General features: G+C 69.7%; 52 protein-coding genes and 3 pseudogenes. 11 read left to right on the top strand and 44 right to left on the bottom strand.

Going from position 1 to position 54577, the window contains the following annotated elements:
- Positions 1-13 precede the first annotated feature (13 nt).
- From G5C60_RS17760 to G5C60_RS17660, 21 genes are all read right to left on the bottom strand, one after another.
- The gene (locus G5C60_RS17760; protein WP_241266884.1) at positions 14-376 is read right to left on the bottom strand and encodes an amidase family protein; all 363 of its coding nucleotides are present in this window, start codon (positions 374-376) and stop codon (positions 14-16) included.
- Positions 373-930, bottom strand: coding sequence for a flavin reductase (locus G5C60_RS17755; protein WP_338145850.1), 558 nt, complete (start codon positions 928-930; stop codon positions 373-375). The genes G5C60_RS17760 and G5C60_RS17755 overlap by 4 nt, the downstream gene beginning before the upstream one ends.
- On the bottom strand, positions 927-1880 hold the full coding sequence (locus G5C60_RS17750) for a PDR/VanB family oxidoreductase (RefSeq protein WP_165260311.1): 954 nt from the start codon (positions 1878-1880) through the stop codon (positions 927-929). The genes G5C60_RS17755 and G5C60_RS17750 overlap by 4 nt, the downstream gene beginning before the upstream one ends.
- 40 nt (positions 1881-1920) lie before the next feature.
- On the bottom strand, positions 1921-2682 hold the full coding sequence (locus tag G5C60_RS17745) for an SDR family oxidoreductase (RefSeq protein ID WP_165260309.1): 762 nt from the start codon (positions 2680-2682) through the stop codon (positions 1921-1923).
- On the bottom strand, positions 2679-3203 hold the full coding sequence (locus G5C60_RS17740; protein WP_165260307.1) for an aromatic-ring-hydroxylating dioxygenase subunit beta: 525 nt from the start codon (positions 3201-3203) through the stop codon (positions 2679-2681). Before G5C60_RS17740 ends, G5C60_RS17745 begins: the two co-directional genes overlap by 4 nt.
- Entirely contained in the window at positions 3193-4452 is a 1260-nt protein-coding gene (locus tag G5C60_RS17735) for an aromatic ring-hydroxylating oxygenase subunit alpha (protein ID WP_165260305.1), read from the bottom strand. The genes G5C60_RS17740 and G5C60_RS17735 overlap by 11 nt, the downstream gene beginning before the upstream one ends.
- Positions 4449-4817 carry a hypothetical protein gene (locus G5C60_RS17730; protein WP_165260303.1) on the bottom strand — a complete coding sequence of 123 codons (369 nt, stop codon included), beginning with the start codon at positions 4815-4817 and terminating at the stop codon, positions 4449-4451. The genes G5C60_RS17735 and G5C60_RS17730 overlap by 4 nt, the downstream gene beginning before the upstream one ends.
- A 35-nt stretch (positions 4818-4852) precedes the next feature.
- On the bottom strand, positions 4853-5962 hold the full coding sequence (locus G5C60_RS17725) for an acyl-CoA dehydrogenase family protein (RefSeq protein WP_165260301.1): 1110 nt from the start codon (positions 5960-5962) through the stop codon (positions 4853-4855).
- A 128-nt stretch (positions 5963-6090) separates the two neighbouring features.
- Positions 6091-7308, bottom strand: coding sequence for a metal-dependent hydrolase family protein (locus G5C60_RS17720; protein WP_165260299.1), 1218 nt, complete (start codon positions 7306-7308; stop codon positions 6091-6093).
- Positions 7305-8762, bottom strand: a complete 1458-nt coding sequence (locus G5C60_RS17715) for a PAS domain-containing sensor histidine kinase (protein WP_206439656.1) — start codon at positions 8760-8762, stop codon at positions 7305-7307. Before G5C60_RS17715 ends, G5C60_RS17720 begins: the two co-directional genes overlap by 4 nt.
- A gap of 8 nt (positions 8763-8770) precedes the next feature.
- Positions 8771-9373 carry a response regulator transcription factor gene (locus tag G5C60_RS17710; RefSeq protein WP_165260297.1) on the bottom strand — a complete coding sequence of 201 codons (603 nt, stop codon included), beginning with the start codon at positions 9371-9373 and terminating at the stop codon, positions 8771-8773.
- Between the two features lies 1 nt (position 9374).
- Positions 9375-9635, bottom strand: coding sequence for a hypothetical protein (locus G5C60_RS17705; protein WP_165260295.1), 261 nt, complete (start codon positions 9633-9635; stop codon positions 9375-9377).
- Positions 9632-10048, bottom strand: coding sequence for a nuclear transport factor 2 family protein (locus G5C60_RS17700; protein ID WP_165260293.1), 417 nt, complete (start codon positions 10046-10048; stop codon positions 9632-9634). Before G5C60_RS17700 ends, G5C60_RS17705 begins: the two co-directional genes overlap by 4 nt.
- 8 nt (positions 10049-10056) lie before the next feature.
- A complete protein-coding gene (locus tag G5C60_RS17695; protein ID WP_165260291.1) occupies positions 10057-10884 on the bottom strand; it encodes an ATP-binding cassette domain-containing protein in 828 nt (275 codons plus the stop codon).
- Positions 10881-12623: a dipeptide/oligopeptide/nickel ABC transporter permease/ATP-binding protein gene (locus G5C60_RS17690; protein WP_165260289.1), complete on the bottom strand. Its 1743-nt coding sequence runs from the start codon at positions 12621-12623 to the stop codon at positions 10881-10883. The genes G5C60_RS17695 and G5C60_RS17690 overlap by 4 nt, the downstream gene beginning before the upstream one ends.
- The gene (locus tag G5C60_RS17685; RefSeq protein ID WP_165260287.1) at positions 12620-13561 is read right to left on the bottom strand and encodes an ABC transporter permease subunit; all 942 of its coding nucleotides are present in this window, start codon (positions 13559-13561) and stop codon (positions 12620-12622) included. The genes G5C60_RS17690 and G5C60_RS17685 overlap by 4 nt, the downstream gene beginning before the upstream one ends.
- 39 nt (positions 13562-13600) lie before the next feature.
- Entirely contained in the window at positions 13601-15106 is a 1506-nt protein-coding gene (locus tag G5C60_RS17680) for an ABC transporter substrate-binding protein (protein WP_165260285.1), read from the bottom strand.
- A 108-nt stretch (positions 15107-15214) separates the two neighbouring features.
- Positions 15215-16102, bottom strand: a complete 888-nt coding sequence (locus G5C60_RS17675; RefSeq protein ID WP_165260283.1) for a sugar phosphate isomerase/epimerase family protein — start codon at positions 16100-16102, stop codon at positions 15215-15217.
- A 14-nt stretch (positions 16103-16116) separates the two neighbouring features.
- Positions 16117-17238, bottom strand: a complete 1122-nt coding sequence (locus G5C60_RS17670; protein ID WP_165260281.1) for a Gfo/Idh/MocA family protein — start codon at positions 17236-17238, stop codon at positions 16117-16119.
- Positions 17239-17273: 35 nt separating this feature from the next.
- On the bottom strand, positions 17274-18194 hold the full coding sequence (locus G5C60_RS17665) for a sugar phosphate isomerase/epimerase family protein (protein ID WP_165260279.1): 921 nt from the start codon (positions 18192-18194) through the stop codon (positions 17274-17276).
- Positions 18195-18274: 80 nt separating this feature from the next.
- Complete coding sequence (locus G5C60_RS17660; protein WP_165260277.1) at positions 18275-19411, bottom strand: Gfo/Idh/MocA family protein; 1137 nt, start codon at positions 19409-19411, stop codon at positions 18275-18277.
- Between the two features lie 218 nt (positions 19412-19629).
- Here G5C60_RS17660 and G5C60_RS17655 point away from each other — a divergent pair, with 218 nt between their 5' ends.
- Positions 19630-20865, top strand: a complete 1236-nt coding sequence (locus tag G5C60_RS17655) for an ROK family transcriptional regulator (RefSeq protein WP_165260275.1) — start codon at positions 19630-19632, stop codon at positions 20863-20865.
- A gap of 144 nt (positions 20866-21009) precedes the next feature.
- Here the strand turns inward: G5C60_RS17655 and G5C60_RS17650 are convergent, their stop codons facing one another.
- From G5C60_RS17650 to G5C60_RS17635, 4 genes are all read right to left on the bottom strand, one after another.
- On the bottom strand, positions 21010-21654 hold the full coding sequence (locus G5C60_RS17650) for a CatB-related O-acetyltransferase (RefSeq protein ID WP_165260273.1): 645 nt from the start codon (positions 21652-21654) through the stop codon (positions 21010-21012).
- An 80-nt stretch (positions 21655-21734) separates the two neighbouring features.
- Positions 21735-22511, bottom strand: coding sequence for a DinB family protein (locus G5C60_RS17645; protein ID WP_165260271.1), 777 nt, complete (start codon positions 22509-22511; stop codon positions 21735-21737).
- A gap of 69 nt (positions 22512-22580) precedes the next feature.
- Entirely contained in the window at positions 22581-22838 is a 258-nt protein-coding gene (locus G5C60_RS17640; protein WP_165260233.1) for a hypothetical protein, read from the bottom strand.
- Between the two features lie 26 nt (positions 22839-22864).
- Positions 22865-24586 carry a transposase gene (locus G5C60_RS17635; RefSeq protein ID WP_338145849.1) on the bottom strand — a complete coding sequence of 574 codons (1722 nt, stop codon included), beginning with the start codon at positions 24584-24586 and terminating at the stop codon, positions 22865-22867.
- A 399-nt stretch (positions 24587-24985) separates the two neighbouring features.
- Between G5C60_RS17635 and G5C60_RS17625 the strand changes: the two genes are divergently transcribed.
- Positions 24986-25555, top strand: coding sequence for a TetR/AcrR family transcriptional regulator (locus G5C60_RS17625; protein ID WP_165260269.1), 570 nt, complete (start codon positions 24986-24988; stop codon positions 25553-25555).
- Between the two features lie 107 nt (positions 25556-25662).
- On the top strand, positions 25663-26478 hold the full coding sequence (locus tag G5C60_RS17620; protein WP_165260317.1) for an oxidoreductase: 816 nt from the start codon (positions 25663-25665) through the stop codon (positions 26476-26478).
- A 153-nt stretch (positions 26479-26631) separates the two neighbouring features.
- On the opposite strand, the gene G5C60_RS17615 is transcribed toward G5C60_RS17620, so the two are convergent.
- On the bottom strand, positions 26632-27666 hold the full coding sequence (locus tag G5C60_RS17615) for a sugar ABC transporter substrate-binding protein (protein ID WP_241266883.1): 1035 nt from the start codon (positions 27664-27666) through the stop codon (positions 26632-26634).
- A gap of 92 nt (positions 27667-27758) precedes the next feature.
- Positions 27759-30326 carry a SpoIIE family protein phosphatase gene (locus G5C60_RS17610; protein WP_165260265.1) on the bottom strand — a complete coding sequence of 856 codons (2568 nt, stop codon included), beginning with the start codon at positions 30324-30326 and terminating at the stop codon, positions 27759-27761.
- Positions 30327-30652: 326 nt separating this feature from the next.
- Here G5C60_RS17610 and G5C60_RS17605 point away from each other — a divergent pair, with 326 nt between their 5' ends.
- The 3 genes from G5C60_RS17605 to G5C60_RS17595 are packed head-to-tail and all read left to right on the top strand — an operon-like array spanning position 30653 to position 33849.
- Complete coding sequence (locus G5C60_RS17605) at positions 30653-31741, top strand: substrate-binding domain-containing protein (protein WP_165260263.1); 1089 nt, start codon at positions 30653-30655, stop codon at positions 31739-31741.
- Positions 31742-31783: 42 nt separating this feature from the next.
- Entirely contained in the window at positions 31784-32572 is a 789-nt protein-coding gene (locus tag G5C60_RS17600; RefSeq protein WP_165260261.1) for an ATP-binding cassette domain-containing protein, read from the top strand.
- A 5-nt stretch (positions 32573-32577) separates the two neighbouring features.
- Positions 32578-33849 (top strand): sugar ABC transporter permease, encoded by a 1272-nt coding sequence (locus tag G5C60_RS17595; protein ID WP_165260259.1) that lies wholly within the window; start codon positions 32578-32580, stop codon positions 33847-33849.
- Between the two features lie 77 nt (positions 33850-33926).
- Here the strand turns inward: G5C60_RS17595 and G5C60_RS17590 are convergent, their stop codons facing one another.
- Complete coding sequence (locus tag G5C60_RS17590) at positions 33927-34541, bottom strand: TetR/AcrR family transcriptional regulator (protein ID WP_165260257.1); 615 nt, start codon at positions 34539-34541, stop codon at positions 33927-33929.
- 127 nt (positions 34542-34668) lie between these two features.
- Here G5C60_RS17590 and G5C60_RS17585 point away from each other — a divergent pair, with 127 nt between their 5' ends.
- Positions 34669-35688: an aldo/keto reductase gene (locus G5C60_RS17585; RefSeq protein WP_165260255.1), complete on the top strand. Its 1020-nt coding sequence runs from the start codon at positions 34669-34671 to the stop codon at positions 35686-35688.
- Here G5C60_RS17585 and G5C60_RS17580 read toward each other — a convergent pair.
- From G5C60_RS17580 to G5C60_RS17545, 8 genes and pseudogenes are all read right to left on the bottom strand, one after another.
- The gene (locus G5C60_RS17580; protein ID WP_165260253.1) at positions 35671-37275 is read right to left on the bottom strand and encodes an MFS transporter; all 1605 of its coding nucleotides are present in this window, start codon (positions 37273-37275) and stop codon (positions 35671-35673) included. The two genes, G5C60_RS17585 and G5C60_RS17580, sit on opposite strands and share 18 nt — an antisense overlap.
- Before the next feature lie 221 nt (positions 37276-37496).
- Positions 37497-38147: a TetR family transcriptional regulator gene (locus tag G5C60_RS17575; protein ID WP_165260251.1), complete on the bottom strand. Its 651-nt coding sequence runs from the start codon at positions 38145-38147 to the stop codon at positions 37497-37499.
- Positions 38148-38283: 136 nt separating this feature from the next.
- Positions 38284-38883 (bottom strand): DUF998 domain-containing protein, encoded by a 600-nt coding sequence (locus tag G5C60_RS17570; protein ID WP_165260249.1) that lies wholly within the window; start codon positions 38881-38883, stop codon positions 38284-38286.
- 111 nt (positions 38884-38994) lie between these two features.
- Positions 38995-39405, bottom strand: coding sequence for an SseB family protein (locus tag G5C60_RS17565; protein WP_165260247.1), 411 nt, complete (start codon positions 39403-39405; stop codon positions 38995-38997).
- A gap of 120 nt (positions 39406-39525) precedes the next feature.
- Positions 39526-39828 (bottom strand): hypothetical protein, encoded by a 303-nt coding sequence (locus G5C60_RS17560; RefSeq protein WP_165260231.1) that lies wholly within the window; start codon positions 39826-39828, stop codon positions 39526-39528.
- 102 nt (positions 39829-39930) lie between these two features.
- Positions 39931-40607 (bottom strand): annotated as a pseudogene (locus tag G5C60_RS17555) (DUF6766 family protein).
- A gap of 88 nt (positions 40608-40695) precedes the next feature.
- Complete coding sequence (locus G5C60_RS17550; protein ID WP_206439655.1) at positions 40696-41106, bottom strand: hypothetical protein; 411 nt, start codon at positions 41104-41106, stop codon at positions 40696-40698.
- Between the two features lie 101 nt (positions 41107-41207).
- The gene (locus tag G5C60_RS17545) at positions 41208-42713 is read right to left on the bottom strand and encodes a hypothetical protein (protein WP_165260245.1); all 1506 of its coding nucleotides are present in this window, start codon (positions 42711-42713) and stop codon (positions 41208-41210) included.
- Between the two features lie 72 nt (positions 42714-42785).
- Here G5C60_RS17545 and G5C60_RS52160 point away from each other — a divergent pair.
- Positions 42786-43064, top strand: a pseudogene (locus G5C60_RS52160) (protein kinase family protein); the annotation flags it as partial.
- A 299-nt stretch (positions 43065-43363) separates the two neighbouring features.
- Here G5C60_RS52160 and G5C60_RS17540 read toward each other — a convergent pair.
- From G5C60_RS17540 to G5C60_RS51155, 7 genes and pseudogenes are all read right to left on the bottom strand, one after another.
- A complete protein-coding gene (locus G5C60_RS17540) occupies positions 43364-45178 on the bottom strand; it encodes a hypothetical protein (RefSeq protein ID WP_206439654.1) in 1815 nt (604 codons plus the stop codon).
- Complete coding sequence (locus tag G5C60_RS17535) at positions 45175-45837, bottom strand: hypothetical protein (protein WP_241266882.1); 663 nt, start codon at positions 45835-45837, stop codon at positions 45175-45177. Before G5C60_RS17535 ends, G5C60_RS17540 begins: the two co-directional genes overlap by 4 nt.
- 11 nt (positions 45838-45848) lie before the next feature.
- A complete protein-coding gene (locus G5C60_RS17530; protein WP_165260243.1) occupies positions 45849-46712 on the bottom strand; it encodes a carbohydrate ABC transporter permease in 864 nt (287 codons plus the stop codon).
- Complete coding sequence (locus tag G5C60_RS17525; RefSeq protein WP_165260241.1) at positions 46709-47656, bottom strand: carbohydrate ABC transporter permease; 948 nt, start codon at positions 47654-47656, stop codon at positions 46709-46711. The genes G5C60_RS17530 and G5C60_RS17525 overlap by 4 nt, the downstream gene beginning before the upstream one ends.
- On the bottom strand, positions 47653-48939 hold the full coding sequence (locus tag G5C60_RS17520) for an ABC transporter substrate-binding protein (RefSeq protein WP_165260239.1): 1287 nt from the start codon (positions 48937-48939) through the stop codon (positions 47653-47655). The genes G5C60_RS17525 and G5C60_RS17520 overlap by 4 nt, the downstream gene beginning before the upstream one ends.
- 247 nt (positions 48940-49186) lie before the next feature.
- Positions 49187-49660: pseudogene (locus G5C60_RS51160) on the bottom strand (zinc-binding dehydrogenase); the annotation flags it as partial.
- 44 nt (positions 49661-49704) lie between these two features.
- Entirely contained in the window at positions 49705-49968 is a 264-nt protein-coding gene (locus G5C60_RS51155) for a TetR/AcrR family transcriptional regulator (RefSeq protein ID WP_241266881.1), read from the bottom strand.
- Between the two features lie 62 nt (positions 49969-50030).
- Between G5C60_RS51155 and G5C60_RS17510 the strand changes: the two genes are divergently transcribed.
- Positions 50031-51089, top strand: coding sequence for a saccharopine dehydrogenase NADP-binding domain-containing protein (locus G5C60_RS17510; protein ID WP_165260237.1), 1059 nt, complete (start codon positions 50031-50033; stop codon positions 51087-51089).
- Between the two features lie 45 nt (positions 51090-51134).
- Here G5C60_RS17510 and G5C60_RS17505 read toward each other — a convergent pair whose 3' ends face one another.
- On the bottom strand, positions 51135-52316 hold the full coding sequence (locus tag G5C60_RS17505) for a glycoside hydrolase family 6 protein (protein ID WP_165260235.1): 1182 nt from the start codon (positions 52314-52316) through the stop codon (positions 51135-51137).
- A gap of 216 nt (positions 52317-52532) precedes the next feature.
- Here G5C60_RS17505 and G5C60_RS17500 point away from each other — a divergent pair, with 216 nt between their 5' ends.
- Positions 52533-52991, top strand: coding sequence for an effector-associated constant component EACC1 (locus G5C60_RS17500; RefSeq protein ID WP_338145848.1), 459 nt, complete (start codon positions 52533-52535; stop codon positions 52989-52991).
- On the top strand, positions 52954-54577 hold a 1624-nt coding region (locus G5C60_RS17495), incomplete at its 3' end, for a caspase, EACC1-associated type (protein WP_206439653.1). The genes G5C60_RS17500 and G5C60_RS17495, both read left to right, overlap by 38 nt.

The raw sequence follows: 54577 nt of genomic DNA, 5'->3' as shown, positions 1-54577 counted from the left end.
GTCGTCGGAAGCGTCAGATGTGTACAAGAGACAGGGTGGGGCCGGGCTGGAAGTACGCAAACTCCGTGGTCACAGTCTTGCCCAGGGGCACGGCACCGGCCGCGCGCAGCCGGTCGACCAGCCAGGCGTCGGCCTCGGCGATCCGGCCCCGGCGCAGCGGGGAACCGCACTCGGTGGGCAGCCCGGCCACGTCGATGATGTCCTTGACGCCGAACGGCACACCGCTCAGTGGTCCGGCCGGTGCCCGCTCTGCCTGCGCGCGGGCGCCGTCGGCGTCGACCAGGACCCAGGCACGGAGGTCGGGCTCGGTCTTTCGCAGCCGGCGCAGCGCTTCCTCGACGGCGGCCGCGTGCGTGGGTGTGCGGGCGGGCGTCATGACGGGGCGCCTTCCGGGACCAGGGGTGTGGCGTCGAGGCGGTGGAAGGCCCGGTTGAAGTAGACGAGGCTCTGCCCGCCCGATTGGGTGCGGATGTGCTCGATGTCGACGAAGAGGACGCTGTGGGAGCCCATCGGGACGGCGTGCTTGACGGTACCGACCGCGGTCACCAGGGCGTCCTTGAGGACCGGCACGTCGTGGCCGCGATCCCAGATGTCCCAGGTGAAGCGCTCGGCCATGGGCACCTTGGTGGCCCCGGCGAAGTGCAGTGCCAGCTCCTGCTGGTCACCGCCGAGAACGTTGACGCAGACGCGTCCGTTGGCTTGGAAGACGTCGTGCATGGCGCTGGCCCGGTTGACGCAGACCAGAAGGGTCGGCGGGTCGTCGGTGACCGAGCAGACGGCGCTGAGGGTGATACCGCAGCGGCCGCTCGGGCCGTTCGTGGTCAGGATGTTGACTGCTGCCGGGAGATGCGCCATGGCTTCCCGGAACTCGCTCTGGTCGGGGGTCACGGCGATGCCGCTCCTCTCCTGCTTCGGTCGGTTCTCGCTCACCACAGTTCGACCACCAGCCGCGGCGACCTCGCCCGCGACACACAGGCGGCGATCTGGTCCCCGGCCGCCTTCTCCTTGGTGGAAAGGCAGTGGTCACGGTGATCGGGATCGCCTTGGAGGACCCGCAGGACACAGGTCCCGCAGATGCCTTCGCGGCACGAGGTGTCGAGGGGGACGCCGTTGTCCTCCAGCACCTCGGCGATGGTCTTGTCCGGCGGCACCGTGTACACCTCGCCGGTGTCCAGCTCGACCTCGAAGGCGACGGCGGCCCCGGCGTCCGGCAGGTCGCCGGCCTGGAACAGCTCACGGTGGACGCGGTCCTCGGGCAGGCCCCGGGCCGCGAGCACGGTCACCTGGTCCATGAAGCCCTCAGGACCGCAGGTGTAGACGTGTGTTCCCGCGTCGGGAGTGGCCAGCGCGGCCGCCAGGGTCCTGGCCGTCGCCTCGCGCCCGAGGCCGAAGTGGAAGTCGACGCGGTCGGCGAAGGCGCTGCGTTCGAGCAGGTCGGCGAATGCGGCCCTGGCCCGGTCGCGGGCCACGTAGTGCAGCCTGAACTCGGCCCCGGCGGCGTGCAGTTCGTACGCCATCGCCAGCAGAGGCGTGATGCCGATCCCGGCCGCCACCAGATGGTGCCGCGCCGCGTCCGGGACCAGGCCGAACAGTCGGCGGGGTGTGCCGACGGTCAGCTCCGTGCCCACCGCGGCCTTGTCGTGCAGGGCTTGGGAGCCGCCCCGCGAGTTCTCTTCGCGCTTGACCGCGATGGTGTACGCGCCTGTGTCGTCGGGGGGCCCGCACAGGGAGTACGGGCGGGTGACCCCGGTGGGTCCGGTGACGTCGACGTGCGCGCCCGCCGGGTACGCGGGGAGGGCTCCCCCGTCGGAGCGGACGAGCCGCAGAACTCTGATCGAGTCGGTCTCGTCGAGGGTCTCGGTGACGGTGACAGTGAACATCCGTCCGCCTTCGCGTTCGCAAGTGACACTGACGACGCTGTCAGCGCATGTACAGGCCGCCGTTGGCGTCCCAGCAGGCTCCCGTGACCGCGTCCGCGTGCTCGGCTGCGAGCAGGACGGCCATGTCGGCGACGAAGCGGGGTCTGCCGAGTCGGCCTACCGGGATCGACGCCTCGATCTGGGCGAGCCGTTCCGGGGCGACGGTCTCGCGGACCACCGGAAGGTCCTGTGGTCCCGGGGAGATGGCGTTGACCGTCACCCCGTGCGGGCCGAGTTCGCGGGCGAACACCTTGGTCAGGGTCGCTACTCCGCCTTTGGCCGCCGCGTAGTGCGCGCCGGTCGCCGTCCCGCCGTTCTGTCCCGCGAGGGAGGCGATGTTGACAATGCGTCCGTAGCCGCGTTCGGCGAAGTACGCGCCGAAGACCTGGCAGCCGAAGAAGGTGCCGTTGAGGTTGGTGGCCACGACGGCCTCGAAACTCTCCGGGCCGATCTCCATCAGTGGTTCGACCTTGGAGTGTCCGGCGTTGTTGACCAGGACGTGCACGGCGCCCCAGCGTTCGGTCAGCCGGTCCCGGACCGCGACGAAGGCCTCCTTGTCGCGCACATCCAGGCAGAGCCCGACGGCGTAGCGCCCCTCGGGGTCGAGTTCCGCCGCTGCCCTGACCGCGGCCTCCTCGTCCAGGTCGGTGAGTGCGACGCGGTAGCCCCGGTCGTACAGCCGCCCGGCGATGCAGGCGCCCAGGCCACCGGCAGCCCCTGTCACCAGTGCGACGCGGCGTGCGCCGTCCTCGTGCGGGCTCACAGCAGGAACCCCGATGCGGTGACGGAGTCCTCCGAGTTGGCCAGGCGCACGATCTTCTGGAGGATGCGCGGGCCGTCCGGTCCGAACACGAGCCGGTGGGTGACGTCCGCGGCGAGGACGAAGGTCTCCTCACGCTTGTACCCGACGAGGATCTGCGCCGAGCAGATCCCGATCGTGTCGGCATCACGTCGGGTGACGACGAAACGGGAGACCGAGCGGACCGTCCGCGCCGCCGCGGCGGCGGAGATGGACAGTCCTCCGGTGAGGCGTTCGACGCGCATCCGGCGCATCCGGTCGTCGTCGTAGACCAGGTTGAGACGGGAGGCGAAGTCGGTGGCCTCGCGGTCGATCGGGACGACGTACTCGCCGCCCTCGGCCCACAGTTGGTCCCACTCCTCGTAGCGCCGGGCATCCAGCAGGTGGGCCTCGCGCCAGATCAGGGAGACGGCGGCCAGAGCCCTGGGGTCGCCGAGAGGCAGTCCGGCCTCCACAACAGCTTCGCTGAGGGCTTCACTCGGCATCGGTCATCATCCTCTTCCACATTGCGTACGCCTCCCGCATGCCGGTCTCGTCGGTCGCGTGCGAGGTGGCCTGTCCGAGGTCGTCGGGCTTCTCGCGGCCCAGGCCACGGTTGACGAGGATCGGCATCTCGGCGCCGCCGGCCACACCCCGCTGGACGCGGTTCCAGGCCTCGGCGTCGTCGGGGCTGCCGAATCCGAACGGGCCCTGGAAGTGCTCGTGGATCCGCAGCCGTTCGCGGTTGACGATCTCCGGGCCGCCGTCGAGGCCGAGCGCCACATGCCGGACCTCCGTCTCCGCGACCGAGAGCGGTCGCAGGACGCGGAAGAACGCCATCGACATGGCCACGTTCGGGAACAGGTTGAGGTTGAACCCGGCGCCGTGCAGGGAGCGGACGATGCGCCGCACCTTCTCGGGCGGCATGTCCTTGGACAGTTCCTCGACGATGTGGGCAAAGCGGTCCTGGAGCTTCTCGGTACCGTCGTCGACGTCGAGGTCGGCGTGTTCCGCGACGGAGACCGAGACGCTGTGACCGTTGCCGAGGGCGTGGGTGACCGCCGTCTCGTCGGTCATGATCGACAGCATGCTCGCGGTCTCGGCGTCGACCGACGACATCCAGGAACGGTGGACGATCGGAAAGTGGTACCAGTCGGTGGTGTTCTCCAGCTGGATCTTCCAGTTGCCGTTGAAGCGGAACCTGTGCTCGCCCTGCACCTTGATCGGATAGCCCGCGCCCTGCTTCATGAAGCGGTCGATCCACAGCCGGGCCCCGCCCAGGAAGTCCTCCAGCGGCTCGATGTCCTGGTCGAAGCTCGCGAAGATCATGCCCGCGTAGGTGCCGACCTTGAGCCGCTGCAGAGGCAGGTCCTTCTTCTCCACGACGTCCTCGTAGCCCTCGGGGTACGGGATGCCGCGCAGGGTGCCGTCCAGGGCGTACGACCAGGCGTGGTAGGGGCAGGTGAAGCCGTTGCCGTTGCCCTTGGGGGTCTCGCAGACGCTGGCGCCGCGGTGACGGCAGCGGTTGAGCAGGACGTTGACGCCGCCGCGGCGGTCGCGGGTGACGATGACGGGGCGGCGGCCCACCCAGGCCATCTTGAAATCGCCGGCCTTGGCGACCTCGCTCTCGTGTGCCACCCACACCCAGGTGCGGTGGAAGATGCGGTCCATCTCCCGCTCGAAGAGCGCCGGGTCGCTGTAGAGGGTCCCCGCGACGCGGTCGGACTCGACCAAAGAGGCGACGTCGGGGGTCATCGGGCCACCTCCGGCTCCGGGAGCGGGCGGCCCAGGCGCGCCTCGATCTTCATGTAGTGCCAGAGGGCGTGCTCGCCCACCTGGACGGTGCGGAAGAGGTTGCAGGCCGCGGCGACGGTCTGCTGGTCCACGACGTCGGCGAGGACATAGCAGGTCCACGGCCAGGAGTCGGACGGACCGACCATGTGCTGGTCGTCGTCCACGGTGCCGAGGACGCTGACACCGGGCAGCTCGTACAGCTGGGAGAGCATGGTCGTGAAGCCGTCCCAGACCGTCTTGCCCTGTCCGGTGGGCAGGTCGAAGAAGTTCTGGTTGACGCCGATGCAGAAGAGCACGCGCAGGGGTGTGCCGGAAGAAGCGGCCATGGGGGCCTTCCTTGGGTGTCTGTGTGTCTGGGTGTCTAGAGGTAGCCGGGGAAGGGCGGGACGCCCATGAGGACCGCGCCCGCATCGTCGTACATGCCTTCCTGGAGGAAGGCGTGCTGCGGTACGACCGAGGCGTCGCGCAGTCGGCGTTCCAAGGGGCTGCCGGTGGCGACAGCCGCGATGCCGCCGAGCTGGTAGGCGGCCCGCGTGACGTCGAAGGAGGTCTTGGCCAGGTGCGCGGAGGCCAGGCGCAGCAGGCTGGCCTGCTCGGCCGTGGCGGGGTCTCCGGCCTCGACGGTCGCCCAGGCCTCGTCGGTGGTCTCATAGAAAAAGGCACGCGCGGACCGGAGTTGGGCCTCGGCCTGTCCGACGGCGATGCGGTAGGTGGCGCGCTCGGCGGGCTTCGGGGCGCCGGTGTAGCCGGCGCGGCCGCCCTGGGCGATGACGTGGTCGAGCGCCGCGCGGGCCACGCCGAGACCGACGACGGCCAGAACCTGGGCGGCGTAGGGGACGGTCGGGTAGTGGTAGAGCGGTTCGTCCACGGTGGGCGTGCCCCCGCGGACGAACGTCCACTCCTCGGGGACCACAGCCGCGTCGACCACCAGGTCGTGGCTGCCGGTGCCCCGCATCCCGATGACATCCCAGTTCTCGGCGACCTCCACCTGCTCGGGCCGCAGCACGGCCGTCAGGGGCCGGCCGGCCCTGTCCTCGCCGGCCTTGATGCCGACGCCGAGGACATCCGCACCCTTGCAGCCGCTCGCGAACTTCCATCGGCCCGAAACGCGGTAGCCGCCCTCGACACGTTCCGCCGGCTGTACCGGGAAGAGGCCGCCGGCGAAGGCGACGTCGGGCCCGTCCGCGTACAACTCGGCCTGGGTCTCCAGGGGAAGCGCCGCCAGGTAGATGGCGGACGAACCGAAGCTCGCGACCCAGCCGGCCGAACCGTCGACCGCCGATATCCGCTCGACGAGGCGCAGGAATGCGGCGGGCGGCAGGGCGTCTCCACCGAAACGCCGTGGAACACCCGCCCGGTAGATTCCGGCATTCTTGAATTCGTCGATCACATCCGTCGGGACGTGCCCCTTCTCCTCGAATTCGGCCCGCCGCTCCGCGACCACTGCCAGCATTCGTTCGAATTGAGTCATGAGGCTGTCCCCTCGCGCTGCCGGACGGTTCTCATCCCGCTCCATGCCATCACGCTATGGGCGACAACCGAGCTGCCACAATTGGAACTTGCCCCCATGCCATAAGAGTTTTCCCCTATGTCAAGGCGTCACAGAAGGTTCTTCCGCACAACTCCCGACTGTGCGACGAGGAGAATGTTCTCCGGTCGGCCGAGCAGGGCGATGTCCTGCAAAGGATCCCCCTCGACAACCACGAAGTCGGCCGTTTTCCCGGATTCCAGAGAGCCCAGCCGGTCATCAAGTCGCAGCAGGCGTGCGGCATTCAGCGTGCCGGCCGTGATCGCGGCCAGCGGGTCCATGCCCAGTTCCACCAGATACGACAACTCGAGCAGATTACGGGCGTGCGGGACGACGCCCGCATCCGTCCCCAGAGCGATGGGCACGCCTCGCTCGATCGCGTGCGCGATGTTCTCCTTGCTGATCCCGGACCACCGGGTCTTCTTGCGGTAGTGGTACTCGGGCATCGCCGACGGGTCGAGTGGAGCGAACACCGTGGACAGGGTGGGGACGAGGAACGCGTCCTGCGCCAGGGCCAGTTCGCACAGCTCGTCGGTCATGCCGTAACCGTGCTCGATGCTGGTGACCCCGGCCCGCAGGGCGTTGCGGATGCCCGCGCCGCCCTGGGCGTGCACCGCGACGGGCTTGCCACGGTGTCGTGCCGCCTCGTCGACGACGGCTCGCAGCTCCTCGTACGTCAGGCCCTCGTCGTCGGGGTCGTCGTGCGGGCTGCCCATGCCTCCGGTGGCGCACACCTTGACGACGTCGGCTCCGGCGCGCAACACGCACCGGGCCGCGATCCGGGCTTCGTCGGCCGTGTCGGCGATCATGCCCAGGTGCGGTGCCGCGTCGACTCCGCCGGGCAGCGAGCAGTCGGCGTGTCCGCCGGTGTGGCTGATCACCTTCACCGCGACCTGAAGGCGCGGTCCGTCGATCAGGCCGCGTTCCAGGGCGGTCCGGTACCCGGAAGGGATGCCCCCCAGGTCGCGCACGGTCGTCACACCCGCGTGCAGGGTGGCGTGCAGCCGTTCGGCGATCTCGAAGGTGTCCACCGTCGGATCGGCGGCGAGTCCCGCGACCAGGCCGCGTTCCGGGGTCATGCACAGGTGCGCGTGACAGTCGAAGAAGCCGGGCAGCACCGTGCGCCCGCCCAGATCGACCGTTGTCGCGCCCGGTGTCGGGGGCGGTGCGGTGGCCGCCGGGCCCGCGTGGACGATGAGTCCGTCGTCGTCCACGACGAGGACGGCGTCGGCCACCGGGGGCGCTCCGGTGCCGTCGACAAGGACTGCGTGCTGGTACCGGGTGGTCATGGGAGTTCCGTTCGTCTCGGTTCTTGAGGGGGTTGGGGCGTGGGCAGCGTGAACCGGAAGACGGCGCCGCGCGGCTCGTTGGCGTGCACGTGCAGGTGTCCGCCGTGCCGGGTGATGATGCGGTGACTGAGGGCGAGGCCGATGCCGCTGCCGTTCGCCTTTGAGGTGAAGACGCCGTCGAAGATGCTCTCGTCGGGGGGCGGGCCGGGCCCCCGGTCCCGGACGGCGAGTTCCGCGCCGCCGTCCGCTGCGCGCCGGGTGACGACCTCCACCCGGCGCTCCGGCCGCGGGCAACGGGCCATTTCGTCGACCGCGTTGAAGGCGAGGTTCATGACGACCTGCCCGATGAGCACGTTCTCGCACAGGACGGGCAGCGATTCGGTGGTGAGGTCGAAGGCGACGTCCACCGCGTGCTCCTGGGCGCGTAGGTCGATGAAGTACGCGCAGTCACGCACGATCGTGTTGAGGTCCGTGAGCTGGGCGGACTCCTCGAGGCGGCCGACGTATCCGCGCAGGCTGCCCAGGATGCGCCGGGCCCGCTCGATCTGCCGTACCGCGTTGTCCAGGCCCCAGGCCACGGACTGGTCGCCGGAACCCTGGCCGAGCCGGCCGCGGGCACCTTCGACGAAGTTGTACGCGGCCGCCAGCGGCTGGCTCACCTCGTGGGCGATCGCCATCGCCATGTCGCCCATGGCGTTGTAGCGGGCGAGATGGTCGAGGTGCTGGGTGTCGCGGCGGTGCTGTTCCTCGGCACGGACGCGGTCGCTGATGTCGTAGAAGAGGACCATCCGGCCGTGCAGGTCACTCTCGATCTCGATGTGCTGACAGGTCGCGGCGTACCAGCGGGGCTCGCGTCCGGGAGCGGCGAAACGGTAGCGGCCCTCGCGCTCGGGTACAGCCCCGTCGCAGCAGTAGGCGGTGAAGTCCGCTCCCTGAAGTCCCCCGCCGAGCAGCCTGCCGGCCGACTCGCTGGCGAAGAGCACCCGGTGCCCCTCGTCGAGGACGACGATGCCCTCGGCCAAACCGCCGAGGAAGGCGCGCAGTCTGCTCTCCGTGCGGAACAGGTCCCGCTGCACCGCCTTCTCCTCGGCGATGTCCCGGAACTGGACCATCACCACGGCCCGCGCGGAGAGTTCGACGCGGATCGCGATCGCCTCGGTGAGGATCTCCTCTCCGTCCTTCGAGCGGTAGCACCACTCGGTGGCGCTGACACCGTGCTCGACGGCCTGGCGCAGCCAGCGGTGTCCGAGTTCCCGGCTGTACTGGCGAGCGTTCTTGCTCATGTCGGGGGCCTTGAGCGGCTTGAGTTCGTCGACTGTCCAGCCGAGCAGCCGGCAGGCCGCCCGGTTGGCCCAGAGGATCTCGAAGGTCCGGGCGTCGTGGAGCAGGACGCAGTACTTGAGGGCCTGGGCCAGTTCGCGGAAGTCTGCGGGGGCGAGGTCGTCCACGGGCATGCTCCTCCTCACCCGGCATCCAGCCTGAGGACGTCCCGGACCAGGGCGGCGATGCTCTCGGCCCCGGTCTTCTCCCGGATGCGGGCCCGGTGCACGTCGACGGTCTTGGCGCTGATTCCCAGCCGCCCGGCGATCACCTTGTTCGGCACGCCCTCGACGGAGAGCTCCAGAACTTCCCTCTCCCGTACGGTCAGGGCATCCAACTTCGCGCGGAGGTCCGCTTGTCGTGCCTCACGTGCGAAACGCTCGCGAGCCGTGCGCTGGGCGTTCTGGACGACGTCGAGCATGTGCTGGGGGTCGTACGGCTTCTCCAGGAAGTCGACGGCGCCCTTCTGCATCGCGCGCACGGACATCCGGATGTCGCCGTGCGCGGAGACGAACACGACCGGCAGCGACGACCCTGTCTCGTTCAGTACCTCCTGGACGCCGAAGCCGCTGAGCTCGGGCATACGGACGTCCAGGACCAGACAGGCCGGACGGCCGCGGTCGTACGAGCGCAGAAAGGTCCGGGCGTCCCGGAAGCGCTCCGAGGGGATGCCGACCGACTCCAGGAGCCAGGCGAGCGACTCGCTCAGCTCCTCGTCGTCATCCAGGATGTAGACGAGGCACATCTCAGTCGCCCCAGGATGCCTGCGCGGTCCAGTACTCGCTCCCGTCGGCGCTGATCCCGTGCTCCCAGTCGCTGATGCGGCGCAGGGTGGGTTCGACGCGGGCGGTCGCCTCGTCGGCACCGTCGGGACCGTCCTCGTCGACCGTCCAGTGAACCCAGTTGATCTCGCGGCCCGTGCGGTCGTGCACGAACAGGTCCACGTGGTGCCAGCCGTAGCGGTGGGTGTCGGCGTAGCAGGTCAACAGCATCGTGCGGTGGTTCATCGCTCCCCCATCAGCGGTGCGCTGAACAGTCGTTCGGTACGGAAGGCGGAGATACGGGCGCGGTCCGGGTCCAGCCGGAAGGTCACGTCGAGCCGGGCGACCATGACCTCCGTGTCGCCCGACTCGTAGCGCGAGAACTGCTGCATCGGCCAACTCCCTTGCGCAATCCGGCTCTTGGTGTCCACGGTTCCGGGAAGGAGCAGATGCACATTCGTACGGAAGTGGGGGTTGGGCGGCAGATACGCCGACAGCATCGCGACGATCGCCTCCCGGCCCTCAGTGCGTCCGAACCGCTCGGCGTACGCGCTGCCGCCGCCCTCCCAGACGGCGTCCTCGGTGAACAGCTCCCCCAGCTCGCCCGCCGCGCTCGCGGGGACATCGCACAGGGCGAGGTAGCGGGTGATGGTGTCCATGACCCCGGTCACGAGGCGGCCAGCTTCAGGCGCTCGGCCCGCCGCCCGGCCTGCCGCTCCGGGTCCGGGACCGGGGCGGCCAGCAACAGCCGCTTGGTGTAGTCGTGTTCGGGGCGCTCGGTGACCTGGGCGGCATCGCCCGTCTCCACGATGGCACCCCGGTACAGCACGGCCACCCGGTGGCTGATGTGCCGTACGACGGACAGGTCGTGGGTGACGAAGAGGTACGCCACGCCGGTCGCCTCCTGGATCTCGATGAACAGGTCCAGCACCCGGGCCTGGGTCGTCAGGTCGAGGGCGCTGACCGGTTCGTCGCAGACGATCAGCTTTGGGTCGCGGCACAGGGCGCGGGCGATGGCGATGCGCTGGCGCTGGCCTCCGGAGAACTCACGGGGCAGTCGGCGGGCGGCGTCCTGCGGGAGGTAGACGTGGTCCAGCAGCTTCTGTACCCGGCGTTCCGCGTCGGCGCGCGCGACGCCGGTCACGAGCAGTGGCTCGGTGAGGATGTCCATGACCGACATCGCCGGGTTCAGCGAGGTGTAGGGGTCCTGGAAGACGACCTGGATGTCCTTGCTGAGTGTCCGCCGTTCCCGTTTGCCGAGCCGTGACACGGGGCGTCCGTCGTAGCGGATCTCACCGCCGGTGACCGGGGCGAGGCCGAGGACCGCACGGCCCAGGGTGGTCTTGCCGGAGCCGGACTCGCCCACCAGGCCGAGCGTCTCGCCGGGCGCGACGGACAAGGAGACACCGTGCAGGACGCGGAAGGGCTCCTTGCCGCGGCCCTTGGCGGGGTACTCCACGACGACGTCGTCGAGTTCGAGGAGCGGCGAAGTCATGGCGTCACTTCCTTGAGGGGCTGGTCGGGGCGGTGCAGTTGACCGCGCGCGGGTCCGCCTTCGAGGGTCGAGTCGAGCAGCATCCGCGTGTAGTCGTGGCCCGGCGCCGCGAAGATCTGCCGGGCCGGCGCGGTCTCCACGATGCGGCCCTTCTGCATCACCGCGACCCGGTCGCAGATGTCGGCCACGACGCCGAAGTCGTGGGTGACGAGGATCATCCCCATCTCGCGCTCCTGCTGGAGCGAGCGCATCAGGTCGAGCACCTCGGCCTGGACCGTGACATCGAGCGCGGTGGTCGGCTCATCGGCGATCAGCAGCTTCGGGTCGCAGGAGACAGCGCCGGCGATCAGGACGCGCTGGGCCATGCCGCCGGAGATCTGGTGCGGGTACGACCTGAACACCCGTTCCGGGTCCGGGATGTTGACCCGGGCGAGGAGTTCCAGTGCCTTGGTGCGGGCTGCGGTCCGGGACAGCCCCAGGTGCCGCCGCATGGGCTCCACGAGCTGGGAGCCGATGCGGAAGCAGGGGTCCAGGTTGGACATGGGTTCCTGCGGGATGTAGCCGATGCCGCACCCGCGCAGGGCGTTGAGTGCGTTGAGGTCGAGCCTCAGCAACGCCTGTTCGTCGAAGACGAGTTGATCGGCCATCACTTCGGCCTCGTACGGCAGCAGTCCGAGGACGGAGAACGCGGTCTGGCTCTTGCCGGAGCCGGACTCGCCCACCAGGCCGAGCACTTCACCGCGTTCCACGGTGATGCTCACTCCGTCCACGACCGTCTTCTCGCCGTAGGCGACGCGCAGGCCCTCCACCGTCAGCAGACGGTCCGCGGTGGGAGCGGCTGCCGGTCGGGGCGCGGTCCGCGTGACGGGCACGGGGCGCTTGGTCACCCGGCGCTCGGTGGTGCCCAGCGCGTCCCGCACCGCGTTGCCCAGCATGCTGGACGCGAGGATGGTCAGGCCCATGGCCGTGCCGGGCCAGACCAGCAGCGAGGGCGCGGTGTAGACATTCGTGAAGGCGTCGTTGAGCATCGCACCCCAGCTGGCCTGGGACGCCTTGCCGAGGCCGAGGAAGGCGAGGCCGGCCTGGATGCCGATCGCCACGGCGAACACCTGCGTGGCCTGAATGATGGAGGGCGCGATCACCACGGGCAGGACGTGCCGCCGCATGATGCGCGCGTCGCCGAGTCCGGAGACCCGCGCGGCGTCGACGTACAGCTCCTCACGCACGGCGAGCACCGATGCGCGGATGAGGCGGAAGACCATCGGGGCCATGATCACGCCGAGGACGATCATGGCGACGTTGAGGTCCTGCGAGACCGCCACCATGACCACCAGCATCACGATGATGGCGGGCACGGCCATGATGATGTTGGAGATCCAGCCGGCCACCGCATCGAACCAGCCGCGGTAGAAACCGCTGACCAGGCCGAGCGGGCCGCCGACCGCGAAGGCGACGAGCACGGCGAGGGTGCCGCCCACCAGACTGGTGCGGCCGCCGTACAGCAGCCGGGACAGTACGTCCCGGCCGACGCCGTCGCCGCCGAGCGGGTGATGGCCCGACATGGGCGCGAGTGTGTCGGCGATGACACTGCGGTCGGGGGCGTGACTGGTGAGCAGGGGAGCCGCGAGGCTCGCCAGGATCACCAGGGCCAGCACGGCCAGGCACACGACGGCCAGCGGGTCGCGCAGCGCGCGGCGTAGCAGGCGGTCCCGTTCGGCCGCCGCGGGAGCCTCGGTCATGAGACACGCACCTTGGGGTTGAGCCAGCCGTACGCGATGTCCAGCACGAGGTTGACGGCGACGACGATGACGACGGTGACCACGACCGTGCCGAGCAGCACGGGGGCGTCACCACGGACGGCGGCTGAGTTGGCGAGGGTGCCGATGCCGGGCAGGCCGAACACCTTCTCCACGACGACGGCGCCGCCGATCAGGCCGATGAACTGCAGGGCGAGCACGGTCAGGGCGGGCGGCGCCGCGTTGCGCAGCGCGTGCCGGAACACGACGCTGCGGGTGCCGAGGCCGCGGCTGCGCAGGGTACGGACGAAGTCGGCGCGCAGGACGTCGATCAGGGCGCCGCGCACCTGCATCGCGGTGGCCGCGGTCGCGCCGACGGCCAAGGAGAGGGCGGGCAGGGCGATGGAGCGCAGCCAGCCGCCGGGCGAGGTGGCGAGGTCGACGTAGCCGGTGGCCGGCATCCAGCCCAGCTGGACGGCCAGGGTGACGGCGAGGACCAGGGCGATCAGGAAGCTGGGCACGGCGGTGCCGAGCACCGCGGCGATCTGTACGAGACGGTCGACCCAGCCGCCGCGCAGGGCGGCCGCGGTGCCCAGCACCACGCTGAGAACCGCCGCGACCAGCATTCCGGCCAGCACCACGGAGAGGGTGACCGGCAGGGTGTCGGTCAGGGACTGGTTCACCGAGTCGCCGGTGAACCAGGAACTGCCCAGGTTTCCCTGCGCTGCCTGTTCGGCCCAGTGCCAGTAGCGCTCCACCAGGGGCTGGTCCAGGCCGAGTTCGTGGCTCTTGACGGCCACCGCGGACCGCGAGGCCGTCTCACCCAGGACGTTGCGGGCGACATCGGTGCCGGTGAGGCTGAGCAGCAGGAATGTCGCGGTGGCCACGACGACCACCAGGACGGCGCCGGCGGCGATGCGCCGGAACAGGAAGACGAGCACGGTCGGTTCCTCCTTCCACGTGCGGGAACGGACCGACGGCTACTTCGCCGGCGCGTAGTTGTAGATCGGCGGGTACTGGGTGCCGGGCTGCGGCGTCACCTTGACGTCCTTCGCGGTCGCGTACGCGTTGGCGATGACGCTCCAGGGGGCGTTCCACGCCTGGTCGACGACGTAGGTGTTCAGCTCCTCGAAGAGCGCTTCACGCTGGGCCCCGGTGGCGTTCCCGATGCGGGTGATGAGGTCGTCGGCCTTCGGGTCGCCGTACTTGAAGGGGTTCCAGGTCGACTTCTTCGTCAGCTCCAGCTGGACCTTGTCCCAGGCGGTGGGCGCGCCCAGCTTGAAGTACGACATCGCGTACTTGCCCGAGAGCATGGCGCTGAAGATCTGGTCGGTGGGCAGGGTGTCCAGCTTGACCTTGATGCCGATGTCCTTGAGGGACTGATTGAGCGCGGCCTGCTCCTGCGGGAAGTTCGCCGAGAGGTCCGGGAGGGTCACGGAGAAGCCGTTCGGGTATCCGGCCTCCGCCAGCAGCTTCTTCGCCTTCGCCGGGTCGTACGCGTACGTGTCGTTCAGCTCGGCCTTGTAGCCGTCCTCGGTCTTGGCGAACAGCTGGGTGGTGGGCGTACCGAGGCCTGTCTTGGCCGACTTGATGATGGCGTCCTTGTCGAAGGCGTGGTTCAGCGCCTGCCGGACCTTCAGCTTGCCGAGGGCGGGCACCTTCTTGCCGGCGCGGTCCCAGATGTAGAGGCCCTCGATGTCGCCGGGCTGGTAGGTGACGACGTTCAGGCCCCGGCCCTTGACGGTCTTGACCCGGTTGAGGTTGAGGGTGGCGCCGTCGAGCTGGCCGGACAGCAGGGCGTTGGTGCGTGCCGTCGGGTCGGCGAGGAACTTGATGACGACCTTGTCGTAGGGGAAGGCCTTGGCGTTCCAGTAGTCGGCGTTGCGGACGTAGGTGTACGTCTGCCCGGCGGTGGTGGCGGCCGTGTCCAGTTTGTAGGGGCCCGAGCCGACGGGGGTCCTGGGGTTCTCCAGCGCCTTCGGGCTGACGATCATGCCGGAGACCTGACCGAGCGCGGGCAGCAGGGCCGCGGTGGGGTGGCTCAGCCTGATGGCGACGGTCTGCGCGTCGACGACATCGACTCCGGAGATGTCCTGGATCTCGCCGGCGGCGCTGGCCGTGCCGCTCTTGGTGTGCAGCAGACTCTGCTTGACCGCGTCGGCGTCGAGGGGGGTGCCGTCGGTGAACTTGACTCCCTGACGCAGCTTCAGCGTCAGTGTGGTCTGCGGCTTGTCGTACGACCATGAGGTGGCCAGGTTGGGGGTGGGCTCCCCCTTGGTGTTCAGCCGGATCAGGGTGTCGTACACCGGCTGGTAGTACTGGGACTCGGGCCCCATGCTCGCCTTGGCCAGATCCCACGGCGTGGCCGCGACCGACTCGGCGAGGGTCAGGGTCTTGTCGCCGCCGGCGGCCTGGTTGCCGCCGCCACAGGCCGCGACCGTCGCTGTCAGGATTCCGGCGCCGACGAACGCCACTGTCTTGCGCATGTTCTCTCCACTTGTCTCAGTCCTTCGGCTCCTGTGTGTCCCCCGGGTCGCCCCGCTGCCGGCCGTGCACTGCCGGTACTGCCTGTGTGTCGCGTAAGCCGGTCATGGCTACGCCTGCCGCGCAGCCCACTCCCCGCAGAGCCGCACGCTCTCCTCCGGCGTCGGCCGGGCGCCCCGGTCGACCTCAACGATCAGCCACCCGTCGAAGTCGTCGGGCAGCGCGCCGACGAAGCCTTCGATGTCGGCGTTTCCGTGCCCCGGCTCCGACCACAGACCCGCCAGGACCGTCTTGCGGTAGTCCCAGCCGGCGTCCCGGGCCTGCGCGGCGAGGCCCAGGTCCAGGTCCTTGATGTGCACGCTCGCCACCCGGTCCGCGTAGTCCCGTACGAGCTGTGCCGGATCCGCGCCCGCCCAGGCCAGGTGGCCCATGTCGGGTCCGAACCCGAGAACGGAGGCGTCGACGGTGTCGAGGATGAAGCGGGTCTCCGACTCGGTCTCGGCCCAGGTGCCCACGTGCGGGTGGAAGGCCGGGGTGATGCCTTCCGCACGGATGATCCCGGCGATCTCGGCCAGCAGGTCCCGTACGCGTTCCAGGCGTCCCTGCTCGGCCAGGTGGCCGACGGCGGGCCGGGCCACGCGCTCGGCGTCCTTGGCCATCCCCATGGCGAGGAAGACGGTGGGTACGCCGAGTGCCGCGTGCTGTGCGGCGACGCGGGCCGCGGTGTCGCGGAAGGTCTGTCGCTCGGTCGCGTCGTCGGTGAGGCGGACGGGGATGTAGCCGGGTGCCGGGCTGATGCCGTACTCGGCGAGCCGGGCGGCGTACTCCTTGGGGGTCATGTCCCCGGGGACGGCGCTGTGGAGGGCGGTGATGCCGGCGTCGCGGATGACCGAGAGCTGCCGGTCGAGCGGCGGGGCGAGCGTGGGGTCGATCCAGCCGTCGGCGCTCGCGACCCACTGCAGGGGGTTGATGGCGAGGCGGTCCTGCCTGATCTTCATGGTCTGTGGTCCTCTCAGTGCGCGGCGGAGGCGACGGGGCGGGGTGCGGGGCGCTCGCAGGCGCTCTCCAGGTCGACGAAACGTTTCTCTCGCTGGGAGATCTCGAAGCTCGCCAGCACCTCGAGCGTGTGGAAGGCGAACTCGGGATTCGCGCGGTGCGGCCTGCCGTCGAGTGCGCCGGCGAGGTCCCGTACGCCCAGTCCGCGGCGGTGCTGCTCGGGGGTGCCGACGGCGCCGAAGAGCTCGGTGACGGGGGTGAGCACCCGCCACTGGTCGTCGCCGTGCCGTTTGAGGCGTACGTCGCCGTCGAAGAAGTTGGGGTTCGGCAGGGCGAGGGTGCCCTCGGTGCCGTAGATCTCGATGCGCGGGAGCTCGGTGTCCCAGACGTCGAAACTCATCACGGTGGTGGCGATGGCGCCGGAGGCGAAGGTCAGAGTGGCGGAGGCGTGGGTGGGGACCTCGACGGTGACCTCGTCGACCACGCGCTCGGGGCTGGTGACCGTGCGGGTCGTCGCGCCGATGCGGGTGGCGGCGGACACCTGGGCGACCGGGCCGAGGCAGTTGACGAGCGCAGCGAGGTAGTAGGGGCCCATGTCCAGGACCGGGCCGCCGCCGGGGCCGTAGAAGGCGCGCGGGTCGGGGTGCCAGGTCTCGGCACGGCTGGAGCGCACGAAGGCGGTGGCGCCGACGACCTCGCCGATCCGGCCGGAGTCGAGCGCGTGCCGGGCGGTCTGCACGGCGCTGCCCAGGAAGGTGTCTGGGGCCGACCCCAGCAGCGCCGTGCTGCTCGCGGCGGCGTCGAGGACCTCGCGGGCCTCCTCCACCGTGGCCGCGAGCGGCTTCTCGACGTAGACGCTCTTGCCTGCCTCCAGCGCCGCGATGACGGTCTTCGCGTGGAACTGCGGCGGGGTGATGTTGACGACGATCTCGACCGTGTCGTCGTCGAGGAGTTCGTCGGCGTCGCTCCATGCCGGTATGCCGTACTCGGCCGCGGCCTGTCGGGCGCGGGCCGTGTCGACGTCGGCCACACGGACCACTTCGAGCTCCGGGAAGGTGCGCAGGCCCTCGACGTAGCGGCCGAAGATGTTGCCGGCGCCCAGGATCCCGATGCGGTGCCGTGTTCGTTGCGGGTCCATGAATCTCCTGTGTTCCTTGGTGAGTTGACGATGCGTCAGCCGACAATGAGAGGGCGCAGGGTCCGGTGGGCGATCTCCAGGCCGGTCTTGACCCGCTCCTCGGTGCCGCTCCAGACGGGGTCCTCGTGCTCGACGGAGAGGGTGCCGGTGAAGCCGTTCTCGTACAGGGCGTCGACGACGGCGTTCCAGTCGACCTGGCCGCGGCCGGGGACGCGGTAGCGCCACCAGCCGGTGTCCCAGGGGTCGTCGCGCTGGACGGCCTTGCCGAAGACGCCGTAGCGGTCGACGGCGCCGGGCAGGATCTCGAGGTCCTTGGCCTGGGCGTGCACGATGCGGTCGGCGTACGGCGCGATGGTCTTCACCGGGTCGACGCCGATCCACGTCAGATGGGACGGGTCCCAGTTGAGGTAGACGTCGAGGCCGAACATCCACTCCCACAGCTCGGGCGAGTAGGCGAGGTTGCCCGGGTAGCCGTCCGGGTGCCAGCCCTCCATCACACAGTTCTCGATGATGATCCGTACGCCGTTCTGCCCCGCGTACTCGACGAGTTCGGGGAAGACCTTCTCGGCCTCGTCGAGGTTGGCCGCCACCGGCCGGGTCCAGTCCCGGCCGATGAACGTGCCCACGTACGGGACGCCCAGGGCCGCCGCGGCGTCGACGACCGCCTTGAGATGCTGGTGGATCGCGGCCCGTCGCCGGGGATCGGGATGCAGGTTGTTCTCGTAGTAGGCGAGCGCGGAGATGCCGAGGCCGTGGCGCTCCAGCAGAACCCGTGTCTCGTCGGCCTCGCGTGCGCCGAAGCCGGTCACCGGGAGGTGGGCCGCCTCGAAGTCCCGGCCTCCGGTGCGCGGCCAGGCGGCGACCTCCAGGTCCTCGTATCCCGCCTCGCTCGCCCACGCGGCGATCTCGGCGAGGGAGAGTTCTGGCAGGCAGGCGGTGAGCATGCCGAGTTTCATGGGACGCCCTCCAGGGCTGCGGATGTCATGCGCTTCATGGGGCCCTCCAGGGCTGCGGATGTCATGTCATGTGCCGGCCTTCATGACCGCGCATGCGGGGCGACGTCGGTCCAGGTGAGTGAGGCGTCGGACCTCAGTACCGCTTCGACGACGTGGGCCGAGCGGACGCCGTCCACGCCGGTCGGCAGTCCCTCGGGTTTCTCGCCCCTGATCGCGGCGTAGGCGTCTGCGACGAAGGAGGTGAAGCAGTCCGCGTAGCCCTGGGCATGTCCGGCCGGCAGCCGGGACAGCCGTCGTTGCTCGGCGGACCCGTGGCCGGGGTCGCGGACGATCAGCCGTGCGCCGTCCTGGGCGCCCAGCCAGGCCGTCTCGGGGTTCTCCTGGTCGAAGACCGCACTGCCGTCCGCGCCGTCGAGCTCGAACCACAGCCGGTTCTTCCGGCCCGCCGACACCTGGGAGACCGTCAGCGTGCCCAGGACACCGTCGCCGGTACGCAGGAGCACGGCCGCGACGTCCTCGGTACGGACCTCGACTCGCGGCCCCCCGATGGCGGTCGTGAAACTCGTGCCGGTACCGGCGGGCCGGGTGAGGACCGTTGTACCGAGCCGCGCGGACAACTCGGTGAAGCGGACTCCGGCGACCCACTCGACCAGATCGCACCAGTGCGAACCGATGTCCGCGAACGCCCGGGAGGGACCTCCGTCGGCCGGGTCGACCCGCCAGGACATGGCGTCCTCGGACAGCATCCAGTCCTGCAGATAGCTGCCGTGGATCAGCTGCCAGGCCCCGAACTCTCCGCGCAACCGGCGGTCGCGTATCTCCCGTACGAGCGGGTGATAGCGGTAGACGAAGGGAACTGCGAGCAGCAGGTCCGCCTCCTCGGCCAGCCGTGTCAGGCGTTCCGCCTCGGCGGCCGACGTGGCGAGCGGCTTCTCGCAGATCACGTGCTTGCCTGCGGCGAGGGCCGCCTCCGCCTGCTCCACGTGCAGGGCGTTCGGTGTGCAGACGTGCACGACGCGGACGCTGTCGTCGGCGAGCACGGACTCGAAGTCCTGGTGGCGGGCGGGCGCCTGCCAGGCCTTTGCGACCCGGGCGCTGCGCTCGGGGGTCGAGGCGACCACACCTGCCAGTTCGCCGCCGGCGGCGCGGATCGCGGCGGCGTGCACGGCGCCGATCATCCCGGCCCCGATCACCACGGCCTGCATCGAACTGTTCATCGGCGCACCTCCGTCGTCCAGCGACCGACCGCGGCCGGACAGCCGCGTTGCGCATCACCTTCGTTTAGTTCGAGTGAAGAGCACAAGAGGAGCTATTTAATTTTTTTTCAGGCCTAAAAACGTAGATAGGCGCCGGATATGTCGGCTTTAGCCCATCCATCTCAGGGAAACCCACGTGTCATTGACGGCCACGAGGAGAAGCCATTATGTTCACCGGAATGCATAAAGATGACGGCTACACCGAAGAGGCGGTGGGGCCCGCGTCGGTGCCCCTGGCCCTGCGCCGGGTGCTGGGACTCGTGGTGTCCGGAGCGGCGACCAACCGGGCGGAGATCGCCCGGCGCAGCGGCCTGGCCCGCTCGACCGTGGGACAGCAGGTCGACCATCTCGTTGAGACAGGCATCCTGGAGGAGGTCGAGTCCAGACGGTCCGTCCGGGGCCGACCGCCACGCGTGCTGACGATCAGCGGGCAGGCCGGGACCGTCGCCGCCGTTGACGTCGACACGGCGGAGTCACAGGTCGTCATCGCCGACCTGACCCGGCGGGTCATCGCGCGGGAGACCGTGGGCGTCCGGATCGACGCCGGCCCCCGGACGGTACTGGACGCGGTGACCGAGCGGCTTCAGAGCCTGCTGGAGACGAACCGCTGTGATCCCGGCCGTGTGCGTGAGATCGTCGTCGGCCTGCCCGGACCGGTGGACTTCCAGCAGGGGTGCGCGGTCCAGCCGACCGGCATGCCCGGCTGGGACGGCTACCCGGTGGCCGAACACCTTCAGGAACGCTTCCACGCTCCTGTCGTGGTGGACAACGACGTCAACCTGATGGCCCTGGGCGAGGCCGTCCAGGCCCGGATGGAGACCCCGCTTCTGTGCATCAAGATCGCGACCGGCATCGGCGCGGGCCTCATCACCGCGAGCGGCGACGTGTACCGCGGCGCTGACGGAGCGGCCGGCGACATCGGGCACATCAGGGCCGTCGGCGGCGGCAACGTCCTGTGCGCCTGCGGCAACGTCGGCTGCGTCGGCGCGCTGGCCTCGCACCGTGCGGTTCTGCGTGGCCTCGGCATTCCCGAGTCCACCGAGGACGATCCGCTGTACGGCACCCACGAACTCGCCCGGCGCATCGCCGCAGGCGATCCGACCGCACTCCACGCCGTACGCCAGGCGGCCACCGAGATCGGCGAGGTGATGGCCATGCTGGTCCACATGTTCAACCCCCGTACCGTGGTGCTGGCGGGCCCGCTCAGCCAGCTCCGCGACGACCTCGTGTCCGCGGTACGCGCCGCCGTGTACCAGCGCGCCCTGCCGCTGGCCACCCGCAAACTGACCATCACCGCGACCCAGCTCAAGGGCGATTCCGGACTGCACGGCGGTATCGCCCTCGGTACGCGGGACGTGTTCAGTCCGGCAGGGCTCGCACGGCTGCTGGCCGACGAGCCGGTACCGGACCACTAGGACCGGGAACCAGTGCTTGGTCCGGAGCAGGCGGCCAGGTACCCCACAGAGCCACACGCCGACGGTCCGTGGCGGTTTCCGTACATGCCATGGAGCGGACTCCGGACTCCTCATGACGGATGCGCCGACTGCGTGGAGGCCGGCTCAGGCCCGTGGTGCGATCTCTTCGAGGTCGTCGATGGTGCCGGACATGATGGCCCGGATGTGTTCGGTGAGGTGCTCTGCGGGCCAGTCCCACCAGGCGAGGGCGAGCAGGCGGGCGATCTCGTCGTCGTTGTAGCGGGTGCGGATGAGTTTGGCCGGGTTGCCGCCGACGATGCCGTAGTCGGGGACGTCGTCCACGACTACGGCGCCGGAGGCGATGATCGCGCCATGCCCGATGCGTACTCCGGGCATGACCATGGTGTTGTGGCCGAACCAGACATCGTTGCCGACGACGGTGTCGCCCCTGCCCGGCAGGCCGGCGAGCAGGTCGAAGTGCTCGGCCCAGGAGCCGCCCATGATGGGGAAGGGGAAGGTGGAGGGGCCGTCCATGCGGTGGTTGGCGCCGTTCATGATGAACCGCACCCCGGTGCCCAGCGCGCAGAACTTCCCGATGACCAGTTTCTCCGGCCCGTAGTGGTAGAGCACATTGCGGGTCTCGAACGCGGTCGGATCCTCCGGGTCGTCGTAGTAGGAGTACTCCCCGACCTCGATCAGCGGCGAGGCCACCAGCGGCTTCAGCAGGACTACGCGCGGCTGGTCCGGGAACGGGTGGAGCACCGTCGGGTCTGCGGGAAGGTGGTTCATGGCAGTCGCTTTCGGTTCGGCAATAGCCGGTGAAGGCCTCCATTCTGCGCATGTGACATACCAGGCTGACGGTGACTGAGTCAGTGCCGTTCCTCGAGGACGGCCAGGTCGCGCTCGGCGAACATGCGGTGCCACCACTCTTCGTTGAGGACGATCAGCAGGCACTCGCGGACGGGGAAGGTGTCACCCTCGTCCGGCCAACCGGGGCCCACGAGCGGCTCGGTCCAGCTGTCGAGCTGCGCGTCGGTCAGGCCGTCGACCACCCGCCGCATCATCGCCATCGCCTCCAGCCGCAAGGCCAGCGCCTCGTCGAGAGATGGGCGCGCGTCACGGTCGTGTGGCACGCCCGGCCGGGGATCCATTTGGTCCCACGGCAGGGACAACGGGTGCCACGGGCTGGGGTCGCTCAGGACGCAGCGGCCGACCCACGACTCGGTCGCGAACGCGAGATGGCGCAGGGTCTGGATGAACGACCACTCGCCGCCGACCGACTCGTGCAGCCTCTCCGGGGCCAGTCGGCGCGCCCGCGCCACGGTCGCCTCCCACAGCCGCTCGTTGATGTCCCAGCCCTCCCGGAACCCCCCGGAGGTGGTCGGCCGGAACTTGGGGCGGTCGGGGTGTCGGCGGTCCAGCTCCGCCTCCACCAACGGCGCGACGTCGACCCCGTTGATGACCAGGTTCTGGATCTCGCCGTCGATGGTGGTGTCGACCATCTCGACGCCACGCATCACGACACGATGGAGCTCACATGCCCGGAACGTCGCCCCGTTCAGGTTCACCGTGGTGAACCGTGCCCCCGTCATGTCCGCGCGCTCGAACTCCTCGCCGTGGAAGTCGGCGAACTCTCTGCCATTCATGGCGGCCAGAGTAGGGCCAGAGGCGCCCTTCGACAGTGCCGCCATCCACTGGTCGCTGCCGAAGCAGCTTCACCGTGGCGTTCCGTACCCGTGGATCCCCGGGATGACGAGCTTTCCGCCCGTCTGTCCGGCCTGGTCGATGTCGGCGTCGTTCAGGCTGAGTTGGAGCTTGAGGCCGAGTTTCCCGATCGTGTCGTAGAGCCACTCCGGCACGGTGTCGGGGGTGAGGTGCAGGCGGAGTACGGGCGGTGTGGGAATGTCCTCGACGCCGGCGAGGGTGCCCGTCAGGCTTTCGACGTACATGGTGAGGTTGTCGCCTCGCAGCACGGACGTGATGGGCCTGCACCGCAATGTCACCGAGGTGAGCGAGTACGGGGAGGCACTGGACTACAACCGTTCCTAAAGACTGAGTGGGAGTGAGTCCTGGTGCCAGACTCTTGCTCAGCCGGGTGCCCCGAACGGTGTTGGGCACCCTGGTCCCCCGCTTTCGCTCCACCACCGGGCGGCGCGCATCCAGTGCGCGGTCCGGACAGGTGGGGGCGGGGTTCCTCACGCCTTCGGGTCTCCGGTCGGGCCTGGACGGTCCGATGCCCCGCAGCATCGCTCTGGTGTTGCGGGGGCGGTGCCGTCCGTCCCCTGATCGGATGCCCGAGGGCGCGTCGCCCGATCGCGATGCTCGCCGCATCGTGCCGGGAAATCTTGCGAGTCGGGGTGGTCAGCGGCTTCTGCCAGTGCTGGGCACCCCACCGAGAGGTGTACGCCGGGTCCACCGCCACGACGGCCACGTCCTGCTCGGCAGCCATCGACACCAGCCGGGCCTTGAGTTTCGCGGTGGGGAAGCGGGAGAGCAGGCGGCGGAAGCGCTTGTTGCGGCCGTGCCTCTCCCGGCCCTTCTCCGCCGCGAAGTCAAGGTCCTCGATGGCGATCGCGACGGCCCCGCAACGGCGGGTGTAATGGAGCAGCCGACTCAGCGCGTGCCGAATCTGCGCATCACGATGATCGGCACTGCCGCTCAGGTCGTAGAAGAAGCGCTGCGGCTCACCGACCGGGTTGCCGTGCACATCCAGGCGCCAGGCGGCCAGGTGGTCGTTGTTCATGTCCACCCCCACCACACCCCGGGCCAACGCCGCCTGAAGTGGGAGCACCGGGGCGGCGGCACGCTGCCAGGACGCGGTGATGTACCAGCGACTGCGTGCGGTGTCGTGGTGGATGCGGTAGGCCACCGCCCGGTTCGCGGTGATCCGATCCCGCCACTCCTGCCCGCGATGCCGGAAGCATACGGTCGCATCCAGCACGTACCGGCCATGCGGGGCGTTGGCCAGGTGAGCCAGCGAGGAGGGCAGTTTGAGGGAGAGCTGTCCGGTGTCGGTGACGCGGATGGTCTCGTTGCCGAACCGTTTGCCGGACTCCCCGTCGGCAGCCAGGAACATCCGCGCCGCCTGCCAGCGTGCCCGCCACACCTGTTCGCTCAGCCCGGCCGCCTCCAGGTGGTGACGGGCGTGGGCGAGGCGCTTGCCGCCGCGCACCACGCGTACCCGGCCCGCCGCCCAGTCCGCCTCCACCTCCGCCAGCCGCGCCTTCAGGGCGTGCAGGCGGCGGGACTTGGCATGCCACTCGGCACGCGAGCCGTACCCGCGCGCCAGCCCTGCCCGCTTGTCCGCCTTGGCGCCCAGCGGGCGGGCCAGCCGCGCCTCGATGGCGGCGATCTGCCCGCGCAGCCAGTCCAGATGGGCGGCCATCCCGCGCCTCGCCAGCGCCCACTGGTCGTGGGTGGCCTTGGTGATGCTGCCCGCCCAGCGCGCCGACGACTTCCCCGTCAAGCCTTGCTTGCGCACTGCCCATGCGGTCGTGTCGTGCGCCACACCCTGCCGGGACCGGTCCGCTAGATCACCCGCGGCCAGCGAACCCAGGAACGTCCCGACCTCGGCCAGCACCGCCGCATCGGACTCGCTCACCCGCAGCCGGTCCCGGATGGCCACCCCGGCGGGGCCGGGCACCACGAACGGTGCCGCCGGCTCCCGCAGCCCGCCCACCCGTTCACCCCCGCCCGGTCGAAGATCCGTCACGGCAGTCAACGAGCACCCTCCACAAAGGTCACCCATTCGATCCAAGAACCCCAGTTCCCCTCCCGAAGAACGGACACCGAAAACGCACCCCACGGCAAGGAAGACCATCCCCGCGCAGGCGCCCGGCGGCAGCCAGCCACATCCGGCCCCGGCACTCACCACTCACATTCGCCCAAAAGCCACTCCCGCTCAGTACACCGGCAGCAGTTCCCAACCCTCTACGTCCTGCCGGGCTCACACGCCCAGGAGTACGCCCAACGCCGCTTCCCCCACAAACCCGTCAAGGAAGTCACCGGTGGCTGGCACCCCCCGGCGAAACGCCCCGCAGACTCCTGACCCGACTCCCGACTCCCAACACCCGAAAACCGATCAGTTTCCATTTTGTCGGAATCGAGTTAACCTCGCAGGATGACCATCGAAGTGAAGCCAAGCTCCCGAGAGCGGCTGCTGGACGCGGCGGCCACGCTCACCTACCGAGACGGTGTCGGTATCGGCGTCGAGGCGCTGTGCAAGGCGGCGGGGGTGTCGAAGCGCTCGATGTACCAGCTGTTCGAGAGCAAGGACGAACTGCTGGCGGCGAGCCTGGAACAGCGCGCCGCCACCTTCGCGGCGGGGCTTCTGCCCGCGGCGGACGACGGCCGTTCACCCCGCGAGCGGATCATGCACGTCTTCGAGCGGGTGGAACTGCAGGCGGATGCGCCCGAGTTCCGAGGCTGCCGGTACCTGGCCGTGCAGATCGAACTGAAGGACCAGAGTCACCCTGCGAGCCGGGTGGCCCATCAGATCAAGGCGAACCTGACCGCCTTTTTCCGCGCCGAGGCCGAACAGGGCGGGGCGGGCGATCCCGACCTGCTGGCCCGGCAGCTGATCCTGGTCTTCGACGGTGCAAGCGCCCGGGCGGGGATCGGCGCCGACAACCTGACAGGGCTCGTCGCACCCACGGTGACCACCCTGCTCGACGCAGCAGGCATGGGCTGACGCATCACCCACCCCCATCAGCTGCCTGCCCGAACTTGCGCGAGAAAACCGATCGGTTTACGGTGAGGGGAAACCGATCGTTTTCTCAGTGAGTCCGGGAGTGCATGATGACGACAAATCGGCCGGTGGCCCTGGTGACGGGTGCGTCATCCGGCATCGGGAAGCAAACCGCGCTCGCGCTGGTCGCAGCGGGCTTCGACGTGGTCGGAACAAGCCGCGACACCTCGCGCGTCACCCCGCTCGAAGGCGTGATGTTTCTCGACCTCGACGTGGCCGGTGACAAGTCGGTCACCACCGTGGTGCAGCAGGTGACCGAGCGGTTCGGGCGGATCGACGTGCTGGTCAACAACGCCGGCGTCGGCTCGATGGGGGCGGCCGAGGAAACCTCCATCGCACAGGACCAGAGCGTCTTCGACACCAACGTCTTCGGAGTCATGCGCATGGTGAAGGAGGTTCTGCCGCACATGCGCGCTCAGGGACGCGGGCGCGTCATCAACATCTCGTCCGTACTCGGGTTCCTGCCCCAGCCCTACATGGCCGCCTACGCCGCCTCCAAGCATGCGGTCGAGGGCTACACCGAGTCCCTGGATCACGAGGTCCGTGAGCACGGCGTCCGGGCGCTCATCGTCGAACCCGCCTACACCAGGACCGGATTCGAGGCCAACAGCCCGCGGCCCGACACGCCCCTGCAGGTCTACGCGAAGCTGCGGCAGACCGTCGACCGCGTGATGACGGAGGCGATCAGGGACGGCGACGCCCCCGCCGTCGTCGCCAAGGCGATCGTCGCGGCAGCGACCGACGCCAAACCGAAGCTGCGCTACACCGCCGGCCCCATGGCCGGACGCGCCCGCATACTGCGCCGCGTCGCTCCCGCCCGGACCTTCGACAAGCAGATCCGCAAGCTCAACCAGCTGGCCGACTGACTGGCCGGCTGACGCAAAGCCTCACGCTCACACGGAGCGGCCACGAGCTCAACGGCTTCGCCTTCATCGCTCACCCCGACTGCGCCTGCCCTTCGGCCACCACCGGCTCGCGCCCATCGCCGGTTACGCGCCGGCCCTGCTTCGCGGGAGCCGTCACGGGGAGAGTCCGGCCTGGGAGCAGGCGGGCCGGAGCTTCCGGGTGCAGATCTGCTCAATGGTGTACACGCCGTCCTTGACGAGTGTCTCCTCGATGTTGCCGACCGTCACCGCGCTCGGAGTCAGCAGCACGGACGGAATGTCCTTGCTGGTGGGGCTGTCGATCGTCGTCGTGGCGACGTCGCGGACGTCTTCGCCGCGCCCCAGGGCGACGGCCATGGCGGCGGCCGCGGCGGCTTGCGCCCTGAACGGCTTGTACACCGTCATGTACTGCTCGCCCTTGATGATGCGCCGCACAGCATCGAGTTCGGCGTCCTGGCCGGTGACAGGAGGAAGCTCCCTGACCCCGGCGTTCTTGAGGGCCGAGATGACGCCCGCGGCCATGGCGTCGTTGGCGGCCAGGACGCCGTCGATCCGGTCCGGGCCCAGGGCGGCGATGGCGGCGGACATGTTGGCGTGGGCGTTGTCCGTGCTCCAGCCGCGGGTCTCGTACGACCTGCCGATCTTCACCTTGCCTTCCAGGACGGACAGCGCACCCCTGCGGTACCAGGCCGCGTTGGGGCTGGCCGGATCTCCGTTCATCATGACGACGTTCCGGCCGGTCGCCTTCTCGTCCATGGCCTTCAGGAGCGCCTCGCCCTGGAGCCTGCCGACTCGCGCGCCGTCGAAGCTGACATAGCCCGAGATCGGGCCCTGGGCGAGCCGGTCATAGGCGATGACGGGAACATCCGCCCTGCGCGCCTCCTGGATCGAGGAGCGGAGCGCCTTGTTGTCGACGGCGTCGAGGATCAGGACCCTGACCCCCTCGGTGATCATGGAGCTCATCTGTTCCCGCTGCCTCGACGCGTCGTTCTCGGCGTTGGCGTACTCCATGGTGCAGCGGGGACACAGCTGCTTCAGCCGCTTCTCGGTCAGCGGCTTGTCGGAATGCTCCCAGCGGGGCACCGCCCGGCTCGGGAGCAGCAGGCCGACGGTGAAGCTGTCCGTGCCCGTCTGGTCGTCCTGCGAACACGCCGTCAGGGACAGCGTCATGAGTCCTGCGACGAGCGCCGCGACGACGTGCCACGCACGGGGCCAGGTCCGGTTCCGGTTCCGGGTTCGGGTCCGGTTCCGGGTCAGGGTTCTCATGGCAGGCCCCCTCGTTCCGTTCGGGGTCCCGAGCCCGCGGGAGCCGGCTCGCGCTGCGGCACAAGGATCTCGCTCCACACCTGCTTGCCGCCGGCCACCGGCACGGAGCCGAACGACTCCGACATCGCTTCGACCAGCAGCAGGCCTCGGCCGCCGGTCGACTCCCAGTCCACGATGACCGGCTTGGCGGGCGCACGCGGGGAGGCGTCGCTCACGCAGACGCGCACCCGGTCTCCGCGGAGTATCAGGTCGAGGCGTACCGGGCCCTGGGTGTGCACCAGGGCGTTGGTGACCAGTTCGGACACGACCAGCAGCAGTCCGTCGGCTGCTTCCTCCATCCCGTCGGCTGCCTCCTCGGTCTTCCACCGACGCAGTGTGCGCGCGGTGAAACGGCGGGCGTGCATGACGGCGTCGGGCAGCCGCCACACCACCCAGCCGGCCCGGACCGGCCGGACCTGCATGCCGTCGTAGCGCAACAGCAGCAGCGCCACGTCGTCCTCGCGACGGCCGGCGTCGCCGAGCAGTTCGTCGGCCATCCGCCCGAGGTCCGCCGGGCCGGCCGCGGCGAGCGCGGTGCGTGTCCGGTCCATCCCCTCGTCCAGGGGCAGGTCGGCGGCCTCGACCAGACCGTCGGTGACCAGCGCGAGCACCGTGCCGGGGGCCAGTTCCACCGCGGTCATGGGGAACTCCGCCTCGGCGAGAATGCCCAGCGGGAGCCCTCCCTCGACCTGCACCTCCTCGGTGGTTCCGTCGGGATGGCGTACCAGCGGGGACAGGTGCCCGGCCCGGACGAACAGCGTGTTGCCCTGCTCCATGTCCAGTTCGACATAGCAGCAGGTGGCGAACAGATCGGTCTCCATGCCGACGAGGAGCCGGTTGGCGTGGGAGACGACCACGTCGGGCGGGTGGCCCTCCACCGCGTATGCCCGGACCGCGGTGCGCATCTGGCCCATGATCGTCGCGGCTCCGGCACTGTGTCCCTGTACGTCACCGATGACCAGCGCCACCCGATCCTCGGAGATGACGATGACGTCGTACCAGTCACCGCCCACCTGGAGTCCGCGCCGGGCGGGCAGATAGCGGGCGACGGCCGTCCCCCCGGGCAGTTCGGGCAGGCGCCGGGGCAGCAGGCTGCGCTGAAGCATCGTCGCGAGCTCCTGCTCGGCGTCATACGCGTGTGCACGTTCGAGGGCCTGCCCGACCAGCACGGCGGTCGCGGTCAGCACGGACCGCTCCTCGGGGACGAACTCGTGCGGCTGATCCCAGCCGACCAGGCACAGGCCGACGACGCCGCCCCTGGCGGGGAGCGGCATGACGGCCAGGCCTCCGGCACCGATGCCTGCGAGCCCCGGTTCGAGGGGCGTGCCGGCTGGCCACAGATCCATACGCCCGTCCCGCAGAGCCAGCTGAAGGGTGGGCAGGGCGCCGACCGGAGCGTCGGGCCACTCCGAACGCCACTCGGAACGCCATGCATCCGGCCAGGCGGCGGGCTGCGGCGGGTCGAGCACGATGACCACCAGCCGGTCCTCGCGCAACTCGGCGAGCGCCACCCGGTCGGCGGCCAGCGGCTCACGCAGCGCGGTGACCACCACACGGCCGACGTCATGGACGGTCACGGCGTCGTCGAGTGCGGCGGTCAGCCACTGGATCCGGGACACGTCGTCGGCGCTTCGGCGCTGGACCGGGGTCGCCGTCACCACGCCCAGGACCTGCTCCGGCTCGTCGTGGGTGCCCGCCAGCACTCGGCAGCTCAGGCTCAGCCAGCGCATTTCACCCGTGGGGCAGCGGACACGGAACTCCAGCTCCCGCCGGGCGAACTCCACAGTGGACGGCTCCAGGAGTGACATCAGCGCGTGCATGTCCTCCGGGAGGGCGTTCACGAGCAGGGTGTCCGCCTTGCCGTCGAAGTCGTCCGGTGTGATGCCGACCAGTTCGAGCAGCGTCTCGTCCGCGTCGATCACGCCGGTGTCCGGCACCAGGACGAACGAGCCGACACGCAGACCGTGCAGGGCGGGACTCAGCAGCGACGGCGGTGTGGGCCGGTCGGTCCCGGCACCCAGCAGGCTGGCGACCGCGTCGGCGTACCGCTCCAGGAAGCGCCGTTGCTCGGCCTCGAAACCGTCCGCGGAGGACCCCAGGACGACCAGGCAGCCCAGCCGTCTGCCCTCCGTCCTGAGGGGCAGTGCACCCAGTGACGTCTCCGCTCGTGGCGGCGTCGGCGCGCCCTCCGGGTAGAAGGCGAGTCCTTCGGGAATCAGCCACAGAGGCTGGTCGGTGCGGAAGGCGTGCGCGGCAGGTGAGTCGCCGGACAGGGGCAGACGCTCCGGCAGGCTGTACCGGGAAGCGGCGTATCCGGCCGTCTCCACCAGCCGAAGCTCTTCCTTCCCGACAACACTGGGCACATAGACAGCTGCCAGCGCCGCTCCGGCGAACGTCAGGGCCCGGTCACCCGGGGCGGCCTCCCGCGCCGGAGGTGCCGGAGGTGGTGAGCCGGTGTCCGCGGCCCCGGCCTCCGATGCCCGCAGCTGCGAGACGCCGGCCCGGGCACGGCCGTCATGAGGCATGTCCGCAACTTCCTCCTGCCCCGTGCCCCAGGTGCCGACAGGCTGAGTTCGGGGCACTCAGCTACTAGAGTCTCATACACGGATGAAGCAGACAGATCAGCATATTTCTACTGCCGGTTGGGTGCGCTATGCGCTGCGTTCGCAGATCACCGCGGCCGGTGCCACACTTACGACATAGTCGCCTTGCCGCTTTTCACCCGGTACGTTCCAGGCCCGCCCGGCCGGGGCGGACGACGCCCCTCGCCTACGGCCAGGGCCACAGCCGAGCGTGAGAGCAAGGACCGGTGTACGTCCTTGACGCCGAGTCGGCCGGGGAGGTCTCTCACATGAAGGCCTGGGTACGGGGGGCGGTCATCGCTGTGACCGCGGCTTCCACGGTCGCCGCTTTCGCGGCCTGCGGTCAGGGTGCCGGGAACGACTCCGGCGGAGGCAGCGGGCCGAAGATCGGTGTGCTCCTGCCGGACGCCACCACGGCTCGCTGGGAGACCCAGGACAGGCCCCTGCTCGAGAGAAAGATCAAGGAGCTGTGCGACGACTGCACGGTCGAGAACGCCAACGCCAAGGGCGATGTGGCCCTCCAGCAGGCACAGATGAACTCGATGATCACCGAGGGAGTCGATGCCGTCGTACTCGTGGCCGTGGACGCCAGATCGCTGCGCCCCGCGGTCAGGAAGGTGGCTGAAGCAGACATCCCCGTCATCGCCTACGACCGTCTCGCCCAGGGCCCGATCTCGGGATATGTCTCCTTCGACGGCGAGGAGGTCGGCAGGCTCCAGGGCAGGGCGCTGCTGAAGGCCATGGGCGACACGGTGTCCGGCGGGCGGATCGTCATGATGAACGGCGATCCCAGCGACCCCAACGCCATGTCGTTCAAGAAGGGCGCACTGTCCGTACTCGACGGGAAGGTCGAGATCACCAAGGCGTACGACACCCGCGACTGGAGCACGGAGATCGCGCACATGAACATGTCCGGCGCCATCTCCGCCCTCGGCGTCGGCAACATCCAAGGTGTCTACGCCGCCAACGACGGTCTCGCCGCCGGCAGCGTCTCCGCTCTCAAGGCCAACAAGGTCAACCCGCTGCCCCCCGTCACCGGGCAGGACGCCGAACTCGGAGCCTTGCGGCGCATTGTCGCCGGCGAGCAGTACATGACCGTCTACAAGCCCTTCGGGCCCGAGGCTTCCGCCGGTGCCGCACTGGCCGTGGCCGCGGCCCGCGGTGAAAGCCTCGACCGGATCGCCAAGGACAAGGTGAGGACCAGCAGTGGGAACACGGTTCCGGCCGTCCTGCTCACCCCTGTGTCCGTGACCGTCGACACCATCAAGGACACCGTGGTGAAGGACGGCGTACACACGATCCAGCAGATCTGCACCCCTCAACTCGACGCCGCCTGCACCAAGGCCGGACTCACCTGACACGCCGGTTCCGGGGGGGGGAGGACCGGTCACGGGAAGGAGATGGTCTCCGTGCCGACTCGCCCCCGCCCCTTGCTGACGCTGCGCGGCGTGTGCAAGCGCTTCGGTGTCGTCGAGGTCCTCACCGACATCGAGCTGGAGATACGCGCGGGCCAGGTCGTCGCGCTGCTGGGTGACAACGGCGCCGGCAAGTCCACCCTGGTGAAGGTGATCTCCGGAGTCACCCCTGCGGACAAGGGCGTCATCGAGTGGGAGGGCCGGCCGGTCCAGATCAGGCGCCCTCACGATGCCCGGGACCTCGGCATCGCCACCGTGTACCAGGACCTCGCGCTGTGCGGGAACCTCGACGTCGTCGGCAATCTCTTCCTCGGCCGGGAGATACGCAGGTTCGGGTTCCTCGACGAGGTCGAGATGGAGCGTCGTACGAGACATCTGCTGGACCGTCTGACCAGGGGTATCCCCGATCTGCGCGCCCCCGTCGTGTCACTGTCCAGCGGCCAGCGGCAGACGGTCGCCATCGCCCGCTCGCTCCTCGGCGACCCGCGGGTCCTCCTCCTGGACGAACCGACCGCGGCGCTGGGATTCGAGCAGACCAGTGAGGTCCTGGACCTCGTCGACCGGCTGCGTGACCGGGGCCTCGGAGTACTGCTCATCAGCCACAACATGGGCGACATCAAGGCTCTCGCGGACCGGGCCGCCGTGCTGCGGCTCGGTCGCAACAACGGCTTCTTCGACGTCAACACCGCGTCTCAGGAACAGATCATCTCCTCCGTCACCGGCGCCACGGAGAACGTGCCCCGTCGGGTGGCCCACCGGGAGGCAGGGTGGTGAAAGGGATGCGCAACAGGGCGGACGGCACGCGGGCCGCACCCTCCGCGCCCACCGCCGAGGCCCGCCGGCGGAGCCCCGGACAGGCCGTCGCCCATGTCGTGCAGAGCGGGGTCACCGTCCTGCGGCGCAAGCTGACCGCCGGCGAAGTGGGCTCGCTCCCGGTCGTCCTGGTCCTCGCCGCGGTCTGGATCACCTTCCAGTCCCTCAACGAGAGCTTCCTGTCGCCCCGGAACCTGTCCAATCTCAGCGTGGACATCGTGGGCACGGGACTGATCGCGGTCGGCATCGTCTTCGTGCTGCTGCTCGGCGAGCTGGACCTGTCGGTCGGCTCGGTCAGCGGCCTCGCGGCGGCTGTCTTCGCCATTCTGAACGTGAACCACGGCGTGCCCGAATGGCTCGCCCTCATCATCGCCGTGTTCGCGGGCACCGTGACGGGAGCCGTCCAGGGCTTCTCCGTCGCCAAGACCCGCGTACCGGCTTTCGTCATCACCCTTGCGGGGCTGCTGACGTGGGACGGCCTCATGCTCTACGTCCTGGGGACCAGCGGCACCGTCAACCTCGACGAGAACGGGCTCGTCGCCAAGCTGACGAGCCACTACTTCACCAACGACGGCGCCGCCTACGGCCTGGCGGCGGTCGGCACGGGCCTGGTCTTCCTCGTGTCCAACCAGGACAGACGGCGCCGCAAGGCAGTGGGCATGCCGCACCGCACACTCCGGGGGGTCGGCGTGCGCACGGGAGTCCTCGCGGTGGTCGCGTTCACCGCCGCATACCTGCTCAACCGGTTCCAGGGTCTGCCGCTCGCCCTGCTGATCTTCCTCGTGGTGGTGGCCGGCCTCGACATCGTGCTGCGCCGCACGCACTACGGTCGGCAGGTCTACGCGCTCGGCGGCAGTGTCGAGGCGGCGCGCCGCGCCAGCCTCAGTGTGACGCGGGTGCAGACCGCGGTGCTCGCCGTCTCCGGCACCATGGCCGCGATCGGCGGCTTGTTCCTGGCCTCGCGCATCACCTCGGTGAGTGAAGGGGCGGGCTCGGGCATCCTGCTGCTCAATGCCATCGCGGCGGCCGTCATCGGTGGCACCAGCCTGTTCGGAGGACGCGGTACGACGTGGTCGGCGGTGCTCGGCATGCTGGTCATCCAGTCGATCGCCTCGGGCATGGTGATCACGGACACCCCCACCGCCGTGCAGTTCATGATCACCGGTGGGGTGCTTTTCGCCGCCGTGGTCATCGACGCATTGTCACGACGCTCGCAGGAGGCACATGGGCGAGCGTGACAGGTGCCATGGTGCTGCTCTGCCGACGAGCAGTTCTGCTGGTGGCCGGTTCCGCCGGTGGCCGGTTCTGCCGGTGGTCAGTGTGGTTGCCGCAGTCCCGCGATGAGGAGTTCGACCAGTCGGCGTGCGTCGTAGCGGGGATCGCTGTCCGCGCCGATACAGAGGTTCCCGACGCCGCGCATGAGCTCGTAGGCCTCGATGCCGGAGCGGATCTCGCCGGCGGCGGCTGCGGCTTCGAGCAGCTGGGTGCATACGGGCACTAGGCGGTCGAGGAAGTAGGCGTGCAGGGTGTCGAAGCCGGCGTTGTCGGACTGCAGCACGGCGGCGAGTCCGTGCTTGGTGACCAGGAAGTCGACGAAGAGGTTGATCCATTGCCCCAGTGCGGCATGAGGCGTTGGACTGGTCGCCAGCAGGGCAGGACCGGCCTCGGCGCAGGCGTCGACCTGGTGCCGGTAGACGGCGATGATGAGGTCCGCCCGGGTCGGGAAGTGGCGGTAGATCGTGCCGAGGCCGACGCCGGCCTCGGCCGCGATGTCGCGTACCGGGGCTTCCACGCCTGACGCGACGAAGACCGTGGCGGCCGCGTCGAGCAGTGTCTCCTTGTTACGCCGGGCGTCCTTCCTCTTGGACTCGGCCTTGGACTGATCCTTGGACCGGGCTGGGCGCCCCGCGCCCTCGTCGCCGTCGTTCACAGCGCCGCTCCCTCCGCCATCGAGCTTGCCAAAACGGAACGACGTTCCGTATCGTCATACCGGAACGAGGTTCCGTTTGACCATGATGTCAGAGCCACACGCCACCCTCAACGGAGGAGACACAGTCATGCAGTACCGCACCTTGGGCCGCACCGGTGTGCAGGTCAGCTCCCTCGCGCTCGGCGCGATGAACTTCGGCAAGATCGGGCGCACCACGCAGGACGAGGCCACCGCCATTGTCGACGCGGCCCTCGAGGCCGGGATCAATCTCATCGACACCGCCGACATGTACAGCGACGGCGAGTCGGAGGAGATGGTCGGCAAAGCCATCGCCGGCCGCCGCGACGACATCGTGCTGGCCACGAAGGCGGGCATGCCCATGGGCGATGAGCGCAACCACCAGGGCAGTTCGCGCCGCTGGCTGGTCACCGAATTGGACAACAGCCTGCGCCGCCTCGGTGTCGACCACGTCGATCTCTACCAGATCCACCGGTGGGACCCGAGCGCCAGCGACGAGGAGACGCTGTCGGCTCTGACCGACCTGCAGCGCGCGGGAAAGATCCGCTACTTCGGCTCCTCGACCTTCCCCGCGTACCGCATCGTGCAGGCACAGTGGGCCGCCCGCGAGCATCACCTGAGCCGTTACGTCACCGAACAGCCCAGCTACTCGATCCTCCAGCGCGGGATCGAGACCCACGTCCTGCCGGTGACCGAGCAGTACGGGCTCGGTGTGCTGGTGTGGAGCCCGCTGGCCTCGGGCTGGCTGTCGGGCGCGATCCGCGAGGGCCGGGAGATCACCACCAACCGCTCGGCGTTCATGCCGCAACGCTTCGACACCGCCATCCCCTCCAACCGGGCCAGGCTCGACGCCGTCGAGCAGCTGGCCGGGGTCGCCGATGAGGCCGGGCTGACGATGATCCAGCTCGCGCTCGGTTTCGTGACCGCGCATCCCGCCGTGACCAGCGCACTCATCGGCCCTCGCACGCCGGCCCATCTGCACGCGCAGCTCGCCGCCGCCGACACCGTGCTCTCCGCCGACGTACTCGACGCGATCGACGCCATCGTCGCCCCCGGCACCGACCTCGCCGCGCACGAGAAGTACGACACCCCGCCCGCGCTGCTCGACCCGTCACTGCGGCGCCGCTGATCGCGGGCCTGTGCCCGACTCCTCCGGCCGGCGCTTGCCGTCGCCCCGGCGGCCGGGCAGGACAGCGAGGACGATCACGCTGCCGACGGCCATGATGATTCCGCCGACGAGGCTGGTCCTGGCCACGCCCTGCGCGAAGGACTCGTGTACGGCGTCCACCAGGGCCTGGGCCTGCTGAGGGCTGCCGGTGGGTGTCTTCGCGATCTGCTCGGCGACCGCGAGGCCGCCGCCCACCGAGTCCTTGGCCGTTTCCATGGCGGCGGCCGGGAGCCGGCCGCCGACCAGGTCGGTCAGCTTGTCCCGGTAGGCGGTGCCCAGCAGCGAGCCGAGGATCGCGATGCCGAGGGAGCCGCCGAGTTCCAGTGCGGTGTCGTTGGCGCCGCCGCCGACGCCCAGCTCGGACTCGGGGAAGGAGCCCATGATGGTGTCGGTGGCCGGGGAGACGCTCAGGCCGATAGCGAAGCCCAGCAGCAGCACCGGGCCCAGGAAGTCGCCGTACGTCGAGCCCGCGTCGATCCGCGTGAGCAGGAAGACGCCCACGGTGCCGATGACCATGCCGGCCGTCACCGTCGCCTTCACGCCCAGCTTCGGGGTCAGGCGTCCGGTCGTCGCGGCGCCGGCGAAGACGGCTCCGGCCAGCGGCAGCAGTCGTACGCCCGTCTCCAGCGCGCCGTAACCGAGCACGAACTGCAGGAACTGCGTGGCGTAGTAGATCGCGCCGAACGTGCCGAAGAAGAAGAACAGCACCGCCGCCATCGAACCGCTGAAGGGACGCAGCCGGAACTTGCGCACGTCCAGCATGGGGTGCGGATGCCTCAACTCCCACACGACGAACGCCGGCAGACCCGCCCCCGCGACAACGGCCGCGGCGATCGGACCGGTGCCCCAGCCGAAGTGCGGGCCCTCGATGGTCGCGTAGACCAGGGAGCCGACGAAGACGATGGAGAGCAGGCCGCCGATGTAGTCGATCCGGCCCATGCCCTGCGCCTTGGACGGCGGGACGAGCACCAGGGCGCCGATGACGGCGGCCACCGCGACGGGGACGTTGATCAGGAAGGTGGATCCCCAGGCGTGGTCCTCCAGCAGCCAGCCGGCCACCAGCGGGCCGACGACTACGGCGAGGCCGGAGGTGGCCGTCCAGGCGGTGATGGCACGTGCCCGCTCACGCCTCGGGAACATCGCGACCAGCAGGGACAGCGTGGCGGGCATGACCACGGCGGCGCCGACGCCCATGACCGCGCGGGCCGTGATGACCAGCTCCGTCCGGTCGACCAGGCTGCCCGTCACCGAACCGGCCGCGAAGATCACCAGGCCCGTGATGAGCGCGCCGCGGCGGCTGTACTTGTCGCCGATCGAGCCCAGGACGAGCATCAGCGCGGCGTACGGGACGGTGTAGCCGTCGATGACCCACTGGAGGTCGCTGCTGCTCAGGCCCAGGTCCGTCGTCATGTCCGGCACGGCCACGATCAGCGACGTGTTCGCCATGACCACGATCAGCAGGCTCAGGCAGAGCACGATCAGGGCCCACCACCGGCGTGAGTACGGCTCAGTCGTCTTCTCGACGGGTGCGGTGGCAAGGAGGGACATGGGGACTCCCAGGGACGAGTTAATTGCACACCAATGAGCAGGCTAGTTTATTGCCCATACATGTGCAAATATCTCAATTCCCCTTCCCCTCTCCCCCGGTCCCCGCGGGTGCCCTGGCACGCTCGGCCCTAACCTTGTGGCCGGTCGACGACCGCTACCGCAGGCACATCGCACCGGCGTCCGGGTCCAGTTCAATCTCGTACGTACAGCCCTGCGACGCCTCAGTCGTCGGCGGCGACCTCTGCCGTGACCATGGAGGAGGCGACGTCGTCGACCACGGCACGCGCCTGCTTCTCCGGCAGACCGGCCGCGATCAGCATGGCCACGGCGACCCGGGTGCCGTCGTCCTCCAGTGCCCCGGTGTTGACCTGCTCCAGCAGGGCGACCGTCATGGCTTCCAGGCCGGCGCTCAGCACGGCGGGCGTCAGGTGGGTGTGGAAGACGCCGTTCCGCTGCCCACGCTCCAGGATGGCCGTGACCTCGTCGCGGGCCGGCTTGAGGATCTCGGTCACGCGTTCCGCGCCGAGGTCGTGCCGGGCCAGCGCCAGGAGCATCCGGTAGCGGTCCCCCACGGGCCACATCGTCAACGTGAAGTGCGCGAGCGCCCGCTCGGCCGGCTCCGTCGGCTTCACTGCGGCCGCCACCGCGCTCCGGAGGGTCCCGGAGGCTTCCTCGGCCAGTGCCTCCAGCAGCGCCACCCGTCCGGGGAAGTGACCGAAGAGAGTGCGCCGCACGACACCGGAGGCCCGCGCCAGCTCCTCCAGCGTGATGTCCGGGTTCCGTCCCAGCTCCCGACGCGCCGTGGCCAGGATGCGCGCCCGGTTGGACCGCGAATTACGTCGCTGCGGCTCACGGGCTACGGGCTTGGGCACGGAAACCTCAGTGGATCAGAGTGGAGAACGACACAGCAACGGAGAACGACACAGCGGTACCACGGCGCATCCATTTTGGCATGCAGGCCGCGGACCCCGGCCGGATCCGTCGATTGCCGCACCGAAGCGCCGTCGGTCACACCGGAGATCGATCGTTCTGACGGTGGCGGACACAGGAGGCGACGACCACAAAGGGCCACAGGGACTGGACGCATGTCACCACGCGTTCGGCGACACCGGCGTCACCATGACGATTGATTTCGACCAGGAACCATGCCGCGCCGACGCCCATCAGAGTGGTCATCACGATCGAGGGCGCGGGCCGGAGTCCCCATGGTGCGGCTCCACTGCGATCGGCAGCCAGGACCGGCCACACCGCAAGGAGAGTGAATCCGACCACGACAACTGAACCGTGGGACAGGGAACCCCCACTGCTCGGCGCCGGGAACAGGGCCACCACCAACGCCGACACACCACCGCCGGCCAGCGCCACACGTCCGGCGGGTGCGGCCGGGCGCAGCCACCAGGCGGTCAGCAGGTGGCAGGCACCCAGGGCGAGCAGCGCTCCAGTCATCACCCAGAATCCCGCCGCCCCGTAGGCCGCCAAGACGCTGATCGTCTGCGTGGCGGGGTCGTAGGCGGACCCTTCGAGTGCCGCCGCGACCGTCCAGCCTCCGACGAACAGGACAGGCGCACACCCCGACGAGAGCAAGGCCCATCTCGGCACAACTCGCATCGATCTACCGTAAAACGGCCGATCAATTTCAGCCGCGTACGTCGCCGCGCAGGGCAAGCAGTTCCCGCAGGGCAAGCAGTTCGCGGGGCATTCTTCCGGCTCGTGACCGGGTTATCGCTGGCAGTGGGAGAGCAGGCTGCGTACGGCGGCGGAGGTGAAGGTGATCGAGTCGGTGTGCCCGAGGTCGATGGCCAGGATGAGGTCGGTGTCGGTGGGCCAGTTGGCCGCCAGGACCTCCAGTTGCAGCTGCCGGTAGCACTGGATTTCGGGGAAGGCGTCCGAGAGCCTTTCTTCGCAGGTGAAGACCACGACGGCCTGGGTTCCCGGAGGGTATTCGAGCACAGGAAGGGTCATGGCACCGGTGTCCTGGGCATCGCGCATGGCGATGTCGGCGGGCAGGGGCACCAGAACGTCGCTGGCGATCAGGGTGTCCAGCGCCGACGGGTCGTAACGGTGCCGGCTGAGATCGCGCAGAGCGTCCTGCGCCGCGGCCGTGAGCACTTCCTCGGGGATGGCGATCATGGCCTTCGTCCTATGTGCGACCGGCAGGACCGTCCGGTACGTGACCTGCGCTTCCGAACGGGCGTTTCTCTACGTACCCCAGGTGAGACCAGGTATGCGCACACCTCCGACCGACACCGCTCAGGGGCCACCGTGCTTTTTCTGCTCTCGCACAGCCTCCGGTTCACCCGCCGCGTCCCGCGGTACGGCGGTGTCTTCCGGCGGGTCCACTTCGACCGGTGGGCGCCAAGGCCCGCGTTCGACCGGCTCGCCCGGCTGGAGACCTTCGACGGGGCCTTCGGCGATCTCCGGCTGTTGTACGTCGCTGCCGGCCATCGCCGATGTGTCCCCCTTGCCGACAGAGGCCCGCGTCCCACGTGACCTCTCCGCCGCGTCGGTCCGCTGCCCCTCTTCCTCCTGGGGCACTTCCTCACGCTCTGCCATCGTCTCCCACCTCACATCACACAACATGCTCGTCGACTTCAGCGGCCCACGGCGGGTACCCATGACCGCGCCCCTCGCACGCGATGTGTTTCGTGGCGTCCATCAGCCTTCGACCCCGGTCGCGTCATGGGCCGCGCCCACGGGTTTCGACTCGGGCGAGCCTCGTTGGCGCAGATAGATCGACAGCACGGCCATCGAGGCCACCGCCAGCAGTTCGGACTGCCAGTTCTGCAGGGTGCGGCTCCAGAAGTCGGCCGAGGTGACGTACTGGCCGTAGCTGACCGGAGCCTGCAACTGCCGCAGATGCTGTTCGTTGTAGGCGACCACGCCGACGACGGACTGCGTCAGCCAGGAGATGAAGAACAGGGCGGCCATGACGAGGCCCAGGGAACGGGAGTACAAGGCCAGTCGCCAGCCCCGCCGCCGCGCCCAGCGCGGTGACCTGGCCCCGCGTGTCCACCGACCAGTTGCTCCTTGTCGGACTCGGTGCCGGCCTTGTGCAGTTCCTTCGACTCCGGGGATCCCCGTTGCAGGAACCAGACGGTGACGAAGATGTAGAGGAAGAACTGAAGGTACTCGGACTGCCAGTTCTCCGTGACGTCGACGGCGAAGTCCGAGGAGGCCAGGTAGGAGCCGAAAGTCATCGGTTCCAGGCCGTCCTCGGTGAGCTGGTTGTTGAAGTCCGCGTGTCCTGCGAAGGCCTGCCCCGCCAGGGCCAGCAGAAAGCCGGTGCCGAACACGAGGCTCAGTCCGTTCTCGTGGACGAATCGGCGCGTCATCGGTGCATCAGCCCCACAACCATGAAATAGGCCGAGCCAGCGATCACGATCAGCAGACACAGCGAGAACATGATTCTCATGGGTCTTCTCACCCGCCTTTGATCTCACACTGGTAAGGCTGCTGCGGACGGGGCCGGCATCCGGCGGCCGTCACCTTCCAGCCGGAGGCGAAGTGCGAAAGGAACAGCGTGTCGTCGGTGAGGACCACCCTGGCCTGCTCGCCGTAGACGTCGACTGTGCGCTTCCCGCCCCGGGTGCGAAGCTCTTCCTCCTTGATCGCCTGGTCGCACGGCGCCTTCGCGGACCGCTCCACCTCCATGCGTGTCTCCGGGGCCAGTGCGGCGCACGCCGCATCGCCGTCGCCGGCGCGCAGAGCCCGCGTGAACGCGTCCGCCGCGGCGGACGCGCCGTCGCCGCGCTCACCGGCTGTGCCGCACCCCGCGACCATCGCGAGCGCTGCCGCCAGCGCGACGCACCACCGCGACGGTCTGCTCGACATCACGCGCCTCGCTTCGATATCACGCGCCTCGCTTTCGCCTCCGGAGACCGGACCGGCTCTCCTCCGGCACGCTGTGCGCTGAGTACCGCGCACGGGAAGGGTCAGGCGTCTTTGCCCCGCGGTACGGCGGGTGCCACGTGGATCTGCACTTCACCGATCCGGTGGGGCAGCCATGTGCGGGCGTACGGGGGCGGTTGGTCCTCCTGTGTGGTGAGGACGGCGACCGGCAGGCGCCGGGCCGTTCGCTCGATGTCCGCGCGGGTGGTGTTGGCGTTGTGGCCGCCGGTCTGGGCGGACGAGCACCGGGCGTAGAAGGCGATCGGGATGGCCTCGTGCCCGGTCAGCAGGCAGGGCGGTCGTACGCCGAGCCGGTGCAGCTCCGCTGCCGTGCGGGCCCAGTCGCGGCGGGAGTCGTAGGTGCCGTCCACGATGTGGTTCAGCACCGCGTACTGCACCGCGAGGTGTCCGGCGAGACCGAGCGCCACCAGTGCCACGGCCACCTTTCGCCGGGTTCGACTGCGGCCGGCGACCAGGTGGGTGAGCGCGTCGGCGACCGGGATCGCCAGCAGCGCGTACGCGGGCAGCAGGAAGCGTGGGGCGGCGTATCCGATCAGAAACAGGTAGGGGAAGGCGGCTGTCGCGGCGCAGGCCAGGGGCAGGAGCGTGCCGGCCGTGCGCCCGGCCCGTACGGCGATCGCAACGCCGAGGGCGGCCAGCAGGGGGAGGACGAACCACCAGATCATCACGGCCGGATGCGGCCATGGCGCGGTGCACGGACGGCACAGGGTCCGCCCGACCAGGGTGCGCGCCTGGTCGTCGATGGCGAAGTTCCAGCCGAGGCCGCCCTGGATCCAGGAGGCGTCGGCCAGCCGCTGCGACAGGCCGCCATGACTGACGTACGCCTCGACGACCCACTCACCCGCCCCGGCGACCAGCCCCGCGACGAGCGCCACCAGCAGTCGCCATCGACGCCAACGACGGACGCACACCAGCAGGGCCAGCAGTGGCAGGGTCACCCAGATCGCGTCGGTGGGTCGCATCAACGCCATCAGCGCCGCGCTCACGCCCACACCCCACAGCGCCGCCCGGTCGAAACGGTCCCCCTGGGCGCGCAGGAAGCAGCCGACGCCCGCCAGCGCACCGATCGCGACCCAGTAGTTGGGCATGGCCTGCGGGCCGTAGAACAGGGTCACCCACAGCGTCGCGAACAGCGCGCCCGCCAGGCCCACCACCCGTACGGGGAACAGTCCACGCCAGACACGCAGCGCCAGGAACAGGCCGAGTCCGGACAGCAGCGCCAGATAGACCCGCAACAGAGCCGTGGACGACGACCACGAGGCGATGGGCGCGACGAGCAGCGAGACTCCGCGGGCTCGCGGCGCGCTGAAGAACGCCTCCGGGGCATGGTCGCTGACCTGGCTGACGTACACGATCTCGTCCCAGCCGAGGCCCATCCCGGGGCGTACGAGGGCCAGTTGGGCCAGCGTGAAGGCGCCTGCGACGACTGCCGGCCAGCTCTGAGCGCCGAGCCGCCATGACGTGCGCTCCCGCGGTGACGGGCCGCGACGCTCGGCGTCGACGAGCGGGACGTGCAAGGTTTTGGGCATCGTCCACCCTTCGCCCAGCTTGGAAAGCGTGAAAATCATGACAACCATCAAAAGCACTGAAACGCGGTAAATATGGACAAATTAACGCGCGTCGCCGCGAGCCGCAGCGCGGAGGCGCCGCACGGGGGCACAGGACGTCTGGCCGCCCACAGTGCCGTCTCCACGGCACTGGCCCTGTGCAGTGATCACCGGCTGCGTGAGCTGGTGGACGCGGCCGAACCGCTGGGTGTCGGTATCGGCGGGAAGTCGGCGCTGTTGGAGGTCGCCGGCAACCCGGTGTTCGTGAAGCGGGTACCACTGACGGACCTGGAGATGCGGCCGGAGAACATCCGGTCCACCGCAAACCTGTTCGTCCCTGGGGCTCCGCCCCGGACTCCGCTCTCGGCCTGGCGGCCTCGTCCTCAAACGCCGGACGGGCTGAATTCAGCCCGCCCGGCGGAAAATCAGCCCGTCCGGCGGAAGTCAGCCTGTCCGGCGGAAAATCAGCCCGTCCGGCGTTTGAGGACCGGGGGTCCGGGGGCTGGCCCCCGAAACGGGGTCCGGGGCGGAGCCCCGAGAGGGGGCCAGGGGCGCAGCCCCCTGGCGGGGTCTGGGGCGGAACCCCAGGGGATGTGTACCCGCGCCGGTAGGCGCAAGGTACGGCTTGGCCGTCAGCGCAAGTTCAGACGGTACGTCAGCGGAGACCTCCCGGTGATCAGCACCCGCACCCCGTCCGGTGTGAGCGAACCGCTCATCCAGGAGTAGCGCTCCCCCGCGTCCACCACCGGCGGCTGTTTGCCGCCCTTGCCGTTGCCGGGGCCGAAGGTGATGCGGTCGTCGCCGACGGTGTACGTGGCTTCTCCTCGGACGAGTTGGTACGTGTCCGGGGAGCCGGCGACGGGTTCCAGGCCGTCGCCGGTCAAAGTGCCGCCGCGGCGGAAGCAGAGTTCCAGGGCGAACGGCACCTCCGAGCCGGCCAGTTCGACGTCAAGAGTCCAGGAGCCGTCGGCCACCTCTCTCACCACCACTTCGGTGCGGAGCGTGCGGTACTCCTTCGGCCGGTGCGGGAAGTCCATGGCCGACCAGAAGCGGCCGTCGTCGGTGAGCGGGTAGAGGCCGTCGCGGCGGCGGTGCTGGGGCGGCAGCGGTTGGTGGTAGGCGGCGCGGACCTCCGCGGTGAGGCGCCAGCCGCCTTCCGCGCGCTCCAGGTTCTCCGCGCGGAAGTGGCCGAGCGAGAAGAACTGCGGGGCCAGGCGGAGGGAGTCGAGGATGGCACCTCCCCTGCGCATCTTGAAGAAGGTGGGGTTGGTCGACAGGCCGGAGGAAATGGCGCGCACGTCCGGGAAGTCGGTGCCGCCGAAGATGCTCGCGGTGGCGTCGCCCCGTCGTACACGCACCAGGGCGCAGCTCTCGTCGTGATGCTCGAAGTCCCGGGGCAGCTCGGTGACCTGGGGCAGCTTGCGGGCCAGTTCGGGCCGGTCGAGGATCTCCGCGAGCCGGTCGCCCGGCGGGGTCTCGCCGAAGGTCTGGTCGGCTCCCCGCTGCTGCAGCAGCTCGGCCACCCCCGCGAACCGCCCGTCGCCGTCGCGAATCGCCAACTCCCGGTACTGGAGCCAGAATTCAGGAAGGTAGCGCAGGACGGTCTGGTCCTGGCGGCGCGAATGGACCGACTCCACCTCACCGTTGGGCTCGATGACGTACAAGGTGGCGGCGAGGTTCTTGCGTACGACCGCGTAGAGGTCCCGGCGTCCGTGGTGGCGCGCGAGGGTCAGGAGCGCCGGATTGGTCACCACGGCCGAGTAGGTGGGGCTGCGCTCGCTGTACTCGCCGCCCGGCAACTGGTCGATGCCCTCCGCGAGCCAGGCGTCGATGCGGCGCGGGTACGCCGGGTCGGGCCAGCGGCGGTGGATGCGGGCGAGCGCGGCGCACACCAGCCAGCGGTGGTTCGCCGTGTGCAGCCCGCCGGTGGCGAGTGCCGGGCCCGCCGCGCGCAGGATCCGCTCGACGGTCGCCCGCAGCTTCCCCGTCGGCCGGTGACCGTCCTCGTCGAGCAGGCTGTACGCCAGATTCAGGTCGACGATCGAGAACGCGGTGTCCGGCGGCGAGTGGGCCGCACCCTGGTCCCACAGCCCGTCGTCGAACTGCTCCTCGGCCAGCGTGTCCGCGAGCTCCCCCAGCGGACCCAGCAGCGCATCGTCGTGGTGATACGCCGACCCGCCGTGCACATAGACCGAGGTGAGGGTGCGCAGCGCACGGGCCGAGGAACGCGCCTTGCCCTGGTCACGCAGTTCCGTGAGGTACGCGCCGTACCCGTCGAGGACCGACTTGGCGCGGGCGTCGGCGGCCGTGGTGAGAAAGGCGAGGAAGTCGGTGTCCAGCCCGTCCGCCTCAACTCCCGTGTCCGCCACGGCAATTCCCGGAGCGGCGGCAGCGGCAGCGGCTGCCGTGGTGGTGGAGGCGGCGAGAAAGGTCCTGCGGCCCATCATGCGGCCTCCTTACTAGGGGCGTTACCAGGGGCGTTACCAGGGGCGTCGGACTGGGACGACACCGGTGTGTCAGGAAACGACAGTCGTACGTCGATCGCCGTCAGCGCCAGCGCCAACGGCCCCGGTGCCAGGAACGCCAGCGGCAGCAGCATCCATGCGCAGAGCCCGGCCGCCGCCACGGCGAGGAGTACGAGGCCGGAGCCGCCCACATCCCGTACGGAGTCCCGGGCCGCCCCGCGCACCGCCGCGGGCCAGTCGGTGAGCGACTCGGGGCGGGCGCAGGCACGCAGGCCGACGACAGCGGCGTACGCACCGATGCCCGCGGCGACGGCGGCGAAGAGCGGCGCACCCGGCAGCCCCGCCCGAGCCAGCGCCAGGTCCGCCAGAAGAAGGAGTACGCCCGCCGCGGACAGCGCACCGGCCGCCAGGTCACCGGCCCGCAGCCGTTGCCGCAGCACGGCCAAGTACCGCCCCGCCGTGGCGGGTTGGTCCTCGCGCGCGCCGCGCAGCACCGCGCAGGCCGTGGACAGCGCCGCCGGCAGCGTGACGACCGGCAGCGACACCAGCGCCGTACAGACCCCCACACTCAGCACATCCGCGAACAGCGTCATCCGCGGCCCGAAGATCTCGCCCGCCTCGCGGGCCTGCCCGGCGCTCATCCCTTGCCCCTTCATCCCTTGACCCCGGAGTTCGCCATGCCCTCGACCAGGAACCGCTGGAAGGCGAGGAAGAACAGCACGATCGGCAGCAGCGCGATCACCGACATCGCGAACATCGGGCCGAAGGCGGACTGGCTGGAGGCGTCCACGAACTGCCTGAGCGCCAGCGTGAGCGTGAAATTCTCGGGCGAGAAGAGATAGATCAGCTGGGTGAAGAAGTCGTTCCACGTCCAGATGAAGGTGAAGATCGCGGTCGTGATCAGCGCGGGACGCGTCAGCGGCAGGATGACCAGGAAGAAGCTGCGGAACGGGCCGCAGCCGTCGATCCGCGCCGCCTCCTCCAGCTCACGCGGCAGCCCCCGCATGAACTGCACGATGAGAAACACGAAAAAGGCCTCAGTGGCAAGGAACTTGGGCAGGATCAGCGGCCAGTACGTGTTCACCATGCCGAGCTGGTTGAAGATGATGTACTGCGGGATCAGTACGGCGTGGTGCGGCAGCATGATCGTCGCGATCATGAACGCGAACAGCGGCCCACGGAAGCGGAAGCGCAGGCGGGCGAAGGCGTACGCGGCCAGGGAGCAGCTGAGTACGTTGCCGATGACCGCGCCGCCCGCGATGAACAGGGAGTTGCCGAGCAGCCGCCACACGGAGACGTCTTCCACGCCCTCCAGAGCGGTCGAGTAGTTGGACCATTCCAGGCTGCTGGGCAGCAGGTTGAGGCTCGCGATCACCTCGTCGGCGGGCTTCAGCGAGGTGGCGAGCAGCCACGCCAGCGGATACAGCATCACCAGGAGCGCGGCCAGACAGCCGACGTGCAGGGCGACACGCCGCCAGGCAACAGGCTTGCGGACAACGGGAGTTGCGGTGGTCATCGGGCTCCCCCATCGGTGTCGGACGCGTAGAAGACCCAGGAGCGCGAGGTCCGGAACAGCACGGCGGTGACGGCGCCGATGACGAGGAGGAGCGCCCAGGCCATCGCGGAGGCGTAGCCCATGTGCGAGGCGACGAAGCCGCGGTCGTAGAGGTAGAGGGTGTAGAAGAGCGTGGAGTCGGCGGGGCCGCCCTTGCCGGCGCTGATCGCGAAGGCGGGGGTGAAGACCTGGAAGGCCTGGATGGTCTGGAGCACCAGGTTGAAGAAGATCACCGGGGACAGCATGGGCACGGTGATGGACAGGAACTGCCGCCACCTGCTCGCCCCGTCCACGGCGGCCGCCTCGTACAACTCCCCCGGGATCTGCTGGAGTCCGGCGAGGAAGATGACCATCGGCGCGCCGAACTGCCACACCGTCAGCAGCGCGACGGCGAACAGCGCCCAGCCGGGCTGGTTGACCCAGCCGCCGGTGCCGAGCAGGTTGTCGACCGTGCCGCCGTCGTTGAAGACCGCCCGCCACACCAGGGCGATGGACATGGAGGCGCCGAGCAGGGACGGCGCGTAGAAGGCCGAGCGGTAGAAGCCCTTCCCGCGCCGCATGGACTTCAGGGCGAGGGCGACGACGAGGGCCAGGCCGAGTTGGAGGGGCACGGCGATCACGACGTACGTGAGGGTCGCGACCACCGAACGCCAGTAGCGCGGGTCCTCGGTGAACATCTGCGTGTAGTTGCGCAGACCCACCCACTGCGGCGGGTTGAACAAGTCGTAGTCGGTGAAGGAGAGATAGAGCGAGACGGCCATCGGGAGAAGCGTCAGGACGGCTGCGCCGAGGACCCACGGGGAGAGGAACACCCAGGCGGCGCCCTCCCGTTGACGGCGCGGGGGCTTCTTCCCGGTGTCGGCCTGCCGCTTGCGTACAGCCGTCGGCATCTCGGTGGTGGTCATGACCTCAGCTCCGCATTCGCCTCGGTGACGTAGCTCTCGGCCGCCTCGCGGGGCGACATCCGCTCGTACGACACCTGGTCGTAGTCGCGCTGGAAGGTGGTCTGCAGGGCGCTGTCGCCCGAAGGGGGCGCCTGAGGCGGGTCGTTGAGGTCACCGTCGAGGGAGGCCTGGAAGTCGGCGACCGTCTTGTCGAAGTCCTTCAGCCCGGGTGCGATCTTCTCGCGGACCGACTCGTTGACGGGGATGCCGCGGGTCGCGCCGAGGATCTTCGCGGCGTCCATGTCGTTCAGCATGAAGTCGATGAACCGGGCCGCCTGCTTGGGATGACCGGAGCTGTCCGCGATACCCATGAACATCGACGGCTTGAAGTACTGGCCGGGCGTGCCGTCCTCACCCGACGGCATGGGCGCCAGTGTGACCCCACTCGGAACGAGTGCCACGAAGCCACTGGACGGCGCGTCCCAGTTGTTGTCGGAGAGAGCCTTGCCGCCGCGCCCGAGCGGGGTGTTCTCGACGGTGCCGTCGAGCTGGGTGGTCTCCTCGGCCGGTGAGACGGCTCCCTCCCGGCGCAGCCGGTCCGTGAAGGTCCAGTAGCGCGTCAAGTCGCCGGCGGTGAAGCCGAGTTTGCGGTCCTTGGTGTACAGGGCCTTGCCCTGGCCGCGCAGCCAGACCTCGAAGGCGTCCTCGCTCCATCCGGGATCGGTGCCGCCGGGCTTGCCCGTCTTCTCGGCGAGGGAGCGCATGGAGTCGGCCCAGTCGTTCCAGGTCCAGCCTTCGCGGGGCAGCTCGACTCCGGCGTCCTTCCACTGCTTCGTGTCGTACACGATGGTCTCGGTGCCGCGCGCCTGGGGGACCGCGTACTGCTTGCCGTTCACGACGCCCGTGGCGAGGAGGCCTTTGTCGATGTCCGCGATGCTGAGCGCGGACCGCTGCTTCGCGAGGTCCAGGAGCACACCGCCGGACGCGTACTGGTCGATCATGCGGTAGTCGAGCTGCATCACGTCGGGGGCGTCGCCGCCGGCGGCCTGCGTGGCCAGCTTCTGCTTGTAGGCGTCGTATCCCGAGAACGACGTCTGTATGTCGATGTCGGGGTGCCGTTTCTCGAACAGGGCGACGGCCTCCTGGGTACGGGCCGCCCGGTCCGGGTTGCCCCACCAGGTGTAGCGGAGCACGACCTTGCCGCCGCCGACCGAGTCGCCGGATCCCGAACAGGCGGAGAGTGCGGCACAGAGTGCCAGCACCGTGGCCGTCGCCCAGGACTTCCTTGTCCTGTTTCCGGGCATACGCGGAGTCACCTCTCCCAGGTCTACCAGTTAGAAAGCGCTTGCTCCCTGGCCGACCCTAGGTAACGTCCGGATGTCACAACAAGACCCGTGCACCGAGAAACGGAATGTACCTGACCATCGTGACAGACCTCGCCGACGGATCGACAGGGCGGGACGACGGACGGCGGCCGGGCGCGGCGGTGGATGGGCGCGGCGCCCGGTCCGGCAATCGGCCGTCGGTCGTCAGCTCATCGGCCGTCAGCCGTCAGATCACCAACACCACCTTCCCCCGCACATGCCCCCCTTCGCTCAACGCCAGCGCCTTCGCCGCCTCCGCGAGCGGGAACCTCTCCGCGACCGGCACCCTCAGGCGCCCCTCGACCGCGAGGCGGGCGTGATGGGCGAGGCCCTCGCGTACCTGCTCCTGCGGCGTACCGCCCGCCGAGAACCGCACACCGTGGCTCGCCGCGCCAGGGTCGGCGATCGTGACGACACGGTCCGCCGTGCCGCCACGCAGCTCGATCGAGTCGGACAGCGCACCCCGGCCCGCCGCGTCGAACACCGCGTCGACGCCCTGCGGTGCCACGGCCCGCACCCGCTCGACCAGACCGTCCCCGTACGCGGCCGGGACAGCACCGAGGGACCGCAGGTAGTCATGGTCGGCCGGGGACGCGGTGCCGATGACGGTGGCGCCGAGGGCCATGGCGAGCTGCACCGCTGCCGAGCCGACCGCGCCCGCGAGGAGGGCGGAGCGCGGGTCCGGTGCCGCCGCGCCCGCGCGGTTCAGGGCGGCGGCCAGCCGCTCCTGGTGGCGTACGAAGACCGCGCGGAACAGCGCCGCCTTGCCGCCGGGGAAGTGGTGGTACGCGGCGCGGCGCCCTTGGTCACCCCCGCCGCCGCCTCGGCGACCGCGTCGACGGACGCGCCCGCGTAGCCGTACCGGCCGAACAACTCCTCTGCCGCGTCCACCAGTTGGGCGGTCGTCGCACCGGAACGTTCGGCCTGGCTCCGACGGACATATGGCTCACCGACTCCCTTGACAGGCATACCGGTGGTACGTAACTTAACCGCCCCTATTACATACCCTCGGTATGGAAGTGAGCCGGCTCATGACAGCACAGGCATCACGACAGTCACCTCTCTTCGCCGTCTACGGCGCCACCGGCCACACCGGACGTCTCGTGGCCGCCGAATTACTCGCCCGGGAACAGGAGTTGATCCTGTCCGGACGGAACGAGCAGGCATTGCGGTCACTGGCCACCGAGCTGGGGGCGCCCGATCGCGTCCGCGTCCACGCCGCCCCCCTCGACGACCGCCCCGCCCTGCGCGCACTCGCCGAGACCGCCGACGTGATCATTCACTGTGCGGGGCCCTTCACGACGACCAGTGAGCCGGTCGCCGCCGCGGCGGCCGAGACCGGGACCGTGTACGTGGACCACGCGATCGAGCCGCACCCCATCAAGAACCTGTTCGACTCCTTCCAGGCCACCGCCCAGCGCACGGGTGCCGTCCTCATTCCGCAGATGAGCTTCTACGGCGGACTCGGGGACCTGCTGGCCGCCGCTGCCGCCGACGGGCTGCCCGGCGTGGACAAGGTCACCGTCGGCTACGCGGTCACCGGCTGGCGCATGACCCAGGGAGCGGTGAACACCGCCAATCTGCTCATCGGCGAGATCGACCGCATCAGCTTCGTGGACGGGGCGCAGCGCATCGGGCCGGTCGAAGTCCGCAACGCCGTCTTCCCGTTCCCGCCGCCGGTCGGGCCGCGCACGACGATCGTCCCCTTCCCCTCGGGTGAGGTCGTCACGGTGCCTCGCCATGTGCCCGCCCGTGCGGTCGAGGTCCAGCTCACCTCCTCCACCTTCGAGGAGGAGCAGATCTTCAGCAGCGTGGACGTGAGTCCGGAAGAACGGGCGCAGACCGAGTTCACGGTCGCGGTGCAGGTCACCGGAAGCTCCGGCGGCGGACGCAACGCCCATGTCCGCGGCCGCGACATCTGGCGGGTCGGCGCCCTCGTCTCGGTCGAGGCGGCGGTCCAACTGGCAAGCGGGGAGGGCCCGGAGAAGACGGGAGTACTGAGCCCGGCCGAGGCCTTCCCCGCCGCCGCGTTCCTGCGCCGGCTCGCGGAACTCGACGACACGCTGGCGCTCAGCCTGCCCGAAGGCTGAGCCTGCCTGAGGGCTGAGCCTGCCGCCGAGTTTCCGAGGTCTCCGTCACCCTCCGCCGAGAATCGGCGGGTTGGCGAACCGCACCAGTTCCAGGGCCTGTTCGGGGAACCAGTCCCCCGCCTTCGGGTCGACCATCCCGCGCTCCGGATCCTCCGGGCCCTCCGTGCCGCGCAGGCACAGTCCGTCCGACTCGCCCGGGATCTTGATCCACAGCCGGGCGTCGTGGAGAGGATCGCCCGTGCGGAGGGTGGGGCGGGCGCCGAGGCCGCGGTCGGGCGGGTTGCACCAGTCCTGCGGGTCCGTGTACTTGCCCGGGGGCGGCGTCCAGGGGCCCTGGCCGTTGCGGCTGGAGTCGGTGACGAAGTGCTTCATACGGGAGGCCGGTACGCGTACGTTCTCGTCGAGCCAGGCCTGGGCGTCGGCGCGCGGCCAGCCCTGGTGGGGGCAGTCGGCCACGTCGCCGCCTCCGTCGACGTACGCGATGCACGACGAAATCAGCTTGCCGTACCAGGAGTTGGCATCGTCGGTCTGGTAGTTGGAGGTGTTGGTGTAGAAGCCGGTGGCGCGCGCGATGCCGCCCTTGAGGAGGCGGGGAACGATCGAGTTGACGGTGTGCCAGCCGGGGTGGCCGGTGTCCAGGTACACCCGGGTGCCGCGCAGCGGTTCCAGCTTGTCCACCGCGTAGTTGACCTCGGTGTAGCGGGCGGCGGTGAGCGTGCCCTGGGCGTCGTCCTGGCCGCAGTCGGCGGGGACGAGGGCGAGCGAGTCGGGTTCGAGGACGATGAGCGCGTCGCGGCTGCCGATGCCGCGCGCGATCGCGTCGATCCACGCCTTGTACTCCGCCGTGTTGGAGGCGCCGCCGCCCGAGTAGTTGGAGCAGTCGCGGCCGGGCACGTTGTAGAGCGCGAAGACGGGCAGTGCGTCGTCCTTGTCCGCCTCGCGCGCCACGTCACGGATCTGCCGCTCGACCTGGGCCGGCGTCTGATCGCCGTACCAGACCGCCTGCGGTGTGCGGGCCATGGTCAGGATGCCTGCGGCGTCCCGGACTTGGCCCGCGCGGGCGAGCTCGAAGGCCTGCCTGTACGCCGCCGGGTTGGCCTCCGGGACGTACAGGCCGGGTCTGTGCCGTTCGGGGTCCGCCGCATCCGCCGCGCCGGCCGTCGGCGCGCTCAGCAGAGAGGCCAGGCCGACCATTAAGGCAGCCAGGCCTGTTGCGATACGTCTCATGGGTTCACTCCTGGGTCGCAACGGTCACTCGTGGACTTGCGGGAGCGCTCCCACACGAGACTCGCCGCACACCTTGCACCCGTCAAGGTGGTTGTACCAGACGGCTCGGGACCCGCCTGAAGTCGTTTCCCGAACCACGCGGTCCGGTTACGATCAACGGGCGGGCCGATGCCATGGGTGCGTCGGTGAGTGGGCTCGTCGGTGGAAAGGGAGAACGTGCACCAATTGGAGCTCCGGATCGACTCCGGTCCCGAAGCGACCGCGGAGCAGACGGACCGTCAAACAGCCGGTCTGTACCGCGACTTGCGGACGCTCGGCGTGCTGCGGGTGGAACGCAAGTCCGCGGCGGCACCTCCCGGTTCGATGGCCGGCGCTGGGCATGACCTCGCGGTGCTGGTGCTCAGCGGCGTCTTCTCGGCGGCCGCGGTCAAGTCCCTGAGCAATGTCCTGATCGCCTACGTGCAACGCTCGAAAGCGCGGGCCGTCGAATGGGAATTCGACGGGCACAAGGGCTCGTTCAGCGCCCTGTCCGCCAAGGACCAGCACACCCTCGTCGAGGTGGTGACCGCGCGGATCAGCGCCGAGACCACTGCTGCCTCGGGTGACGGGAGCACCGACGGCGAACCGGGAGTTGGCGATGGCGGGACGCCGGATCGCACTGCTGATCGCGACTGACGGCTACCAGGACCCCGGACTCAACCAGCTCAGGGCTCCGGCCCGGGGCGCCTCCGAGCTCAAGGCCCTCCTGCGGGACCCGGCGATCGGCCGGTTCGACTTCGTACGCGAACTGCTGAACCGGCCCAAGCAGGAGATCGAGACCGCGGTCGAGGAGGTGCTCAGCGACCGCTCCCCGGACGATCTGGTACTGCTCTACTTCGCCTGCCACGGCATCAGGAACGACGCGGACCGCCTGTTCTTCGCCACGCTGGGCACCCAGCTGAAGCGTCCGCACACCACAGCCATCCCGGCGGCCTTCATCCACCAGCTCCTCGAGGAGTGCGAGGCCCGTACCAAGATCGTGCTGCTGGACTGCTGCTACAGCGGGCTCTTCCACCGGGGCGCACCCATGTCGGCCGCTCCCGTGGACGTGGAATCCGCGCTCGTCGGGCGCGGCACGTTCGTCATCACGGCGTCGACGGCCCTGGAGTACGCGTACGAGGGCGAGCAACTGGCCCTCGACAACAGCCTGTCGGCCCCTCGGTTCACCGGGGCCGTCATCGAGGGGCTGAGCACCGGCCTTGCGGACCAGAACCGGGACGGGGTGATCACTCCGGAAGAGCTGTACACCTACGTCCACGACACGGTCATCAACCAGGCGGGACCCGAGCAGACGCCGACCAAGTCGGGCCAGTGCGAAGGGCACGTCGAGCTGGCGTACGCGCCCTGGATCGACGCCTCCGCAGGACCCGCCGCCCGGGCTGCCATGGCCGAGGAACTCGCGCTCGGCTCGCTGCTGCCGCCGCCCGTGGAGACCGTCGACCGCGGCTTCATCTGCGACGCCTGGGAGGGCGCCTCCCGGCTCGTCGCGCCCATCGGCCGCCTGGAGAACGGCACCGGCGGCGACCTGATGTGCGTCGACTTTTCCAGCCGGGACGGGAACGCCGCGGTCGTCGGCAAGCTGGGCAGCGGCAAGACGACGCTGCTGCGCTCGTTGATCATGTCGCTGGCCCTGACGCACACCCCGCACGAGGCGGAGTTCTATCTGCTGGAGGGCGCGGTCAACCGGCTCGGCGTGCTGCGCTCACTGCCGCATGTGCGGACGTACGCCGCGCCGCACGAGCACAGCACGGTCGAGGCCGCTCTCACGGCGGTCAAGGCCGTCATCTCCACCCGGCGCACCCTGTTCCGCGATCTCGACATCGACTCCATCGAGGCGTTCCGCGCGCTGCGCACCACGGACCGGATCGAGGAGGGAGCCGCGAGCGACGTCTTCCTCGTCGTCGACGGCTGGCTCGACTTCTGCTGGGAGCACCCCGAGTTCGCCGACACGATCAACCGGCTGGCCAACACCGGGCTGAACTACGGCGTCCATCTGCTCGTCACGGCCCGCCGCTGGAGCGACTTCTCCACGGACCTGCTGGGCCTGCTGGGCACCCGGCTCGAACTCGCCCTGGACGACCCGGAGGAGTCCGCCTTCGACGCGGCGCTGGCGTCGGGGGTCGCGGTGGGGTGGGCGCTGTCGCGGCGCCGGCGGTTCCGGGTGGCGGTGCCGCGGTTCGACGACGGGGCCGGTGTGGCGGCGGCGCGGGAGTCGCTGGCGG

The organism is Streptomyces scabichelini, from assembly GCF_011045015.1.
Classification (GTDB): domain Bacteria; phylum Actinomycetota; class Actinomycetes; order Streptomycetales; family Streptomycetaceae; genus Streptomyces; species Streptomyces scabichelini.
Note: the sequence above shows the minus strand (reverse complement) of the source record. Positions and strands in the feature narration are given on the sequence as shown.

Bases quoted from the DNA above. Each gene is read 5' to 3' on its own strand.
- G5C60_RS17760 (WP_241266884.1), bottom strand. From the start codon at position 376: ATGACGCCCGCCCGCACACCCACGCACGCGGCCGCCGTCGAGGAAGCG.
- G5C60_RS17750 (WP_165260311.1), bottom strand. From the start codon at position 1,880: ATGTTCACTGTCACCGTCACCGAGACCCTCGACGAGACCGACTCGATC.
- G5C60_RS17740 (WP_165260307.1), bottom strand. From the start codon at position 3,203: ATGCCGAGTGAAGCCCTCAGCGAAGCTGTTGTGGAGGCCGGACTGCCT.
- G5C60_RS17735 (WP_165260305.1), bottom strand. From the start codon at position 4,452: ATGACCCCCGACGTCGCCTCTTTGGTCGAGTCCGACCGCGTCGCGGGG.
- G5C60_RS17730 (WP_165260303.1), bottom strand. From the start codon at position 4,817: ATGGCCGCTTCTTCCGGCACACCCCTGCGCGTGCTCTTCTGCATCGGC.
- G5C60_RS17725 (WP_165260301.1), bottom strand. From the start codon at position 5,962: ATGACTCAATTCGAACGAATGCTGGCAGTGGTCGCGGAGCGGCGGGCC.
- G5C60_RS17720 (WP_165260299.1), bottom strand. From the start codon at position 7,308: ATGACCACCCGGTACCAGCACGCAGTCCTTGTCGACGGCACCGGAGCG.
- G5C60_RS17715 (WP_206439656.1), bottom strand. From the start codon at position 8,762: ATGCCCGTGGACGACCTCGCCCCCGCAGACTTCCGCGAACTGGCCCAG.
- G5C60_RS17710 (WP_165260297.1), bottom strand. From the start codon at position 9,373: ATGTGCCTCGTCTACATCCTGGATGACGACGAGGAGCTGAGCGAGTCG.
- G5C60_RS17705 (WP_165260295.1), bottom strand. From the start codon at position 9,635: ATGAACCACCGCACGATGCTGTTGACCTGCTACGCCGACACCCACCGC.
- G5C60_RS17700 (WP_165260293.1), bottom strand. From the start codon at position 10,048: ATGGACACCATCACCCGCTACCTCGCCCTGTGCGATGTCCCCGCGAGC.
- G5C60_RS17695 (WP_165260291.1), bottom strand. From the start codon at position 10,884: ATGACTTCGCCGCTCCTCGAACTCGACGACGTCGTCGTGGAGTACCCC.
- G5C60_RS17690 (WP_165260289.1), bottom strand. From the start codon at position 12,623: ATGACCGAGGCTCCCGCGGCGGCCGAACGGGACCGCCTGCTACGCCGC.
- G5C60_RS17680 (WP_165260285.1), bottom strand. From the start codon at position 15,106: ATGCGCAAGACAGTGGCGTTCGTCGGCGCCGGAATCCTGACAGCGACG.
- G5C60_RS17675 (WP_165260283.1), bottom strand. From the start codon at position 16,102: ATGAAGATCAGGCAGGACCGCCTCGCCATCAACCCCCTGCAGTGGGTC.
- G5C60_RS17670 (WP_165260281.1), bottom strand. From the start codon at position 17,238: ATGGACCCGCAACGAACACGGCACCGCATCGGGATCCTGGGCGCCGGC.
- G5C60_RS17665 (WP_165260279.1), bottom strand. From the start codon at position 18,194: ATGAAACTCGGCATGCTCACCGCCTGCCTGCCAGAACTCTCCCTCGCC.
- G5C60_RS17660 (WP_165260277.1), bottom strand. From the start codon at position 19,411: ATGAACAGTTCGATGCAGGCCGTGGTGATCGGGGCCGGGATGATCGGC.
- G5C60_RS17655 (WP_165260275.1), top strand. From the start codon at position 19,630: ATGCATAAAGATGACGGCTACACCGAAGAGGCGGTGGGGCCCGCGTCG.
- G5C60_RS17650 (WP_165260273.1), bottom strand. From the start codon at position 21,654: ATGAACCACCTTCCCGCAGACCCGACGGTGCTCCACCCGTTCCCGGAC.
- G5C60_RS17645 (WP_165260271.1), bottom strand. From the start codon at position 22,511: ATGAATGGCAGAGAGTTCGCCGACTTCCACGGCGAGGAGTTCGAGCGC.
- G5C60_RS17625 (WP_165260269.1), top strand. From the start codon at position 24,986: ATGACCATCGAAGTGAAGCCAAGCTCCCGAGAGCGGCTGCTGGACGCG.
- G5C60_RS17620 (WP_165260317.1), top strand. From the start codon at position 25,663: ATGACGACAAATCGGCCGGTGGCCCTGGTGACGGGTGCGTCATCCGGC.
- G5C60_RS17615 (WP_241266883.1), bottom strand. From the start codon at position 27,666: ATGACGCTGTCCCTGACGGCGTGTTCGCAGGACGACCAGACGGGCACG.
- G5C60_RS17610 (WP_165260265.1), bottom strand. From the start codon at position 30,326: ATGCCTCATGACGGCCGTGCCCGGGCCGGCGTCTCGCAGCTGCGGGCA.
- G5C60_RS17605 (WP_165260263.1), top strand. From the start codon at position 30,653: ATGAAGGCCTGGGTACGGGGGGCGGTCATCGCTGTGACCGCGGCTTCC.
- G5C60_RS17600 (WP_165260261.1), top strand. From the start codon at position 31,784: ATGGTCTCCGTGCCGACTCGCCCCCGCCCCTTGCTGACGCTGCGCGGC.
- G5C60_RS17595 (WP_165260259.1), top strand. From the start codon at position 32,578: ATGCGCAACAGGGCGGACGGCACGCGGGCCGCACCCTCCGCGCCCACC.
- G5C60_RS17585 (WP_165260255.1), top strand. From the start codon at position 34,669: ATGCAGTACCGCACCTTGGGCCGCACCGGTGTGCAGGTCAGCTCCCTC.
- G5C60_RS17580 (WP_165260253.1), bottom strand. From the start codon at position 37,275: ATGTCCCTCCTTGCCACCGCACCCGTCGAGAAGACGACTGAGCCGTAC.
- G5C60_RS17570 (WP_165260249.1), bottom strand. From the start codon at position 38,883: ATGCGAGTTGTGCCGAGATGGGCCTTGCTCTCGTCGGGGTGTGCGCCT.
- G5C60_RS17565 (WP_165260247.1), bottom strand. From the start codon at position 39,405: ATGATCGCCATCCCCGAGGAAGTGCTCACGGCCGCGGCGCAGGACGCT.
- G5C60_RS17560 (WP_165260231.1), bottom strand. From the start codon at position 39,828: ATGGCAGAGCGTGAGGAAGTGCCCCAGGAGGAAGAGGGGCAGCGGACC.
- G5C60_RS17550 (WP_206439655.1), bottom strand. From the start codon at position 41,106: ATGTCGAGCAGACCGTCGCGGTGGTGCGTCGCGCTGGCGGCAGCGCTC.
- G5C60_RS17545 (WP_165260245.1), bottom strand. From the start codon at position 42,713: ATGCCCAAAACCTTGCACGTCCCGCTCGTCGACGCCGAGCGTCGCGGC.
- G5C60_RS17540 (WP_206439654.1), bottom strand. From the start codon at position 45,178: ATGATGGGCCGCAGGACCTTTCTCGCCGCCTCCACCACCACGGCAGCC.
- G5C60_RS17535 (WP_241266882.1), bottom strand. From the start codon at position 45,837: ATGAGCGCCGGGCAGGCCCGCGAGGCGGGCGAGATCTTCGGGCCGCGG.
- G5C60_RS17530 (WP_165260243.1), bottom strand. From the start codon at position 46,712: ATGACCACCGCAACTCCCGTTGTCCGCAAGCCTGTTGCCTGGCGGCGT.
- G5C60_RS17525 (WP_165260241.1), bottom strand. From the start codon at position 47,656: ATGACCACCACCGAGATGCCGACGGCTGTACGCAAGCGGCAGGCCGAC.
- G5C60_RS17520 (WP_165260239.1), bottom strand. From the start codon at position 48,939: ATGCCCGGAAACAGGACAAGGAAGTCCTGGGCGACGGCCACGGTGCTG.
- G5C60_RS51155 (WP_241266881.1), bottom strand. From the start codon at position 49,968: ATGCCTGTCAAGGGAGTCGGTGAGCCATATGTCCGTCGGAGCCAGGCC.
- G5C60_RS17510 (WP_165260237.1), top strand. From the start codon at position 50,031: ATGACAGCACAGGCATCACGACAGTCACCTCTCTTCGCCGTCTACGGC.
- G5C60_RS17505 (WP_165260235.1), bottom strand. From the start codon at position 52,316: ATGAGACGTATCGCAACAGGCCTGGCTGCCTTAATGGTCGGCCTGGCC.